Source organism: Novosphingobium sp. NBM11, from assembly GCF_015390225.1.
Classification (GTDB): Bacteria; Pseudomonadota; Alphaproteobacteria; order Sphingomonadales; family Sphingomonadaceae; genus Novosphingobium.
Genome location: NZ_VUOG01000001.1, coordinates 1,137,960 through 1,194,411 on the forward strand (window position 1 = coordinate 1,137,960; position 56,452 = coordinate 1,194,411).

A 56,452-nucleotide genomic window follows, 5' to 3' on the forward strand; every position below is an offset into this window, starting at 1 on the left:
CGATGGGCGCTAACCAACTCGCAAGCTCTGCCATTGCGCATCCCGTGTCGAATGAAGTTCGGACAGATGCAACGACGGCTGGTGACACCGGTTCCGCCCTAACGCCCAAGACAGTGAACCGGGCGCGGAAAGACTGTCATGCGTTATGACCGGGAACCCGCCGCCACGAATTGCTTTGAAGCATCAAACAGCATGGGAGATTAATCATGCTCGCCTTCAAGATGATGTTCTCGGTACTGAAAATCGCATCGACACTGGCCGTCGGCTACACGGTGTACCGCATGTTCACGGCGCGGCAGGAACAGACCGAACCGGCGGCGTTCGCGCCGGGCGAAACCAGCGATACTTCGTCATCGCGTTTTGCCGACGTGCGCAACGCCGGCCCAGACAGCATGCGCAGTGACGTGGATGACTGGGACAAGGTGGACCAGGCCGCGGACGAAAGCTTCCCGGCCAGCGACCCGCCCGCCTATTGAGGAACGTCGCAGTTTTGCGGAGGGCGATGGCCTGACCCGAAAGGTCAGGCCATCGTGGCCAGAATATCGTCGATAGCGATGGTCGCGAAGCCAACCACGCTGTCCGATATTCCGTAAGGTATGAGAAGATGATCTCCCACCGGCATCATGCCGCACGTATAGACCACATTGGGAACATAGCCCGCCCGGTCGGAATTTTCGGCGGTTAGTACCGGCTCCGGCGTTCGCGCCAGCACCTTCGATGGATCGGCGCTGTCCAGAAGCACCGCGCCCAGCGCATATTTGCGCATCGGGCCAACGCCGTGGGTCAGCACCAACCACCCCGCCTTGGTCAGCACCGGGCTCCCGCAATTGCCGATCTGGATGAACTCCCAGGCGAAGCGCGGCTCCATCAGCAGCACGCCGTCATCGTCCCACTGATCCAGTTGGGGTGAACGCAGCAGGTAGAGATTCTTGCCGTCCTGGCGGCCGATCATCATGTACTGCCCGTCGATCCGCCGCGGGAACAGGGCCATCCCCTTGTTGCGCCCCGCGCGCCCTTCCACCGGTTCCAAAGAGAAGGTCTTGAAATCACTGGTCCTCAGCAATTCGGACCGGATCGACTGGCCGGAATAGGCGGTGTAGGTGCCGATCCATTCGGCTTTCCCGTCATCATCCTCGAACCGCACCAGGCGTAGATCCTCAAGACCGTTGCGCTGCTGCTCGGTGACCGGGAAGATAACCGAATTTGTCAGCGTGCTGTCCATATCGCGACTGATCCACGCGCGCGCGCCGGGGGTGTCGGGAGGGGGCGGATTGCCCTCTCCGGTGATCTGCCGCATCGCCGTCGCGATATCGCCCTGGGGCCACAGCGCAAACGACCCTTCGGGCCTCGCGATCCCCTCGCGAAACGCAATCGTGCTGATGTGGCCCTCGCCCACGGCGCGCAAGCTGAGCACGAAGCGAACGGCGCCCTCCTCCAGCCCCGATTGATCGGGATGCGGGACGATCGACGGGTTCATCAGCGCGGCGGCGGCGTAAGTATATTCATGGCAGAAGTACGCTGCGATCAACCGCTGGCGATAGCCTTCGGCAATGGCGGGCAGCCCCAGAGACGTTTCGAGCTGGGCGTACCGTTCATCAAGGACGTTCTCGATGTGCCAGTGGCGCGCCGAGAAATCCGCCAGAACCCGCTCGTATTCGGCTTTCGCCCGGTCGCCGGGAAGCGCCAGGACGTTGGCTACCAGCCGGATGGCCCGGTCCTGCGGCGCGTTGCTGGCCTGCCATCCCAGATGGAATGGACGCAAGACGACGCGCGCAGGATCGGGATGAAGTCTAATGTCGCTGATACGAAGCCGGTTCGGTACTGGTCCTGCCTGCAAGATTTCGTCCTTCCACTGTGGCAATGAGATCAGAGAGCGCGCGGCTCGCCAGATGGTAGGCGAGAACCGACTCCGCCCCGCAGTTGCGGTTGACTCCGCGCGGAGTCACGCCGTCGCGGCACCGGCCCGAAGCCGCGTCGCCCAATGCCACGTTGCGGTCGTTAGCGCCCTCGAACCACGCGAAAGCGGTGCGCGCAGATCGGATCCACTTCACGTCCTCGCCGATGAAATAGGCCGTCCGGGCCGCGTCGACGGCCGCCCATGCTTCCAGAGGCTGCTGGTCGAACGGCAAGACCGTTGCCGGCTTGCCGAAGGTTTCCGAACCGACGGGGCGGAAATGGCCCCGGCTGCTCGTCTGGCATCGCATGAGCCAGTCGAGCGCTTCCAGCGCCGCCTGCACCCAATCCGCGCGTTGGTGGGCAAGGCCGGCTTCGATCAGCGCCTCGCAAATCCTCGGATTGTCGTAAGCCAGCGCCGGCTCGAACCACACCCATTCAGGACGCCGCGTGCGTTCCAGCATCGCCATCAGCACCGGACCGCCCTTATCGAGAAGATCACCGGCCTGCTGGTGTGGGACGCCCGCGCGCAGCAGCGCGGCTTCTCCCAACATCGCGAAGCAAAGGGTCCGCAAAGGGCTTTCGGAAGAGACGCAACGCCTTGATCGCAGGAACGTCTCGACAGCCCATTCGCGAATATCCGCGTCGGGCGCGCATTCCGCCGTATGCCCCAGCGCCCACAGCGTCCGGCCGTTGGAATCCGCCGATCCCCGATCTTCGAGCCACCGGCGATCGAAACTCATGAAATTGCGGAAGCAGCGTTCTTCCTCGTTCCAGGCATGGGCGATGAAGCTGGCGTAGGTCATCGACCAGCGCAGCCGTTCGCCCGCCGGCAGATCGCGCGCCACGTTCATCAGCATAAGCGCGCGCGCGTTGTCATCCAGGCAATATCCGTGGCGGCGGTCGGGCACGATGCCGAGCGAATGCTGGTAGATGCCGGTGCTGTCCGACATGGCGAACACGCCTGCAAGGGCCGGCTTCTTGCCCGGCGCGACCTGAAGCGGCTTGGCCGGCGGCGCGGCAACGCGCAACACAGCCTGCGCCATTTCCGCCACGCGCGGCCAGATCGCATCGCGCCCTTTGGCATAGGCGCGCCGCTTGATCGTTTCCAGGGTGGTAGCATCGGCCAGCAGATCGATCACGGCCTGGGCGATCGCGTTCGCCGAGCCCGGTTCGACCAGCGTGCCCACACCGTCGGCCAGCAATTCGCGCGCATGGGAAAAGGGTGTGCTCACCACGGCCTTGCCCAAGGCCACGGCGTAGCTCAGCGTTCCCGACGTGGATTGTTGAAGATTGGGATAGGGTGTCAGGAAAATATCGCAGGCTTCCAGCTGGTCGAGAAGCTCATCCGTTTCCAGAAACCGATCATCCCACTGGATATGGTCAGCCACGCCCAACCGCTGCGCCAGTGCCTGCAAGGCGTGGCGATAAGCCTCTCCCTCCCGCGCCACAAGCGCCGGGTGGGTCGCACCCACGATGCGGTACACAGTGTTCGGATGCCGCGACAGAATTGCCGGCATCGCCTCGATCACCTGCTCGATCCCCTTGCCGCTTCCCAGCAAGCCGAACGTCATCAGAACGCGCCGGTCAGCGAGGCCCAGACATGCCTTGGCAGCCGGCTCGCGGCCGAACGGACGATCGGGAACGCCATGCGGAATCACGGTCACGTTGCGGGCATCGTACAGGCTGGCGAGCAGGTCGCGCGCTTCGTGCGACATCACGATGACCGCGCTGGCACGATCGATAAGATGTTGCAGGACCGAGCGCTGGCCGGGAGTGGGATCGCGCAGAACGGTATGCAGCGTCAGGATCACGGGCGCGGCGACGCGATCGACGAGATTGCAGATGTAGTTCCCATCCTCGCCGCCGAATATGCCGTATTCGTGCTGTATCCATACCGCGTCGGTGCCGCTGGCGTTGATCCTGTTCGCAGCCGCCTCGAAGTCTTCGCTCGCGCCCTCCCCGATCGCCATGCAGACTTCGCTGCCATAACGCTGGGGCGCCCCAGGCGAATCCATGGCAAAAATATCGATCGACATACCGGGATCGGCCGCTTTGAGGCTATCCACGAGATCGCTGGTAAAGGTCGCGATACCGCACCGGCGGGGCGGATATGTTCCAATGGCGGCCACGCGATACCGGTGCTGGTCCGGATGGCCCTGACAGAAGCTTTCTACCGAAATATCGCCGGCAGCCCGAAGTTCTTCGATTTTGGCATATTTCAGCATCTATCCGCCTTTCATTGTAACTGTTTATGAAAGCGGCTTCCCCCTCGAGTGTTTCCAGGAAAAGAAACGGCTCACGGCGCCCAAACAACGCTTCAGCGCACTTGCAAGTACCGGCCCCGCCGATCGCGCGATCGCCCGTTCTTCTTTTTGCAAGTCAATGCGCAATTCAAACACACATGTAAGTAAATGGGAAATTCCCGCGTTGCGTTGTGATTGACGGTCGACCCGGATCTGCCTTCCGGTCCGGTGAAACCTTGGAGCAGGATCATGCAACGGCATACCACGAGCAACGAAGGCAAGGTCGGCGAAAGCACTGCCGAACAACAGGGCAAGGCCTCGGCGGCCCACATCGCCGAAAATCAGGGAGCGCGTGCGACGGGACGACTGGGCCAGGAGGAAGCGCTCGCGCGGGCGCCGCGGTGGCAGCCCGTCTTTGCGGGATCGGATCGCCTTGCGGGAAAGGTGGCCTTGGTGACCGGCGGGGATAGCGGCATCGGCCGCGCGGTTGCCGCCCTGTTCGCGCGCGAGGGAGCGGACGTGGCGATCGTCTACCGTCACGATAGCACCGACGCCAGCAACACGATCGAAATGGTTGTGGCGGAAGGCCGGCGGGGCGTCGCCTTGCAGGGCGATGTCGGCGACGCGCAATTCTGCGAACAATGCGTGGCCGAAATCGTCAATCGCTTTGGCAGGATCGACATTCTCGTCAACAACGCCGGCGAACAGCACCCCGCAACCGACATCCGCGATATCTCCTCCGCGCAAATGGAACAGACATTCCGCAGCAACATCTTCGGGATGTTTCACATGGTGCAGGCCGTGGTGGATCATCTGGAACCTGGATCGGCGATCATCAACTGCACCAGCGTGACGGCCTACAAAGGCTCGGGCCACCTGCTCGATTACAGCGCAACCAAGGGCGCGATCACGGCCTTCACCCGGTCACTGAGCGAAAACCTCGTGGAAAAGGGCATACGGGTCAACGCCGTGGCGCCAGGCCCGATCTGGACTCCGCTGAACCCTGGCGGCGGCGCTGAACCGGAACAGGTCAGGTCTTTCGGAGAAGACACGCCGATGCGAAGGCCGGGCGAACCCAACGAGGTGGCGCCCTCGTTCCTGTTCCTCGCCTGCGCGGATTCCAGCTACATGAGCGGTCAGGTGCTTCATCCCAACGGGGGAACGATCGTCAACGGGTGATCCGAAAGGCCTTGCATGATGGCAACCGGAAACCAGCCGACGCCGTCGGCGTTGCATCGGCGCGACGCTCAAGGAACAGCTGAAGGGACCAGCAAGCATGTCAGGCCCACTTGCCCTGAAACTCCTGCAATATGCCGACCTGTCCTTGACGGACATGGCGCTGGTGGATGATCTCGTAGACACCGAAATCCGCACGGTGAAAGCCGGCGGCGATCTCGTGCGCGAAGGCGATCACATCCATTTCCTCAAGATCGTGCTTGATGGGTGGGGATGCCGGTACAAACTGCTGGAAAACGGAAGCCGCCAGATAGTGGCCTTTCTCCTGCCCGGCGACCTGTGCAATCCGGTTTTCCCGGTGGCTGGAACGATCGATCATTCCATTGGCGCCATCGACAAGATGCACTGCGCCCTGGTTCTGTCCGATGCCGTCGAACTGGTCCGGACCCAGTCACCCAGAATCCGTCTGGCCCTTGGCATCGAAGGAACCGCCACGCTCGCCATTCAGCGCGAATGGACGCGCAACGTCGCAGCGCGCAGCGCACGCCAGCGCATCGGCCATCTGTTTTGCGAGCTCGCGCACCGTCTGCGGGCGATAGGGGTCGCTACATCCGACGGGTTCGACTCGCCACTCACGCAGATCCACCTCGCAGAAGCCACAGGCCTTTCCACAGTGCATGTGAATCGCGTGATCCAGGATCTGCGCGCGCGTGACCTCATCCATTGGCAGGGAGGGCGCATCACCATGCCGGACCCGGCCGCGCTGGAGGCTTACTGCCATTTCCGGCCAAGCTATCTGCAGTTCGGGCGCTGACAGGCAAGCGGGCCAGAGGGCGTCCGTCGATTTCCCGGAACGCTTGGTCGGACTTTATCGCGCCAATAAACTTATGTGAATCCCCCAGCATCCCGGTGGCGCACTGTACCAATCAGAAAAATCCGGGATAGTATTGATGATAGAAGAAGCGTTATCCACGCGCGATGGCAATCGTGTCTTTCACAGGCACGAACATCTCGCGCGCCATGCCCAGAAAACGGACCATATTTTCAAGATTGAGGAAGGCTGGGCCTGTCAGTACCGGTTGCTGATCGATGGACGCCGGCAAATCATTACGCTGTTTCTTCCCGGTGAATACTGCGAACCACAATGGCTTTTCCAGGGAACGGCGACGCTGCCCGTTGTTGCTCTGACGCGGCTACGCGCTCGATCGCTGTCCCTGACGGGTATTCACCGCAGAACCTCGCAAGAGGCCGATGGAATGACCAGCATACTGGAATCTCTGCTCACGGTCCTGAACCGCCGCGAACAGTGGATCTTCAATCTTGGCCGCCTATCGGCCACCGAGCGCCTGTGCAGCCTGCTGTGCGAACTGTTCGAGCGGCTGAAACGCACATGCCACGTCATCGAAAATCGCTACGTCATGCCCCTAACCCAATATGATCTGGCTGATATCGTTGGCCTGTCAGCCGTTCACGTCAATCGTGTGCTGCAGATGTTGCGGGCAGAAAGACTTATCGAATTGCATGGCAAAAGGCTGACCGTTCTCAACATCGACGGACTGCGCCGGCTGGCCGTCATGCCCAATTCGCAGCGCGCCACTGCGTGACGGATCGGCTTGCGGCGCACGGCCCCTGCATCGGTATCCTGGCCGTCGCCGACTGGATGAGTTATCCGATGGCGCAAGACCTCAGTTGCTGGCGCCACCGCTGGCGTCGGCATCCGCAGCCGGCATGTCGGATGTCGAGAAACCGTGCAGGCCCAGTCGCCATTGGGCCGCGATCACCGCGCCCTTGGCTGGCTGGATCAGCGCAATCACCATCGCCGCCACGATCGCGGGCCACAATGTCATCTGCACCCAGGCCGGCGGCGCGAAATCGAGTTCCACCGCGATGATCAGCGGCGCGACGAGATGGCCCGTCAACAGGATCGCGAGATAGGCGGGAAAATCATCCGCACGCTGGCACGACCAATCCTGCTGGCAATCGGGGCAGCGGTCCACGGGTTTGAGGAAAGCCCGAAACAGTTTCGCACGTGCACAGCGGGGGCAGCGACCGATAAATCCGCGCTTGATCGCCTGCGCCAGCGACGGGCGGACCAGCCCCGGCATGCCGCTGCCGTCTGCGGAGGCATGATCCAACGAAGAACCTGTCAAGTCAGCGCTCCCCTTCTCGTCTCCCCAAGCCGGGCAACCTTGCCCATAGGGGGGACTGCTCGCGCTGTACGTCCCGGGCCTGACAATGGCAACGCCGCGCGCCGGATTCGATCTCTGCGGCAGGATACGGTAGCATCGCTTGCCGGCTATGGACGGGAATGGAAACACTCCGCATCAAAGAAGGTGTTGCGGATCGCGAGCGGAGCGGCAAGAGGGACGGACATGACAAAGCCGAGCCAGACGCCCCCGCTTAATCCACAGGATCTCCCCGTCGCCGATGATCGGGAAGCCGAGGCGCTGCACATGATCCTGCAGGCGCTGCACCTTGGCCTGTGCCTGCGCTGGACCTACAATCGCACGGCGACACAGGTGGCGCCCCAGTTGCTTTATCGCCGCAATGGCAAGTTCTACTGCGACGCCGTCGCCATGGAGCAGGATGGCGCGGCCGTGCAGGAACCGAAACTCGGCAGCTTCCGCCTGTCCGGACTTGGCAAGCTGGTGCTGACCACCGAAACGGCGGCGCCATGGCCGGAACTCGACCTGGCGGATGCCCGCTACGAGGACGTTATCGCGACCCGTGCCGCGGTCTGATCCGCATATGCGGCGCTGACTTTCCGGGGCAAACCATTCAGAGCCACAGCCGGACGATGACGCCGCCCTTGAGCACAGGGTCTTGGCGAAATCACGCAACGGGCTGTCGCTGGACGCCTCGCCTTGGTGCTTGATCGGAGCACCCGCGTTCATGATCGCGCCAATGCCAAGTGCGCCCGGACACGCCATTCTCAACCGCGATCACCGGTGACTCCACTGCAACAGATACTCGGGCTTTGGCACCTCCTTGAGCATGGGCAGCTGTGTCAGCTTCCCATGCGGATCGGACATGGCGATGGTCAAACTGGCAGTTTGGGTGGCGGACCTGGCCATATCACTTCAAGGTAGATAACTTTGCAATGCAGAGTAATCTGCTATGCAATCGCGTATGAACGATCTCAATTCCGCTTTGGGTGACATCGCCCGCTTGCGCGAGCAGCTTGCCGCCATCTTGCATCATGCTTCCAAAGGAACTTCCCATGACCAAGGGTGACAAAGCACCTTTCTCTTTCGAGGGGCTGGACCGCGTTCTTCATGAGAAGGCTCGGCTCAGCATCATGACCTCGCTTGCCGACCACCCCAAGGGCCTGAGCTTTACCGAACTGCGCGAACTATGCGCGCTGACGGACGGCAATCTCAGCCGCCACGTTCAGATTCTGGAGGAGGCCGGCATGCTGTCCGTCACTAAGGGCTTCGAAGGCCGACGGCCGCTCACGACCTGCCAGTTGACCGACGAGGGACGCACACGCTTCTCGAATTATCTCGGTGTTCTCGAACAGGTGCTGCGAAGTGCGAGGCGCGGTGTCGGCGCCGGTGATCGGCGGGAGAAAACGGCATGACCGGCACGCGTGCTCGCCGTGCCGTCCCGGCGGACGATTCCAGCAAGTGTGACGAAGCCCCCCTTTTACGCCATTGCTCTACGTTGCAAAGTTATTTTCAATACAGGATGAGGGCGCGGTATCGCCAGCGACAGGCAAACGCACTTCTTGTCTACGCCTTTCTCCTGGCAGTCACCGATGCATTGGCCGCATCTTCATCCGCGCCGCCGCGATCGTCGAGACAGCTGCTTCGGGGTCGATCTCTGCCCATTCGGCATGACGTAGTTCGCCTGGGCGGACGAAAGCGTGCGCAGCAAGCCGCATTGTTCTTGAGGCGCTTTCCAGATTGCCCTTGCGCTCGATCGGACGAACGGCGGCAAGCACATTGGCGGGTCCGATCTCGGCAATCGGCAGCTTGCCGATCGTGTTGTCGAGCAGACTGAGCAGATACTCGCACCGCTTGGCTGTTGCCGGCGCCCAGGGCTTATACCCGTCCTGCCGGCGGCGCTCGCAATACTCGGCGGAGATGATGGAGAAGGTGCAGGCGCTGAGCGCCTGGCCGCGCAGCTTCTCCTTCTGCTTCTCGCGCGATGGGTCCTTGCCCATCGCCAACTGCTCTCGTGCCGATTCCCGGCGTCGTCGGGCCTCGGCCAGACCGACTCCTGAATAGGCGCCCAGACTAAGCTTCTTCTCTCGGCTATCGACGCGATACTTCTGTCGCCAGAGCTTGCCACCACCAGGATAGACCTGGAGGAAAAGGCCCCCAATTTCCCTGGCTGCGGCCGGATTGCCACGATCGCCAGTGGTCAGCAGGCGCTAAAAACACCCCGGTTTTACGCGAGTTTTCAAAGGCACAGGTGGATGTCGATGGACTGAAGTTTGGAGCGGGTGAAGGGAATCGAACCCTCGTCGTAAGCTTGGGAAGCTTCTGCTCTACCATTGAGCTACACCCGCAAAGGCGCTGATTTTACTGGAAAAATATCAGGGCGAGCTGAAACCTTTCCACCTTCGTTTCAAGTTGGAAGCCAACATGCAACGATGGAGGGGGGCCTTAGGCGGAAGTGGCGTGCCGCGCAAGTCCGACCTGTCCGTTCCCGCGCCCGCCCCGACCATCGCGCTCCCGGTGCCCCCAGGCGCTATCCCGCCTTTGTACCTTGCAGGGGCACGCTGGGAGCCACGGCCGGCTTGCCGAAGTAATACCCCTGGGCTTCCTCGCAACCGGCTGAGACGAGCAGTTCGAGCTGGCCGATCGTTTCCACGCCTTCCGCCAGCACCGGGATCTGCAGGCTCTTGCCCAGTGCCAGCACGGCCCGGATGATCGCGCGGGCCTGTTCGTTGTGTTCGGATTCAAGCAGGAACGACTTGTCGATCTTGATCTTGTCGAACGGGAACGAATGCAGCGTGTCCAGCGAGGAATAGCCCGTGCCGAAATCGTCCATGGCAACGCTGACGCCCAGCGCCTTGATGCGGCGCAGCGTGTGCAGCGACCGCACCTTGTCGGCAATCAGCGCCGTCTCGGTGATCTCCAGTTCGAGGCGCTGAGGCGAAAGGCCTGTTTCCACCAGTACGCGCGTGACGATTTCCGGCAGATCGGCCTGCAACAACTGCACGGGCGAGAGATTTACGGCGATCTTGTGCTTCTGCGGCCAGAAGACCGCTTCCGCACAAGCCATGCGCAAGACCCATTCGCCCAGCTTCATGATCTCGCCGTTTTCCTCGGCGATCGGGATGAACTCCACGGGCGACACAATGCCGAAGCGGGGATGGTGCCAGCGCAACAGCGCTTCATAGCCGCTGATTTCCCCGTTCTTGAGCGAGTGTTGCGGCTGATACAGGACAGCAAGCTCTCCCCGCGCCACGGCGTGCCGCAGGTCGTTTGCCAGTTGGCGACGATGACGGGCGCTTTCGTCCATACCCTGTTCGTAATAGCAGATGCGCTCGCCCAGATTGCCCTTGGCCCGATACATCGCGAGATCGGCATTGTTGAGCAGCGCCTCGCGGCCCGTCGCATCGGTGGGGTATATCGCGATGCCGAGACTGGCGCCCACGGCAATGCCGTCCTGCGCGCCGAAGGGAATGTCGAAGCAACGGCTCAGCCGGGCCACGAAATCCGACAGTTCGGCGGGCGAGGAAAAGTGCTTGGCGGCCGCGAATTCATCACCTCCGATCCGCGCCACCGTCTCCCCGTCACCCAGCGCGGCCGACATCGCATCCGCGATCCGCTGCAGCAGCATGTCACCGGCAACATGGCCTTGCGTATCGTTGATTTCCTTGAAGCGATCGAGGTCGATGATCGCCAGAGCGACCTGCTCATCGCGCAGTTCCGCCAGTTCCAGTTCCCGATCCAGCCAGTGGTTGAAGCTGGCGCGATTGGGAAGCCCGGTGAGATCATCGTGCATGGCCATGTGCGCGATTCGGGCCTCCGAACGGCTGCGCTCGGTAATGTCCTCAAAGGTCGTCACCCATCCGCCGTTCGGCATGGGTCGGCTGGAAATCGAGACCACGAAATCCTCGCCGAATTCGGAAATCACGGGCGGCAGTTCCGGCGATGCGAACGAGCGCTGGAGCAGAAGCTTCATGTTTTCCAGCCGTTCGTCGGAAACCCGGCCACCCGTTCGCGCCTCCAGCGCAGCCCGCGCCACGTCCTCCAGCGTCCAGCCCGGCTGGCAGCTGTCGTCGGGCAACTGCCACAGTTCGGCGAACCGGCGATTGCGCAGCACCAGCCGCTGGCTGGCATCGAACAGGCAAAGGCCCTGGTGCATGTGCTCCAGCGCGGCATCGAGACGATGGTGCGCCTCCTTGATCCGGTCCTGGTCTTCCTTGAAGCGCGTCATGTCGCGCGTGATCTTGGCGAAGCCGATGTGTTCGCCCGCGGCATCGACGATCCGCTCGATGGTGACATGCGCCCAGAAGCGCGAACCATCGCGGCGCATGCGCCAGCCCTCGCCGGTAAACTTGCCTTCGGCCAGCGCCTGCGCCAGTGCCCGTTGCGGCGCACCGGCCGCGCGGTCTTCGGGCGAATAGAAACGCCCAAGCGGAAGGCCAAGAACCTCGCTGGCCTGATACCCCTTCAGACGCTGCGCTCCGGCATTCCAGCTGGCCACCCGCCCTTCGAGATCGAGCATGTAGAGCGCGCAGTCGGAGATGCCCTTGACCAGGATACTGAACTGCCGTTCGCTAACCTCGATCGCGGCCGTAGCCCGGCGTGTGATTGCCCAGCTCCCGATGCACAGCGCCAGCAGCAGCACCGAAACGCTGCCGACCAGGACGGCCATCATGCTGGGGGAAAGCAGCATCGCTTCGGTATGCAGACGGGCGGGGATCAGCCGGATCGCGGCCATCCCGGAAAAGTGCAGGCCAACCACCGCGACGGTCATCATCAGCGCCGCGGCAAAACCCTGCCCCCGTCCACCATGCCGCACCGCCCTGTCCAGCCCGGCGAAAAACGGCACAATCGCGAGCACGAGCGAAAGTGCGACATAAGGCAACCGCCATTGGATGACGGCCGGCATCTCTACTGCCGCCATGCCGACATAGTGCATCGTCGCGAAACCTGCGCCCGCCAGCACGCTTGCGCCAAAGCGGCCGGTTCGCGTGCTTGCTCTCATCGCGAGCAGGAACGCGACCGCCATGCTGACGACGACAATGCCGAGCGAACCGACCGTCAGCCCCGCCTTGTACCCCATCACCACGCCGGGATCGTAGCCGAGCATCGCGATGAAGTGCGTGGACCAGATACCGAACCCGGTTACCGCTCCGCCGATCACCGCCCAGTTGCGGGCGCCGCGTCCCGTTGCCACGCGCGATTGGCGCAGCAGGAGGACGGCCGTTACGGTCGACAGGAGGCACACGCCAGCAGCGAGCAGCACGAGGCTGAAATCATGCTGATCGCGAATGCAAAACAGGATATCGAACATCAGGGATCCACTTTCCGGTCGGACAGTGGATGCTTGGCCCATCAATCGTTAAGAACGTGCCAATCTGGCAGTATCGCCCTTTGGGGCAACCAGGTCAGGGATGCAGGATAGAGCTCCCCCTTACTGGCAGTCGCCTTCCATTTCGGCCATCAGCACCGCGCCAAGGTTGCGGGCCATCGTCTTCAGCATGTTCGCCAGGAAAGCGTCCATCGCCGCGTTGCCCTTGGCGGAAAGCCGCACGAACGTCCTGCGCCGATCCTTGCCGTCGTCTTCACGATGCACGTAGTCATGCTCCATCAGATGGCGCAGCCAACGCAGGGCCGTGGTCGGCGGAACATAGGCACCGATGCAGGCGCTGGTGGTGGCGACTTCGCGCTTTTCGTGGCGGGCGATATAGAGATCCAGCAGGATGTCCCACGCCGCCTCGCCGAACAAGTCGGCGGGAAAGAAGCGCTCGCGCCGCCGACGCGCCGAATAGAGCTCGCGTGCCAAAGCCAGATGCGCGCGCGCCGTGCGTTCGGGCAGCGGGGGCGAAACGATGATGTCCCCTTCACAGGCCAGCAGCGGGATACCCATCCTGGCAGGTTCGAGGGCAATTCCTCCGATTTCGAAAGCCTTCATGTCGCAACCCATCCTGACCCCGTGGTTCCCGTCACGGCTCCCGCAGTTCACACCCTGGCCCGGCATCACGCGGCGGGCCGCGAGCGGCTTGCGGAAAGCGCATGAAGAACCACGCACATGCGATGATAAGTGCCAGAATTTCGGGCATTTCGGTGTAAAATGATGTAAATTTGCAAGGCGCCGCGTGGGCGCCAGGGCTGCGCGCGCCCACCGCCCTACCCTGTCGAGTCCGCAATCTTCCCGATTGCGCGGGCGATCGATATTGGCGATGGAGACCTAAGCTCCGCCCGACATCCCGAGACGAGACCGCCAACATGCCCGAAGCGCCGCGCGTCAAAGCCTTTCATCACCTGCCTGTGTCGCGCCGCCTGACCACGCTGGTCGTTTTGGCCTGCCTTGCCTCCGGCTGCGCCGGTCCGGTGCGAACCCGCTTCGGTGGAATGGCCGCGCCGGAGACGCCGGCCACGCCCTATACCGTGAAGCCAACCGCCATGCCCGAAGACAACGGCGACCGGACGGTCATCGTCAACGCGCTGCGCACCACCGGCATCGGCATCGCCGATGACAGCCGGAACGAGTTGACCGCTGCCTATACCCAGCGCCCGTCGAACGTGGCGGTGCTGGTCGACAACGCGGCCCCGCCGCTTTCTGGAGCCAAGAAGCAGCGCTTCCTGCAATCCTGCCACGACACCCGGTATCGCCTCGTCCTGACGGTCGTGGACCACGCCACGGGCACCCTGCTCGGGCGCGGCTGGGCCGAGGAAGATCACTGCCACGGCACGGGCAAGCCCGTGCTGGCCTCACTCGCTGCCCGCGCTGCGGACATGCTGGTCCATCCCGTGCCCGAAGGATCGGAGCTGTCGTGGACGCGCGACTGAAGCCCACTCAATCGTCAGTGACGAGAGGCAGGCGGATGGTGAACTCCTTCATGCCATCCGGCATCTCGCGATAGCCTACGCTCCCGTTCTGCCGTTCCACCGCCATTCTCACGAACGCCAGCCCCAGCCCCCGGCTGGCCTCGCCCGCCGCATCGGTGCCGGGCGCGAAGGGGATAAACGGATCGCGCGCGCGCTCCGGCGGCATCGGCGGCCCCTGTCCCGTGATCGAGCAGGCGGCCAGCGCGCCCTCGCGCACGATGCGACATTCGACGGTTCCACCTTCCGGCGCGAACTTCACTGCATTCCCCAGCAGGTTGAGCAGTGCGCGCTGGACCAGGGCCGAGTCCCCCATCACCCACAGATCGTCATCGTCGATACGCTCGCGGATCGCCACGTTGCGCTGGCGCGCGCGCTGCCAGACCAGGTCTGTCGCTTCCGCCAGAGCGCCCGTGAGATCGACCGGTTCCGCCACCACGCGCGCGTTCTCAAGGCGGGCGAGTTGCACGAAATCGTCCGCCAGCTGCAACCCGCGCCCGGCATGCTGGCGTATGCGCAAGGCGGTATCGGCGGTTACCGCTCCGCTATCGCCCGATGTCCGATCCTGCAGCAGCGCGATAACGGCGGAGAACGGCGCGCGCATGTCGTGGCTAAGGAACTGCAGCGCCTCTTCCCGTGCGCGGGATGCCGCTTTCAGCTCGGTAATATCGGCAAAGCGGATGATCGTGCCGACCCCCTCGATCGCCGCGCGCGATAACACCAGCGTCCGCCCATCGGGCAACGTCACCTCGCCTTCGCGCACGGCCCCGCCCAGCCCGATCCCGGCCAGCAGAGGCAGCAAGGGCTGGTCACGCACCGCGCGCCCGAACAGGCGGTCGGCCGCGATGTTCCCCATCACCACCGCGCCATCGTCGTCGACCACGCAGACCGCATCGGGCAACCGGGCCAGAATTTCCGCGATGAAGGCGCGCAAGGCACGCAGCTGCGCGATCACGTCATGCAGGCGGTTGGTCTCCACGTTGACGAGGTCGCCACGCCCGGACGCGGGCACCGCTGCGGGGACAAGGTCGGGCTCCTTCTGGAGCTGGACCACTTCGGCGGTCAGGAACTCGCTCACCGCCGCCAGCCGCCGCCAGCCCCACAGCGAATAGACCACCACCAGCCCCAGCAGGGCCGAGCCCGGCGGAATCCACCAGCCGGTCGTCAGCAGCAAGGCCACCGACGCGGCCGACACCACGACCAGCCCCGCCAGCGACAGGCGCAGGTTCGTCATCGGCCCGAAATGCAGGAAGGCAAGCAACAGCAGCAACACCGGAAGCAGGCTGAACGCAAGCACCCATGGCGTGCCCACATCGTGGTAGAAATCGCCATGCAGCAGGGCATTGAGCATGTTGGCCTGCAGTTCCACGCCCGACATCAGCGTACCGGCTGAAAACGGCACAAGGAAGCGATCGCCGAAGCCGGATGCGATCCCGCCGAACAGCAGCACCTTGCCGTGGATCAGCGCAGCGGGCACCCGCCCAGCCTGCAGATCATCGAACGACACGCGCCGGAACGCGCCGGGCCGCTGGAACGGGATGATCTGCGTGATCGCGGGCGGATGGGCCTGGTAGGCTTGCGGATCTATGCGCCGGACAAGCAATTCCGTCAGATGCGGGACCGCCCCGTTGAGCCGGGGTTCGAAGCGGCGCACAACGCCATCGTCATCGAAGTTGACGTCCACCGACCCCAGTCCAGCCGCCGCCGCGCTGATCGGCGGGGGCGGCTTCTGATCCGCCGTGGTCGCCGCGCGGCCGTCGGCATCCGGCAAGCCCGGCAGCATGGGCAGGTAGACCGGCGCCGCCGCGCGCAACCCTTCCGCGAAACGCCCGTCCTCGGCCGTCGGCTCGATGAACAGGACGTCGTAACCGATCGCGGCGGGCCGTGCCTTCGCCGCCATTTCGAGCGCGCTCGCGTGGACGGAGCGGGGCCACGGCCAGTTGCCGATCCGCGCCAGGCTGCCTTCGTCGATTTCGACGAGCATGATCCGATCATCCGCATTGGCGGGACGGATCAGCGTCATCGAATCCAGCAGGATATTATCGACCGGCGCGGTCCAGCGTCCGCGTACCGATGCCGTTACCAGCAGGCTGGCCGCGATCACCACGACCAGCCATTCGATCAGCAGCCGGCGATAGAGCATCGCGCGCGGCGCCTATCGGCCCGCACCCGTGACCGTGAACTTCTGGAAAGGAGTCCAGTTTTCAGTAACATCGCCATCAGCATATTGCTGCACGCCGACGCGCCAGAAATAGACTCCATCGGCCAGACCCGCCACGCCCACCTGCGCGTCCTGCAATCCAGGCTCGTCGATCATCGGCGCCGCCTTGGCGTCACCACGCACCAACTGGAAACGATAGAGCCGGCGCGCGTCGCTTGCCCCCTGCCCCAGCCACTTGATCGTGATCCGGTCGCCGTCCTGCGCAGCGCTGGCGCTAAGCCCGGTCAGCGAGCGGCGCAGGGAATAGACCTGCGGCAAGCCCTCGATCCCGGTGGCCGACAGAGCGGTAAGGCGCACGAACCAACGCCCGTCGGCCAAAGCCGGCAACGTCACCGTATCGCCGTCGGCGCTGGCCTCGGTCACCAGATCGGCGAAGCTGGAATCGGCCGCGACCTGGACGTGATACCCCTTTGCTCCCGCCTCCTGACGCGCCTGCAAGGCTACCACGGGATCGACCAGCACCTTTCCCGCGTCCACCAGTTCGGGCGCCGGCAACAGCGCTTCCACCTTCACCGCGCCACCGGGAGAGACCTGCGCGCCGAACCCTTGCGCCAGCATGGTTTCGGCAGCCGAGGGATCGCCCTGCACCGCAACCTTGCCCTCGACCACTTCCGTGGCCGAAGCGCCGGCATCGTCATAAGCGACGCGCAGGACGGTGCCGCGAATGGCGGAAACCGCGCGCGGCGTGCGCAGGCGAAAACGGCTGCCGTCCGCTTGCAGCGGGGTAGCTTGCGTCTCGATCTTGCCGCGTTCCACCGCGACATCGAAATCGACGCTGCCCGTCAGCAGGATGCGCCGCATCGCCACCAGCCGCACACGCGTGCGGGTAGGCAACGACACTTGCGAGCCGTTGGACAGGGCGAGCCCGATGAAACCATCGGCTCCCGTCTCCAGCACGGCACCCGGCATCACGGCGAGACCGGCGGTCGGCCGGATCGGCGCGCCGCCGCTTTCCAGCGTCACGGTGCCGCGCGCCGCCAGGATGCGGGCCTGCAACGGCTCTGTTCTCAGCAGGCGCAACGGCACGCGCAGCCGCGATCCCACGGGCAGGCGCAAGGGATCGGCCACGCGGTTGATACGCTGGACCTCGCGATAATCGGCCTGCCGGACAAGGTAGCGCGACGCGATCTGATAGAGATTGTCGCCCGCGCGCACGGTATATTCGATCTGATCCTGCGCCACCGCCACAACCGGCGCGGATGCGGCATGGCCTTGCTGACCCGTCATTGCGGGCAGGGCAAGGGCGAGGGCCGCAAACGGGCGAGCGATCCGGTTAGTCTTGCGCATGGTCGGTCTCCAGTCTGTAGCCGTAGCCGAACACCGTTCGCAGCGAAAAGCCGTTTTCCAGCCGTAACGAAAGCTTCGTGCGAATGCGCGAAACGTGCATGTCGAGCGTGCGCGTGGAAAGCTCGGCCACGCTCTTCCAGACCGCTTCCATGATATAGGCGCGCGAAAGCGGCCTGTTCTGGTTGGCGAAAAAGAGCATGGCCAGCGCAAATTCCTTCGCTGTCAACGCAATGTCCTCTCCACCGAACTTCACGACATTACGTTGCGCATCGAACAGATAGGCGCCGAACTGCAACGGCCCCTGCACCGCCGTTCCCCCGACGGCGCTGCGCCGCAACAGGGCGTTCACACGGGCCAGGATCACCACAGGGCTTTCCGGCTTGATGATGAAATCGTCCGCCCCGGTGTTGAGCGCCAGCGCGATATCATCCTTGTCCGAGCGGTTGGTCAGCATGATGACCGGCGGGCACGCCGCGATCCGCGACTTGGCCAGTTCCATAAGATGGATGCCGCTCATCCCCGGCATGTTCCAGTCTACTATCAGCAGATCAAAAGTTTCGCGCTGCGCGGCAGCGAGCAGATCCAGACCACTGCGATAGCACGAACACGAGTGCCCTTCCCCACGCAAGGTTTCCGCAACGAAAGCCTGCACTGTTTCATCATCATCAACGATGGCGATATGCATCATGCAAGTCCTTTACCGTCATCGCGCATACCCCACCCCATCGGGCAACACGTCGTTCCCGGGAAGCAGGTGTTACAACCTTTTACACCGATCACGTTTACAGGACGCTTATAACGCGGATGTCTGGATAACCGACTAAGCGCATACGCAACGATCACGGTGTCATTACGTATCTGCTTCTGGACCAACCCTCAACGGGGGCCTTGTCGGGTCGCCTGAAGCCTGGGGTCATAAGCAATTGCCGCCATGGCCCCAGGCGGATGGCAAAAGTACGCAGGAAAACAGAACCTTGCCAGGCCAACACGCGCGCCAAGCCCGTTCCGTCATCAGAATCGGTGGCGCGTTCGCACAAGTTACTCCGTTTCGGACTATTTAAGGGGTCACGCCGAGCACGATCTCCTCCGCGTGGCGCTAACCCACGATGCATTCGGGGAACGACGAGAACGCAATGCCGTTGGCTGTCTAAAGCTGAAGGCCGGGTCGTCCCCTCGGCCAAACGAGGAAAACGGCATGAGAGGCGCTTGGCCAGCCCTTGTACTGGGCGTTGTAATTGCCTTGGCGGGCGTCATTATGACTGGCGGGGGCGCCTACCTCGTCGAGCTCGGCGGATCGATCTACTATTTGCTGGCCGGCCTCGGGCTGCTCGGCACGGCCTGGTTGCTATTTCGCCGGCGCCCGCTTGCGGTTTGGCTGTATGCCGCTCTGTTCCTGCTGAGCATGGTTTGGGGCCTCTCGGAAGCGCAAGGAAACGCCTGGGCGATGATCCCCTGGCTGATCGCGCCCTTCGTGCTGCTGGTCGCCATGCTGCTGGTCATGCCCACGCTGGTGGACAGCCCGCACCGCTGGAAGTGGTCGGGCGGCGGCATCGCGGCGGGGCTGCTCGCCGTTATCGCCTGCTTTGCCTTGCCCGGTTCGGGCTTGTCGTCGCCTGTGCTCGCGTTGCCTCCGCAGAGCTCGCAGGCGCTGGGGGATCCCTCTGGCCTGGCGACTGGGCGCGACTGGCCTACCTATGGCGGAACTTACGCGAACTGGCGCTATTCTCCCCTCACGCAGATCGATCGCGGCAATGTCGGAAGCCTGCACAAAGTCTGGGAGACGCATACCGGCGGCACGCCGCAATCCGCGAAGTTCCAGAAGCTCTACGGCACCGAAAACACGCCGATAAAAGTGGGCAACCTGCTCTATACCTGCACCGCCAAGAATGTGGTGGTCGCGCTCGATGCGGCCACCGGGCGCGTAGCTTGGCGTCACGATCCCAAAGTGCCCGACGCATGGATTCCCTATACCACCGCTTGCCGCGGAGTTGTGGTCTATGCGGTTCCCGGCGCAGAAAGAGCCGCGCCTTGCGCCACCCGCGTGATCGAGGGCACTCTGGATTCGCGCCTGATCGCCCTGGACGCCCTATCGGGCGAGCCGTGCCGCGAATTCAACGGCACGGGGGAACAGGATACCAAGATCGGCATGGGGCCGGTCTATCCGGGCCTCGCCTCCATCAACTCGGCGCCAACCATCGTGCGCGGGGTGATCATTGTGGGGCACCAGATCCTCGACGGGCAATACAGCCGGGCGCCTTCCGGCGTGGTTCAGGGGTTCGATGCGCGGACGGGCAAGCTCGTGTGGGCCTGGGACATGGCTCACCCCGATTGGAGCGGCTATCCGCCGGCCGGCCAGACCTGGGCGCGGGGAACACCGAACATGTGGACCAGCGCCGCGGGCGACGAACGGCTTGGCCTCGTCTATGTCCCGCTCGGCAATGCGGCGAACGACTACTGGTCAAGTGGCCGCACCCCGCTCGAGAATGCCTATTCGAGCTCGCTCGTGGCGCTCGACGTCGCCACGGGCAAGCCGCGCTGGAGCTTCCAGGCCGTCAAGAAGGACGTGTGGGACTATGACTTCGGTAGTCAGCCATCCCTGATCGATTACAAGGGCATAGCGGCGGTGCTTGTCCCGTCGAAACAGGGGGACCTGTACATCCTGGATCGCGCCACCGGCCGGCCTTTGACGCCGATCGGCACGATCGCCGCCCCGCAAGGCGGCGCGGAACCTGCCCAGCGCGCAGCACAGCAGATCGTTTCGCTGTGGAACACGCTGCGCAAGGCGCCGCTTCACGAATCCGACATGTGGGGCATGTCGCCGATCGACCAGATGATCTGCCGCATCCAGTTCCGCGAAGCGGACTACCGCGGTTACTTCACGCCGCCCAGCGTCGATCGGAGCAGTGTGGAATATCCCGGTTACAACGGTGGCAGCGATTGGGGTGGCGTGTCGATCGATCCGCTGCGCGGCGTGATCGTCGCCAACTACAACGACATGCCAAACTATGTGCGGCTGATAACCCGGGCGGAGGCGGATCGGCGCGACATCAAGCCGCGTTTCGCGGCAAAGGACATTTCCACCAAGTCTCATTCGGTCGATCCGCAATGGGGTGCGCCCTACGCGATCGAGGTGAACGCGGGGTGGCGCATGCCGTTCACCGGGCTGATGTGCAAACGCCCCCCATATGGCGGCATTCGCGCCATCGACATCGCCACCGGCAGGACGCTGTGGGACCGCCCCCTTGGCACGGCGCGCCGCAACGGTCCGTTCGGCGTGCCGACGATGCTGCCGCTCACGATCGGCACGCCCAACAACGGCGGCGCGGTGACGACCGCCAGTGGCCTGGTATTCATCGCCGCCGCCACCGACGACCTGATAAGGGCGATCGATCTGCGGACGGGGAAGACTGTGTGGTCGGCCAGTCTGCCAGCAGGCGGCCAGGCGACGCCGATCATCTACCAGCAGGGGGGCCGGGAATACCTCGTCATCTTTGCCGGCGGGCACCATTTCATGGAGACGCCCGCAGGCGACAGCGTGATTGCCTATGCGCTGCCGGGTTGACGTTGCCAGGGGCGTGCGGACGAAGTAGCCGTAAACCCTTCGCAACGCCGCCATGCGGCATGTCGTCTCACCGGATGGTAAAAATCCCGAAACATGCGACCATGGGTTTAGGAGTAGCGCGAGAGCGTGCGCCCCATACCTGAGACCGATGTTCAAAGACCCGTCTTGATGCCACTTTATCGATAATGGCGTCAGCCGCCGATGCCCCGTGAACGATCAAGGAGAACCGCGTGACAGACCTGATCCAGTGCATGGCCAGAACGGCGGAAGACGAGTTGCCCGGTCCCGATTTGCTCTGCCGCGATGCGTTGACCGGGCTGTCGCGCACTCCCAAGACATTGCCCAGCAAGCACTTTTACGACGCGCACGGATCCGATCTGTTCGAGGAAATCTGCCTGCTGGACGAATATTACGTCACGCGCACCGAGGAAGCCCAGTTGCGCAAGATCGCGACCACCCTGTCCCGCGCCATTCCGCGGGGCGCGGCGCTGGTTGAATTCGGCAGTGGCGCCAGCGTGAAGACGCGCCGCATCCTGGACGCAAGCCCGCAACTGTCCGCCTATCTCCCCATCGACATCAGCGAGGCCGCGCTTGCACATGCCGCCGCCCGCCTTCGCGCCAGCTATCCCGCGCTGGAGGTGGCGCCCATCCGGGCGGACTTCACCGCCGATATCACGCTGCCCGAAAGGTTCGGGGCCAGGCCGCTGGTCGGCTTCTTTCCCGGATCGACCATCGGCAATTTCACGCCGGACGAAGCGGAAACCTTCCTTGCCAACGTCCGCCGCTTGCTGGGCGCCGGCGCCTGCCTGATGCTGGGCGCGGATTCCACCAACGACCCAGCCGTGCTGGGACCGGCCTATGATGACAGGAGCGGTGTTACAGCCGCTTTCAACCTGAATCTGCTGACCCGCCTCAACCGCGAATGCGGCGCCGATTTCGACCTAGGCCGGTTCGAGCATCGCGCCGTGTGGAACGCGGGCGAGAGCCGCATCGAAATGCATCTCGTCAGCCTTGCCGGGCAAGAGGTGAGAATCGCGGACGCGCGCGTGCAGTTTGCCCCGCACGAGACGATCCACACCGAGAACAGCTACAAGTATCAGCCCGATTTCCTCAGCGCCCTGGCCCGCCGCGCTGGCTGGGCCGTCCGGCAGGTGTGGCAGGAAAGCGATCCCGCGCCCTTTTTGCCGGGTCACGCGGGCACGTTCTGCACCTATCTGCTGGATGGGCGTTAGGCCGCCGTGCCCACGCAATGCCGCAAAATCGTGCTATCGAGCCTGAGCGCAGGCAGACAAAGGTCCCTGCCGTCACGCACCGCAAGGCTCCATGCGATGCTGACCAGGCAATCGGACGGTGGGCAAGACGTGGTGTTGGCATGAATGTTTCGCAGGATCCGGTCGCGCTGGCGCGACACTACCGCGCGGTGCGTGCCCTGACCGAACAACTGGCTGCGCCGCTGTCGGATGCCGATGCCACCATTCAGTCCATGCCCGATGCATCGCCCGCCAAATGGCATCTGGCGCATACCACCTGGTTCTTTGAAACCTTCGTCCTGCGCGATCATGTGGCGGGCTATCGCCCCTATCGCGCCGAGTGGCCCTTTCTGTTCAACAGCTACTACGAAGCCGAAGGCCAGCGCATGATGCGCGCGGCACGCGGCATGCTCTCGCGCCCTTCGTTGCCGGAGATACTGGCCTATCGCCATGCGGTTGACGAGGCGTTGCTGGCTGCAATCGGCGATCTGCCGCCCGATGTGCTGGCGCTGGTCGAACTGGGCTGCCACCACGAGCAACAGCACCAGGAACTGCTGCTGACCGACATTCTCCACGCGTTCGCCCAGAACCCGCTGGAATGGGCGATCTGGCCACACGCAGAAACACCCGGCACAGCACCCGCGCCCATCGGCTGGATCCAAAACGCCGGCGGCGTCGTGGAGATCGGCCATAGTGGCCGGGGCTTCGCGTTTGATTGCGAGGGTCCCCGCCACCAGACCATGCTGGCGCCACACTCGCTGGCGGACCGGCGCGTCACCAATGGCGAATGGATCGAATTCATCCGCGATGGCGGCTATCGCGATCCGCGCCTGTGGCTGGCCGATGGCTGGGCATGGGTGCAGGCCCAGGCGATCACCGCGCCGCTCTATTGGCGCGAGAACGATGGCGCCTTTTCCAGCTTTGGCCTGAGCGGACGGCACGCCGTCGACCCGTATGCGCCCGTCTGCCACATCAGCCTGTACGAGGCCGATGCCTTCGCCACCTGGGCCGGCGCCCGGTTGCCCACCGAAGCGGAATGGGAAAGCGCTGCGGCGGCCCACGATCCGTCCGGAGGCAACCAGTTGGACGCAGGCGGCGACATCCGCCCCCGCGCGGATGGTGCGTCCTTCTTTGGCGACGTGTGGGAATGGACCGGCAGCGCCTATCGGCCCTATCCCGGTTTTCGGATCGCCGACGGCGCGATCGGCGAATACAACGGCAAGTTCATGAGTAGCCAGTTCGTGCTGCGCGGCAGCAGTTGTGCCACGCCGCGCGGCCACGCCCGCGCCACCTATCGCAACTTCTTCTACCCCCATCAGCGCTGGCAATTCATGGGGCTGCGCCTTGCTAAAGACGGGACCATGGACGGGGGCACGGCTCTGGCATGACGCCCCGTCGCAAGCTGGCCATGCTGGCGGTGGGCGGCTCCACCGTGGTGGAATGGTATGATTTCACGCTGTGCCTCTATTTCGCGCCCACCCTGTCGCGGGTGTTCTTCGGGCCGGGCAAGGATGCTCTGGGCAATACGCTGGCGGGCTTTGCCATCGCCTATCTGATGCGCCCCTTCGGCGCGGTGCTGCTGGGGGTGCTGGGTGATCGCAAGGGCCGCAAGCCCGCGCTGCTGCTCTCAATGGCGGCCATGACACTGGCCATGCTGTGCATCGCCCTGCTGCCCACCTATCGGCAGGCGGGCGCATGGGCGGGCTGGGGCCTGATCGTGATGCGCTGCCTGATGGGGTTCAGCGTGGGGGGCGAATATACCTCGGTCGTGACCTACCTTTACGAAACCGCGCCCGCCCATCGGCGCGGACTGATAACCTCGCTGGCCGCGGCGGCCAGCGAGATCGGCGGCTTGCTGGCGGTGGGCCTGTGCGCCGTGCTGACAAGCACGCTGGACGCGGCCGGCCTCGATGGCTGGGGCTGGCGGGTGCCGTTCCTGTTCGGCGCGGTGCTGGCCGGCGCGATCTGGCTGGCGCGGGGGATGATTGCGGAAACGCCGGCCTTTCACCAGCCCACGGCAGGCCAGGGTTCGCCGCTGGCCTATGCCCTGCGCCACGAACGCAAGGGGATCGCCACCGGCTTCGCGATTTCCGCGCTGGGCTCGATCTCCTATTATGTCGGCATCACCTATGTCCCGTCCTACATGGCCTCGGTCGGCTGGCACAACGAAGGGGTGGCGCTGGAATATTCCACCCTGGCCGCGCTGGTGGTGATTGCGGTGACCCCGCTGGTGGGCTGGCTGTCGGACGTCGCCGGTCGCCGCTGGGTGCTGCTGTGCCTGTGCGCGGGCTGTGCCCTGCTGCCCATGGCACTGTTCCGGCTTATCGCCAGCGGGTCGGCCACGGCCGCGCTGGGAGCGATCGCGACGCTGGCGGCGTTGGCGGGCGGGGTCAGCGCAGTGGGCACCGTCGCTACCGCGGAGCAATTTTCGGCGCGTGCGCGGCTGAGCGGCCTCGCCCTCGGCGCTACCAGTGCCACCGCCCTGTTCGGCGGGCTAACGCCCTATCTGGCGCACCACCTGCAACAGGCGACCGGCCTGACGGAAGTGCCCGGGATCATGATCGCGGTTGTGGCGCTGGGTTCGGGGCTCGCGCTGATGGTATTGTTGCCCACGCGCAAGGTCACAGGCTGAAGGCATCAACCTCGCGCCGCTGCGGTTCGTCCATGGTGGCATAGTCGCGCAAGGACTGCTCCAGTTCCGCCAGCCCCCGCACGAGGTTGTCCTGCGCCATGCCGAAACCCAGGCGAATGTGGGCGGGCGCTCCCCAATAGTGCCCAGGCGCCACGATCACGCCGCGCGTCGCCAGCAGCCAGGCGGCAAACCCATCGGTGCGCGCCATGCCCTCAAGGCCGGGAAAGGCAAGGCATCCCCAGGGCGAAAGACCGCCTGATACCAGGCCTTCCCCCGCCATCCGGGTCAGCCAGTCCTCCATGATCGGACGGTTGGCATCAAGGATGTCCTGCGTGCGTGCCCGAAACCGGCGCCAGTCCCGCAACACCGCAAGGCCGATCGCGTGGGACACCGCCGAAAGCCCGGTATCGTGATGCACGCTGGCATGGCGCAGGATTTGCGCCACGGGAGCGGAAGCCACGATCCAACCGCAACGCAGCGCGCCCAGGCCGAAAATCTTCGACAGACCCGACAGGCTGATGACCGCGGGCGATCGCAGCGCGGCGCTGCCTCCATCATCGGCAAACGCGCCATAGATCTCGTCCAGAACCAGCCAGATTCCGGCCGCCTCGCACAACTCGGCCAGCGCAGCCAGATCGCTATCCAGCAATGGCAGCCCGGTGGGATTATGCAGGTGAGACAGCACGATCATCCGCGTTTCCGGGCGCAGGCGCTTGCGCAGATCGGCCAGATCGGGTCGCATTTGCGGGCCGCTGCGCACGAAGCATTCGGCGTGCAATCCGGCGGCCCGGGCCATATCCTCGAACGGCTGATAGCCCGGCCGCTCGATCAGCACATGGTCATCCCGGCGCGCCAGCGCGGCGAATACAAGCGCGAGCCCCGACGAAACGCCAGAGGTGGCCACTACGCGATCATTGCTGATGCCATAGGCATCTGCCAGATGACTCCGCATCGCCATGCTGCCGCCGCCGAACACCGGCGGGAGGGATGCCTGCCCGGAGCTGCCGAACGTCTTGCGCGCGGCCTCGGCCAGCAACGCATCGGGCGCGCTGACGGAACTGTCATACAACGACAGTCCGCCCCTGCCCGAAACGTGATAGACCCAATCCAGATAGCGCAACGCTTGATCATCCCTCCTGCGAAAGCCTGTCACGCACGCCTGAGGGCGGCTGCAAAAGCGCCGGTCATATGCGCTGACGGCGGACCGCGAGAGATTGGTATGCAAGCGGCGACCCAACGGCAAGCCGCTTGCGAACATGGCTCTGCCGGTTGCTCCAGCGCCCCAAGCGCGTTTGCTCGTCAGCACTCCGGTCACCCGGCTGCACTTCTACTGCGCGCGGATCGGGAGTGCCTCAGTCAAACGATGATCTGGTTCCGGCGGACCAACATAGATCAGTACTTCGCCAATTGACGGAATAGCGCGCAAAGCCGATACCCGTTGCCGGGAGCTTTCGCGTGGTGTCGCCCTCCCCCAATCCCCGTTGCATGTCATCGCCTTGTGCATCCGCCGGATTCCCATTCCACGGCGATGTGGAATAAATGCATGTCCACGACCTTGTTGAATCGACCGAAAATCCTTGTCGTTGAAGATGAATGCTTGATCGCGGAGGAGCTACGGATCTGTCTGCTTGAAGCGGGGGCGGACGTGATCGGCCCAGTCGGTGTGCTCGAGGATGCCCTGAACCTTGCAGGATCGGAACAGGACATTGCCTGCGCCTTGGTCGACATTGGGCTGGAGGGCGGCATGACGTATGCAGTCGCCGAATATCTCGACGAACACTCCATCCCCTATCTGTTCACAACCGGATATTCCCCCGCGGCAATTCCCGACCGGTTCGGCGGGATAGGGAACTTCCAGAAGCCGATACGAATGGCGGCATTGCTGCGGGGGATTGGCGATCTGATCGATGCGTAAAGGACGAAAGCTCTTCTCGGGCTGGCTAGGCAAAAAGGCGGTGATCCGTCCTTCGATCCCGATGCCGATCGCCGCAGAGAAATGACCCGCGCGCGATAGACAGAACGGCAGATAACCCAGCAAGATTGAAGGCATCAATCGTCGCGGAGGCCGAACCGGTCTGCCTCGTCATCATGCGCGGGCTCGCCCTCGTAAGCCGTGTAGTCAAGGCGCCCGGAGCGAAGCATTTCGTTCATGCGATCGACCGTGTCAGGCGTATCCTCCGCTACCAGCGGAGCATTTCTGGGCCGCACGCGGGCACGCCCTGCCCCTGTTGCCTCGGCTTCCCCGGCGTGGTTGTGAACGACGATCGGGTGGCTTTGCTCATCTTGGTCAGTATGCTGGTCCTGATGCTTTCTGGCGTCTTTCGGTTCGTCCGTCATCGGTGATCTCCAAACTAAAGACGGGTATCGTTCCCAGGATCTGCACCCGGGGAATGTGCCGCTTGTGCAAGCCATCAACAGGGCGGAACGCCCTGCGATCCATTCGGCCAGCCATTGCTAACGCATGTTTGTGTGTTCCTTTTCCGTGGCATCGGCGGAACCGGATGGTGCGTTCTTCGCTTTTCCCGCATGGATAACAGGGAGCCGGTGGTGGCCGGGAGCATCGACGAAGCGGGCCTGGTCTACAGTGCCGATACCGCAGCCGGGATCACGCGCCGTCGCCGGGGCAAGGGTTGGAGCTATCGCGACCCGAAAGGCCAAGCCATTCCGGAAGGTTCAACGCTCCGGCGGGTCCGGGCGCTCGCCATACCGCCGGCGTGGACCGAAGTTTGGATATGTCCTCGGAGCAATGGTCATATCCAGGCAACCGGACGGGATGCCCGCGGTCGCAAGCAGTACATCTATCACCAGGATTTCCGGGCGTGGCGCGATGAGGCGAAGTACGCGCACATGCTGGACTTCGCGCGGCGGCTTCCCAGAATTCGTGGTGCTGTCGACGCGCATATGCGCCTGGCCGGCCTCCCGCGCGAGAAGGTTCTGGCCACAGTGGTCTACCTGCTCGAAAAAACCCTGATCAGGGTCGGCAATGCCGAATATGCGCGCACCAACCGCAGCTTCGGACTGACTACGCTGGGCAGGCGCCATGTGCGGGTCGAAGGCGGGGAACTGCGGTTCCGCTTCCGGGGCAAGAGCGGCAGGCAATGGAACCTGCGCCTTCACGACCGACGCGTCGCGCGCATCGTGCGGCAGTGCCAGGAACTGCCGGGACAGCACCTGTTCGAATACGAGGATGGAGAAGGACACATCCGCGCGGTGTCGTCGGAGGACGTCAATGTTTACCTGCGCGAAATTGCCGGCATCGATGCTACCGCGAAGGATTTCCGCACATGGGCGGGAACGATGATGGCCGCCCGCATCCTGGCGCTGGCCGAACCGTGCGAAAGCACGGCGGCGGCCACTCGTGCCGTCCGCGATGCCGTGACGGCGGTGGCATCGGCGCTTGGGAACACGCCGGCTGTTTGCCGGAAATGCTATATTCACCCGGCGGTAATCGACGCCTGGATGGACCAGAGCCTCACGCCGTTGCGCGGCGCAAGGCACCCAGACGTTTCAACGCGACGGGAGCCGCAGATCAAACCGGCGCTCAGCACGCTGGAGCGATCCGTCCTGCGCCTGCTTCGCCGTTGACGGTTCAGACTTTGGGCAGATCCTGTTCGGCCTTGCCCCAATCGCGCAGCTTCTTCCCCGTGGCGCGTTTCGCCAGTTCCTGTTCGTCGGCGATGGTGAACATCTGCGCCGATGGCGCCTCTTCCAGTTCCCGCCAGCTGACCGGCGTGGCCACCGGTGCGCCGGGGCGGGCACGGACCACATAAGGCAGGACCGAGGTCGATCCGCGCTGGTTGCGCAGCCAGTCGATGAAGATGCGGCCTTTCCGCTTCGCCTTGCTCATGGTCGCGGTATAGCGGTCGGGGGCATTCTCGCTCAGGGCATGGGCGAAGCGGCTGGCGAAGTCCTTTACCGCCGGCCATTCCGCCACCGGTCGCAGGGGCACGACCACATGCACGCCCTTGCCGCCGGACAGCATGGCGAAGCTGGTCAGCCCGATGTCGGCAAGATTGTCCCGTAGGTCGATTGCGGCGCGGCGCACGTCCGCGAAATCGAGGCCTTCATCCGGATCGAGATCGAACACCATGCGGTCGGGGCGTTCGAGATCGTCGATGGTGGAGCCCCAGCCGTGGAATTCGATCGTTCCCATCTGCACGCAGGCTTCGACGCCTTCCAGGTCTTCGACATAGAGATAGTCGGACTCGCCGCCGTCTTTCTCGCGGATGGGGCCATGATGCACGGCGGAAGTGAAGCCGCCCTTGTCGTGCTTCTGGAAGAAGCAGTGGCCCGATGTGCCCTGTGGGCAGCGTACCAGGCTAACCGGCCGCCGCGCGAGCCAGGGTAGCATAGCCGCGCCCATCGTGGCGTAGTAATCCGCCAGCGCGCCCTTGGTCACGTTGGCTTCGGTAAAGATCACCCTGTCGCGGTGGCTGATCTCGAATTGCGGCTCCTCGGTCTGGGTGCTTGGCATGTTCGTCTCCGGCCTCACCTGGCGGGCGGGCTTGTCCTGTCGCAGACCCAGAAAGCGCGCGTGCCGCACCCGTCCGCCAGCGGTGCGTTCAGCGAAGGCCACTTCGGCGACGAGCGAAGGCGTGACCCATTCCGCGTCCCGCGCTTCAGCACGCGGCACCTCGGCCGCCGGCCGCTTCGCTTGTAACCGCGCCAGCGCGTCCATCAGGCTATCGGTATTCCCCGCATTGAAGCCGGTTCCAACCTTGCCGGCATAGACCAGGCGGTCCTCCGCATCGTGCTGCGCCAGCAGCAGGTTGCGGACTCCCCGCCCGGCCGCCGTGCTGCGCGTCCAGCCGATCACGACGAATTCCTGCCGGTTGGCGCATTTCACCTTGAGCCAGTTGTGCGTCCGCCCGGCCCGATAGGGCGCGTCGGCGCGCTTGGAGAGGATACCTTCCTGCTCCATGTTGCAGATGGTGCCGAACAGCGTGGCCCCCGCCCCGGTCAAGTGATCGGCGACATGGACGTGCCCGGCATCGATGGCATCGTGCAACAACGCCGCAAGCCGGTCCTTGCGCGCGATGTTGGGGATGTCGGTCAGATCCTCGCCATCCGCTTCGAGCAAGTCGAAGGCGAACAGGTCGAGCGGGCCGCGATCATCCGCGTCCAGCCGTTGTTGGAGCAGCGAGAAGTCGGGATTTCCATCGCTGTCGAGCGCGACGATCTCGCCATCGATCAGCGCGGGCGGCAGATTCAATCCGGCCAGCTCGCTGGCGATGCCGCCGAACCGGTGCGTCCAGTCCAATCCGCTGCGCGAATGGATTTTGACGTCCGGTCCCGCCACCGCGATCAGGCAGCGATACCCATCGTACTTGATCTCGTGCATCCAGCCCGCGCCCTTGGGCACCGCATCGACGGCGGTGGCGAGCTGCAGGGCTCGGAAATCGGGCAGCTTGCCGGCCCTGCCATTCTTTCGGACGCTTTTTGCCCGTTCGCGCAGAGCCGGTCTGGCGATGCGCTCGGCTCGCCGCATCGCCACGTCGAAGGCCGCGCCTTTTTTCCCCTTCAGCGAGACCGGAGTCGCGCCATCGGCGATCGCCGCCATGGTGCGGCCGCTGTGGATGCTGGTCAGTTCCTGCCCGGTCAGATCTTCTGCGCCGCCGGCATAGGCATCGTCGACCTTGCGCAACAGCCAGTTCTCGCGCTTGTCCTTGCCGCGCGGCTTCAGCCGGATGAGTATCCATTCGCCTTTCATCCGCGCGCCTTGAAGGATGAAATGGAGATGGCCTTCCTTCAGCCCCTTGGCGGCCGACTTGCCCGCAATCGGCTCCCATGTTCCTTCGTCCCACAGCATCACCGTGCCGCCGCCGTATTCGCCCTGCGGAATGACGCCTTCGAAGCCGGCGTACGAGACGGGGTGATCCTCCGTACGCACCGCCAGCCGCTTGTCCGCGGGATCGGCGCTGGGGCCGCGCGTGACGGCCCAGCTTTTCAGCACGCCGTCCATCTCCAGCCGGAAATCGAAATGCAGCCGCGATGCCGCATGCTTCTGCACAACGAAGCGATGGCTGGACGTCTTGCCGCTTGCCCTTCGGGCAGCTTTCCCCTCGGGTTCCCGCGTCCGCGAAAAGTCGCGCCGGCTGTTGTAAGCTTCGAGCGGATCAGGCTGCGGCATCGGGTCAGGCCCGTTTGCGCGGGTGAGGAGCGGAGCGAGCCTTCGGCGTCCGTTTCCGCGCCGGTTTCGGCGGCGCATCGTCCTTGCCTGCTTTCCCTACCGATTTCTTGAGCGCGGCCATCAAGTCGAGCACGTTGCCGCCACGGCGCGCGGGCTTGTCTTCGCTGGCCTCCTCGATGATCCGTCCGCCCTGGGCCTTCTTCTTTTCGATCAGGCGCAGCAGCGCGTCTTCGTAGCGGTCGTGAAAGCGGTCCGCATCGAAGGGAGCGGTCTTCCGGTCGATCAGGGTTTCGGCAAGGTCGAGCAGTTCGGGATCGGGCTTGCCGTCAGGGACATCGCGGAAATAGCCCTGCGCCCGGCGCACTTCGTCGGCATAGCGCAGCGTTTCAAGCATCATGCCGCGCCCGCAGGGCTTCAATGCCACCAGGTATTCCCGCCCGCGCATGACGAGCTGCCCGATGCCCACGCGCCGCGTGCGCCGCAGCGCCTCGCGCATCACCACGAATGCCTCCCCGGCCAATTCATCCGCCGGCACGACGTAATAGGGCCGCTCGAAATACAGAGCGTCGACCTCATCCGCGCTCACGAACTGAATCAGGTCCAGCGTCTTCTTGCTTTCGAGTTTCACGCCCTCGATTTCCTCGGGCTCCAGCAGGACGTAATCGCCCTTGTCGATCTCGTACCCCTTCACGATGTCGTCGGCATCGACCGGCCCGAGGCCGGGCACGACCTTTTCATAGCGGATGCGCTTGCCGGTCGGCTCGTGAATTTGATGGAACGCGATCTGCGCGCCGCTTTCGGTCGCGGGATAGATTTCGACCGGGATCGAAACGAGCGCCAGCCTGATCTGGCCCTGCCAGTATGGTCTTGCAGGCATGTTCTGGCCTTCCGTTGCCGTCGCCAAACAATGCCTCAGCAATGCTCAGGTTCCGGCCGACCGCGGCCTCTTGCCAAATGCGCGCCGATCCTAACCTGTGACAGGAAAGCGGAAATCCCCCTTGGCAGACGCATTGTTTCCAGTTCCGTCATCCAGCAACCGCGAAAGAGGGAACCATGCCCGCCCGGTCCGTACTCGTCAGCCCCTACAGACTGGTTGAAAACACGCTTGCCGGCATCTGGAACTCGTTTTTCAGCATCCTGCCCAACATCGTCGGCGGGCTGGTCTTCCTGCTGGTGTGCTGGGGCATTACCCGGTTGATCCGCCGCTGGATCTGTTCATTGACCGCGCGCCGCAACCGCTCCGATCTCGGCGGCCTGCTATCGTCGATCGCGACCATTTCGATGATGACGCTTGCTGTGCTCGTCGCGATGGCGATCGTGTTTCCCAGCGTCTCGCCCTCGGGCATCTTGTCCACGCTGGGCATCGGATCGGTCGCCATCGGTTTCGCGTTCCGCGACATTCTCCAGAACCTGTTCGCCGGCATCCTGACCGTTATCAACCAGCCCTTTGCGCGGGGCGACATCATCGCCGTGGCCGGGGCGGAAGGCGAGGTCGAACGGGTGGAGGCGCGGGCCACGATCATTCGCACGGCCGACGGCCGCCTCGTCGCCATGCCCAATGCCACGATCTATACCTCGCCGTTGACGATCGACCCGGTCGACGGGCCCCGCCGCGATCAGATTTCCGTCACCGCGCCAGGCGGCGAGGATCTGGGCACGCTTATCGCCACGCTCCGGCAACGGCTGAAAGGCCTGACGGGGGTGCTTGACCAGCCCGCCCCCCAGGTGATTTGCGAGGGCGTGGCGGGACCGGACGTGCAACTCGTGATCCGGTGGTGGACCGCTACCAAGGGAGAGCGGCGCCAGGATACGCATTCCGCGGTGGTCAATGCCGTTATCGGGATCGTAAAGTGACGCGATACCGCCCGTTACCAGGAAGCCGGCAGAACGCAGCCGTCATGCAACGCCGCTCCGCTGAGACGGAGCCGGTTGCGGGCTATGCAGCGGTCTTGCTTCGGCTCAACAGCACCACATGAACCGGTGCGTGAAGCCGGCATCCCGGCTCACCGCTTTATAATCAGCGAAGCGGGACGCTTGCGTGGCGTCCACTGCCCACGGCCCGGGAAATTCTTGAGGATTTCGCCGTCCCACAACCGGGCCACGCGGCGGTGCAAACGCCAGCGGCCGTCTTCGCCCTTCATCGCGTGATCCTCGTAATAGCCCGCAAAGCGCAGGTCGAACGGCGTATCGCCGGCGCACTCGGTCACGAACGCGAACGATCGCATTTTCACCGTGCCGTCTTCCTGCGGCATGTACTGCACCTGCGACACATGGTGCTGGCGGCCGGGAAAGCCTTCGGCGTTGCGGTAGTGCTCGGCGATTCCGCGAATGCCGTCATGGCCTTCCCAGATGTCGGGCTCCTCGAAAACCTCTTCGACCATGCGGGCGTCGGGCGTGAAGCAGGCCACCAGGCCTTCGACATCCCCTGTATCCAGAGCCCACGCATAGGCAGCCAGCAGGTCCTCCAGTGCGAAGCGATCCTCAACCGAAAGAGCCATCGTATTCCTCTCCATTCTGTTGACACAACCGTAACGATCGTTATTTTCAAATGCAAGAGGTAGCCTGAAATCGCAAAGGAGTTCCAAGGTGCGAAGCCGCACGGGATGCACGGCATCGTCGGCGAAAGCAGCCGTATGTGGCGTGAAAAAGTTGCTCCGCGCTACGCCTCTATTCGAGAAATTCCAGCAAACCGATACAGAAAGACGCAGCGCGTGAGCGAAACCGATATAATCGTGATTGGCGGCGGATCGGCCGGCGCGGCAATGACCGGCCGCCTTGCCTCGGCCGGATTGAATGTAACGCTCGTTGAAGCGGGTGTGTCCGATCAACATTTCCGCTCCCGTATCCCGGCCCTGACCAGCTCGATTGTCCAGAACCCCGCGTTCGACTGGTGCTACCAGGTCGAACCCGACGAATCCCTGGGCGGCCGCGCGGACATCTGGCCGGCAGGCAAGCTGCTGGGCGGCGGCAGCGCATTGAACGGGATGATGTTCATCCGCGGACATCGGTGGGACTACGATAACTGGCGCGCGCTTGGCGCCGCCGGCTGGGACTACGAGTCCGTCCTGCCCTACTTCCGGCGCATGGAGGACAACGAGCGCGGCGCGGATGCCTGGCGCGGGACGGGCGGCCCCATCGCCGTCTCCGAAGGGCGCGCGCGCTATCCCATTACCGATGCATGGATCGCCGCCGCCGAGCAGACCGGCATCGAAAGACGCGACCTGAACGGCGAAAAGGCCGAAGGCGTCGACTACGTGCAAGTGTCGCAGCGGGACGGAACGCGCTGTTCGTCGGCGCGCGGTTATCTTCATGAGTTCAAGGGATCGACCCCGCCGCGGACATTACTGGGCGCGCAGGTTCTTCGCGTCCTGATCGAACATGGGCGCGCAGTGGGCATTGCCTATCTTCAGGACGGCGAGGAAAAGAAGCTGCTCGCCCGGCACGGCGTTATCCTGAGTGCCGGCGCCATGAACACGCCGCGGCTGCTGATGTTGTCCGGCGTCGGCCCGGCCGGCCATCTTGCCGAAGTCGGCGTGCCGCTGGTGTGCAACCGCGAGGGCGTGGGCCGCAACCTGCAGGATCACGTCGGCACGCACATCGTCAACGCCGTGAGCGCGCATACCCTGAACGACGATGCGCGAGGACTGCGTGGCGCGCTGTCCGTATTCCGCTACGCCCTGTCGCGGCAGGGTGCGCTCAGCACGTCCATCGGCCACGCCCAGGCGTTCGTGAAGAGCCGCCCTGGCTTGCCGGCCCCCAACCTCCAGTTGTCCTTCGCCGCCTTCGCGTTCGACTTCGACGACCAAGGCAGGCTGATGCTGCGGAAAAACGCATCGGTCTCGACCCTGGTCGGGCTGATGCGCCCCAGCTATCGCGGACGGATCACGCTGAAGTCCGCCGATCCCATGGCGCCGCCGGTGATCCATCACCAGCAGCTTTCGACCGAGGACGACGTCGACCAGATCGTCGAAGGCATTGCCATGGCCAGGAACATCCTGGCGCAAACGCCGATCGCGCCGTTCATCACCGAAGAGCTGCGCCCAGGCCCCGCCCTTACCGGCAAGGAAGAGTTGCGGAGCTACGTCAGGGCGGCGGCCATCCCGATGTTCCATCCCGTCGGCACCGCCAAGATCGGCGCCGCCACGGATCCGATGGCGGTGGTGGACCCGGACCTGCAAGTCATCGGCGTCAATGGGCTGTGGGTCGCGGACGCGTCGATCTTTCCGTCCCTGCCTGCCGGCAACACCAACGCCACCGCGATCATGGTGGGCGACAAGGGCGCCGACCACGTCCTCAAGACCCTGCGGCGCAACACCTGAAACAGCATTCCCCTGCATGAGAGGATCAAGCCCATGGCGAGTTTCCCCGAGACAATTCACTTCACTGGCCTGAACACCCCGGTCCGCCTGGAATGGTCGGCGCACGATCTGGACGTGGTCGGCGAGATCCCGCGGGAAATCGACGGCGCCTTTTTCCGGGCCGTGCCCGACCCGGCCTACCCGCCCAAGTTCGAGGACGAGATCGTCCTTTCGGGCGATGGCATGGTCTCCAAATTCGCCATCCGCGACGGCAAGGTGAATTTCGCGATCCGCTACGTCGAAACCGCGCGCTACAAGGCCGAGAAGGCCGCGGGGCGCGCCTTGTTTGGCAAATACCGCAACCCGTTTACCGACGACGCAGTAGTCCAGGGGATCGAGGGCACAGTGTCGAACACCACGCCCGTCTGGCATGCCGGCCGCCTGTTCATGACCAAGGAGGACGGCCTTGCCTACGAGATCGATCCCGAAACGCTCGCAACGATCGGGCGCTGGGACTATCACGGCGCGCTGAAATCCAAGACCTTCACCGCGCATCCCCGCGTCGATGCCGAAACGGGGGAGATGTTCTTCTTCGGCTACGAGGCCGGCGGCCTGTGCACGGCGGACGTGGCCTATTGCATCGCCGACAAGGACGGCAACCTGGTGTCCGAGCAGTGGTTCCAGCAACCCTATTGTTCGACGATCCATGATTTCACGATCACCGAGAAATACGCCGTCTTCCCGATCTTTCCGACCACGACGGACCTCGACCGCGTGAAAGCCGGCGGCCCGCACTGGGCACACCAGCAGGACCTGGAAAGCTGGGTCGGCATCATGCCGCGCTATGGCAAAGTCGAGGAAATGCGCTGGTTCAAGGGGCCGAAGGGCGTTTCCGCGTTCCATTTCGTAAATGCCTACGATGACGGCGACAAGGTCCACCTCGACATCTGCCTGTCCGACACCAACGCGTTCGCCTTCATGCGCGAGGCGGGCGGCGTCCACCGCGCGCAGAACGAACTGGGCGGCGGGTTGACCCGCTGGACCTTCGATCTCGCCAGCGAGGACGAAGGCTTCGAATCGCGCCTTATCGGCCCGCCGGGCGACATGCCGCGGCTGCGCGATGCCGATCAGGGCCGCGCCTATCGCGCGGCATGGTATCTGACCATCAATCCACAAGGCGGCCCACCGCTCCCCGGCGGTCCGGTTGGCGCCGCGTTCAACGCGATGCTGCGCGTGGAACCCGGCAACGGCCGGCTGGACATGATGCCGCTGGAGTTCGGCATGGCCATCAGCGAGCCGGTGCACGTTCCCTCGTCACAGGGCGATCACGAAGGCTGGCTGCTGGCGGTGGTTGATCGCCAGGTCGAACCCAATCGCTTCACATCCGAGCTTTGGATTGTGGACGCGGGCAACATCGCAGCCGGACCGGTCGCCCGGGTAACGGTTCCTGTTCCCTTGCGCGCGCAGGTCCACGGCGCCTGGGTTTCGAGCGAGCGGCTCGCTGAGGCACAGGCCCACGCGCAGGCAGCCTGAAGCGAAAGGGGAAGCGCGGTTGCGTTTCCCCTTTCCCCGGACGAAACAAGAAGCGCCCGGCGGAACGTTCCCGCCGGGCGCTTCTTGTTTCCGGGCGCGCGCGATTCCGCTAAGCGAAGGCGTCCGCTTCGGTCATCGCTTTCGCGATGCGCAGGGCGCGGGAGATCAGCAGTGCCCCGACGATGCACAGACAGGCCGGCGCCACGGCCAGCACGAAAAACAGCGACGTGCTTGCACCAGCTCCGATAACAAGGCCTCCCAGCATCGGCCCGCCGATCGCGCCAAGCCGCGCGACGGCAACCGCGATGCCGATAGCGGAGGAGCGCAAGTGCGGCGGAAAGAAGCCGACCGCCACCGCCATGACGACAAGGTGCGCGGCCGAGATGCCACCCCCCGCGACCAGCAGCAGGACGCCCCAGCTCCACAGCCCGGGCGCGACCACGCCCAGCAGCAGCAGCGCCACGACCGCGCTCGAGTAGGTCCCGACGATCGCCGGAACCGCCCAGCCGCGATCGAGCAGCAGGGAAAGCCCCAACCCGATCGTCAGGCCGCCGAACTGGATCAGGGAAAGGAAGCGCGACGCGGTATCCATGCTGAATCCCGCAAGCGGCAGGATCGTGGGCACCCAGCTCGTCACGTAATACAGCACCAGCGCATTCACCGCATAAAGACCGGCGAACAGGACCGTCGAAAAGAGCAGCGGCGGGCTCAGCAGCTGAACGAACGCGATGGAGTTCTTCTTCTCACGCGGTTGCTGCGCGCGGTTTCTGAACGTGGGCGATTCCGGCAATTGCCAGGCCAGCACGCCCAGCAGGGCAAGCGTCGCCGCGCCGCCCGCCATGAACAAGGCCTGCACCCCCCCGCAGCGATGAGCGGCGGGGCAAGCAGTCCCGCCACGATGCCGCCGGCCGAAATGCCCATGGAGACGACGGTCAACGTCCGCGCGCTTTTGCCGGGCGGCGCCAATTCGGCCACGAGCGCCGTGACGTTGGGAAGGCATGCCCCCAGCGACAATCCCGTCGCCAGACGCCAGAGCGCGAATCCCGTAACCGTCCCCCCGGCCGCCGTCCCCAGCGATGTGAACGCCATCAGGGCGGACGCGGTAAGAATGACAGGCCTGCGCCCCACGCGATCGCCGATTGGCGCGATCAGCACGGCGCCCAGCCCCAGCCCGAGCAACACCGCCGACAGCGCCACGCCGAACGACTGCGGCGGCACGCCCAGTTGAGCCGACAAATGCGGCACGACCAGTGGCAAGGCATAAAGGTCATAGCCATCGATGCACATGACGAGCGCGCACAGCAGCAGCGGCAGGAATGCCCGCGCCCCGGCGGAAGGTGTTTCCGATTTCACGATCATCAATTCCCCGTAACGTTGCCGGGGATATCCTTTTCGATATCCACGTAGCGCCCTGCCAGCGCATCGTGTTCGCCAGCGGCCAATGCCACGGCGAACAGGCGCAGCCGCGCCATGCCTTCCGCGCTTTCCTCTTCGGTCGTCGCTTCCAGCAACGAGACCAGCGGCTTCGCGAAGGCGCGCGCCTGCTCAGAGCGCAGCGTTTCTTCCGCCATCGCCGTCATGATCGTGCCCGGCTGGATGGCAAAGGCGCGGACGCCGGCATCCTGCTGCTCGACATCGATATGCTCGGTCAGGCGAATGAGGCTGGCCTTCGCCACGGCATAGGCCGAGGCGAACGGCGCCACGAACGTACCGGCCTGCGAAGCGATGTTCAGTATCCGTCCGCCCCCGTTCGCGATCATGTCGGGCAAGGCGGCCGAGATGCACAACAGCGCGCCCAGCACGTGAACGCTCTGCGTATCCCACCAGGCCTGCGTATCGACCAACCCGGCGGGGCCAAGCGGCCCCTGCACGCCGGCATTGTTGACCAGCAGGTTGGGCACGCCAAAAGCGGCCTTCGCCTCCGCATAGGCGGCGGCCACACTCTCGCGATCTGTGACGTCGCAGCGGACCGCCAAGGCCCGCCCCCCGGCAGCGCCGATGGACGCGACCGTTTCCTCGACCTGCGCCATCGTACGCGCCGCCACGGCCACCGCCGCGCCAGCCTCCGCCAGCGCGGTGGCGATGCCGGCACCCAGCCCACGCCCGCCGCCAGTCACGAAGGCGACCGTGTTCGCCAGCCGTGCGCTCACGGCCGATCCCAGGGCGAAGGCATGTGGTAGGGAACCGTGATGAAGTTCGCCTCGATCTGGCGCAGCGCGCCGTCCTCGATCTTGAACAGTTCGGCGAGATAGAACGTGTGCGGACGCCGGATCAGCGACGAGACATGCTCGCCATTGGTCAGCGTGTATTCCGCCAGCCGGCCGCAATGGTCGATAAAGCCATAGGCCATCACCAGCCCTCGCTCCTCGTCGATCAGCGGATAGCGCCGCCCACGCAGGCGATCGTCATAGCGATACCAGCCGAGCTTGAATTGCTCCTCGCAGGGGAGGCCCGCTATCGGCAGGATGAAATCGGGGTTGTTGGTGGTCTGCACACCGTTTTCCACGCGATTGCAATCGGGATGAAAGCGCGTGAAAATCTGCCCGTCGTTCTGTTCCAGCGTGTTGAAATAGCCATCGGCGATGGTCAGCAACCGCTCCCGGCTCATCCGTTCCGCCTCCGGTACGAAGGCTTCCATGATGGGCTTGCGCTCGAACCTTGGGTTGGGAAACTTCAGCGCTTCGTCGCTGTCGCGCACGACCAGCACTTCCACCTCGTTGATCGCGCCGGACGGGTCCACCCCCAGCCGGAACGTGACGGCCGATTCCTCGACCGTTTCGATCACGGTCGTGAACAGGCCGACGTGCCCGGTACGGACGTCGGCGAACCGCAGGTCGTAGTCGCCCCGCCCCGTGGCGGTTCCCCAAAGGCCGTCGCCGATCATCAGGGCAACGTTGTTTTCCGTGGAGCGCACATCGTCTGCCCAGCGCAACCGGCCCGGGTCACGCGCAACGATCGCCTCCATGAACTGGTCCATGACGGCATAGAGCGCCGCCCGTTCGTGGATGAAAGGCACCGCGCTTACCATGCCTTGCCACTCACCGGATTGGCATAGTGGAAGGGCGGGACGAAAACCTCCGGGAACGCTTCGTAATCGTGGGTCGCCGGGCGATCCGGTTGAAGGCCATCGATGTTGCGCACCATGGGCACGCCGCCGTGGTTGGGGCCGCGATCGAATTCGCAGTAGAACGTGATGAAGGCGTGCAACGACTGGATGCGCCAGACGCCATCGATCAGGCGATAGCCGTTTTCGTAGACCGCTTCGCCCCAGCGGGCCTCTCCGCCCAGCCAGGCGATGAGGATGAACGCGCGCCACCGGCCCTGCGCCCGCTGGCCGTCGGAGTCGATGTGAATCACCGGCTGCAACTGCATGTGGTTGAACAGGACGCCGCGTTCGTAACGCGGCAGCGCGTGAAGATACTGCCGCACCCGGTCCTGCCCTGTATAGACGCCGCGGCCCGCGATTTCGAGCGTGCCGTCCGGCGCGAACATGTCGGCCGCCTCGTCCCACAGCCCCTTGTCGACATAATAGCCGTAGGCCGCCTGCAGATTGCAGATCGACAGATGGGATTCCGCGATCGAGGCCTTCCGCTTCAACGCGCCAACCTCGTCCCTCAAGGCATCGATCGACTCGCGCAGCGCTGCGATTTCATCAGACATCCGAACTCTCCTGCTGGTCGCTTGGGCGACAATCTCGTTGCGCCTCATCGTAACGTTCGTTATGATTATTGCAAGAACCTCGATGACTTTATCGAGAGGCAGGAGAGAATGAGAAATGACCCCTGATGGCATCCGGATAACGCACCCCGACAAGCTTTTCATCGACGGACAATGGGTTCGTCCGGCACGGGGCGGCGCGATCGAAATCACCTCGCCCAACAGCGAGGAGGTTATCGCGCGCGTGGCGGAAGCCTCCAACGAAGACATGGACGCCGCCGTGGCCGCCGCCCGGCGTGCGTTCGACAACGGCGGTTGGACCGGCCTGACTCCTGCCGAACGCGGCGCGTTTGTCCGCCGCTGGGCCGCGATTCTGGGCGAGCGCGTGGGCGAACTCTCGGCCGCGTGGACGGCGCAGGTTGGTGGCTTGGCCAGCTTCGCCCCGATCATGCACGGCGGGGGCGTGGCGACGCTCGATTTCATAGCCTCGCTCGGCGAAAGCTACCCGTTCGTCGAACGGCGGCCGAGTTCGCAAGTCGACACCGCGATCGTCGTGCGCGAGCCCGTGGGTGTCACCGCGTGCATCGCGCCGTGGAACGCACCGTTCAGCACGATGTCGAGCAAGGTGGCCTACGCCCTCGTCGCGGGTTGCACGGTCGTTATGAAACCGTCGCCGGAAACGCCGCTCGAAGCCTTCATCATGGCGGAAGCAGCGGAAGCCGCCGGGCTGCCGGCGGGCGTCCTCAACCTCGTGTGTGGCGATCGCGAAGCGTCCGACCATCTCGTCAACAATCCGGACGTGGACAAGGTCAGCTTCACCGGCTCCACCGCCGCCGGCAAGCGCATCGGCCAGGTTTGCGCCAGCCGTGTCGCGCGCTGCACCCTCGAGCTAGGCGGCAAGTCGGCGGCCATCGTGCGCGATGACTTCCCGATCGAGGTTGCCGCCGCGATCCTGGGCAACACGATCACCGTGATGTCTGGCCAGGTCTGCGCCATGCTGAGCCGCGCGATCGTACCCCGGAAGCGCCATGACGAACTGGCCGATGCCATCGCGCGCGTGATGCAGGGCATCAAGATCGGGCACAGCGACGCGCCCGATACGCAGCTTGGCCCGCTCGCCATGAAGCGCCAGCTCGACCGGGTGGAGGAATATATCGCGCTGGGCCGCGAGAGCGCCGATCTCGTGACTGGCGGCGGCCGTCCCTCCAGCTTCAACAAGGGCTACTTCATCGAACCGACGCTGTTTGCGAACGTCGACAACCGCAGCCGCATCGCGCAGGAAGAGATCTTCGGCCCGGTCCTCGCCTTGATCCCGGCGGAAGACGAGGAAGATGCGATCCGCATCGCCAACGAAAGCAGCTACGGCCTGAACGGCTCGGTCCTGACCCATGATGCCGACGCGGCCTATCGCATCGCGCGTCAGATGCGGACCGGCGGCATCGGCCAGAACGGCATGCGCCTGGAATTCGGGATGCCGTTTGGCGGCTTCAAGCAATCGGGGATCGGGCGCGAAGGCGGCGTGGAAGGGCTGCAGCCCTATCTGGAAACCAAGTCCATCCTGCTGGATGCCGCGCCTGCGGGCCTCTGATCAAACGCAGTGAGGGCGGACGACCCAAGTCACCCGCCCTCATCTGCATTCACGGAAGAATGGCCCGTCCTCGCGTTACCGGACAGGACGGGCCGGGTCTTCAATCTTCCAGCGGCACGGCGTTGATGATGTGCGCCTGCGTATATTCGAGCAGCCCGGCTTCGCCGAGTTCGCCGCCGATGCCCGATTGCTTCGATCCACGGAACGGGATGTTGGCATCGATCGCAAGGTGCTGGTTCACCCACACCGTGCCCGTGTCGATGCGCTTGGCCACTTCCGTCGCGCGGGCGACGTCCCTGCCCCATACGGTGCCGCCAAGGCCATAGTCGCTGTCGTTGGCGCGGGCGATCACGTCTTCGATATCATCGTATTGCAGCACCGGCAGCACCGGGCCGAACTGTTCCTCGCGCACCAGCGCGGCATCGTCGCCCAGATCGCGGACGATCGTGGGTGGGATGAAATAGCCCGGCCGGTCCAGCGGCGCGCCGCCGGCAAGCACGGTGCCCTCGGCACGGGCGCTGTCCAGCAACGACACCACTTTTTCGAACTGCATCCTGTTCTGGACCGGTCCGATCGTGGCGCCCTGCTTCGATCCGTCATCGACCACGGCTTCGTTGGCCAGCTTCGCCAGTTCGTCGCAGAACTCGTCGTACATGGAAGACGGCACATAGGCCCGCTTGATCGCCACGCAGATCTGCCCGGCGTTCGCCATCGCTCCCTGATAGACCTTGCGCGCCACGGCCTGCGGATTGACGTCATCCAGCACGATCGCGGCATCGTTGCCACCGAGTTCCAGCGTGACGCGCTTGACGCTGTCAGCAGCGGCCGCCATCACCTTCTTGCCGGTCGCGGTGGAACCGGTGAAAGCAATCTTGGCAATATCGGGATGCCCGGTAAGCAGCGGGCCCAGCTCGTTCTGGTCGCACAGCACGTTGAACACGCCGGCCGGCAGGATGTCCTTGGCCAGTTCACCGAACAGAAGCGTGGTCAGCGGCGTCGTGGGCGCGGGCTTCGCCACTACGCAGTTGCCCGTCACCAGCGCCGGCCCGAGCTTGTTCATCAGCAGGATCACCGGGAAATTCCAAGGCGTGATCGCGCCCACCACGCCGAGCGGCGTGCGGTGTTCGACAACGCTGTTCCCGCCTTCTTCCCGCAGAACTTTCGGTTCGACCCGCATGGCCGCGAAGGCGCGCAACGTGAACACGCTGCCCATGATCTCGTACATCGCCTGGTCGAGCGGCTTGCCCTGCTCGCTCGTCAGCAGGCTGGCGAACTCGGTTGCCCGCGCCTCGAGCGCATCGGCCAGCGCCACGACCAGCGCGGCGCGCGCTTCAACGGGCGTCGCGGCCCAGGCCGGGAAAGCGCACCTGGCAGCCGCGACCGCTTCCTCAAGCTGGGCTGCATCGGCCTTCGGGCATTGCGCGAAAGTCTCGCCGGTCGCGGGGTTGACGACGTCGAAGGTCGTTACCCCGTCCCTGGATTGGCCGTCGATCAGCAGTTTGAATTCGTGCTTCATATTCGCTCTCCAGTTGGTGCCGCAACGGAACCAAAGCGTGGGCAGGTCGATGCCCATTCAGGCTTAGCGGTCCCGACGGGGTTAGGGCCGTGCCGGTTCCCTCGCTCCGGCCTTCTCGGATTCGATCCTTGATAGCGCGTCAGACACGCTGTTGGGATCAAATTTCAGCATGGCGGACGATTTTAGCGCCGGGTCCCAATGTTCGGCGATTTTCCCGCCGGCAATCCGGAAGAGATCGAACCAGCTCGTCACGTACCCTTCGTCCTTGTCATCGCGCATCGGGCGCTGGGTGACAACCAGAACAAAATCCCGCTCGGCGATCATCGTGATCAGCGGCAGAGTGATCGTCGGCTTCACGGGGCGCTCGGGCCGTGACCCCCGGATGAAACGCGCCAGCGCATCACGCCCCGATGCGACGTTCGGGTTATGCTGCAGGTATTCCACGGTGAAATAGCGGTCGACCAGATCCGCGCGCCCGCCAAGCAGGACTTCGCGATACATGTCGTAAACAAGCTTCTTGTTGGACGCGAGCACAGGATCGGGGCTGGCCAGCAACGCGGCTTGCGCATCCTCTGCCTGGATGGACTGCGCCTGGCTTGACGGCGCTGCGGCACAGGCAAGCAGCGCCAGGATCGAGTAGAACTTCATGGGCAGCACCTCATGCGCGACGCAGCGCGGCGGGGCCAAAGCCCCGCCGCCACTTTTCAGCAATGCCCCCTCAGTACCGCGCGGTGAGCTGAACCGCGACCGTGCGAGGACGTTCAGCCAGGGCCGAAACCGATCCGTTGGCACCGCTGACCGTCTGCCGGAAGCCGGCCGTGGCCTTGTTGGTCAGGTTCTGGCCGATAACCGCCAGGCCCCAGCGATCGTCCTTCGGACCGACGCTGACGCGAAGGTCGACTTTCGCATAACCCTTCTGCCGGATCAGATCGTCGGCCGTCGACGACTGGAAGTACCACGAGCTGAAATAGAGCAGCGGCGATACCCGCACGTTCATGTCGCCCGCAGGGATCGTCGCGTCGAGGCGGAAATTGCCGGTCCATTCCGGGGCAAAGCCGCGCCGCTTGCCCGAAAGGTCCTGCCGCCGGCCAATACAGCCCGAAGAGGCACCCAGCAGCGTCTGGATCGACGAACACGGCGCACCGTTATAGTTGCGGTAGATCGCATCCAGATAGGCAAGATCGGTGCTCGCGGTCAGCCAGCTCGTCATGCGCCAGCTGGCCGAAAGCTCGACACCCTGCGAGCGGGCGGACGCCGCGTTGGCAACGCTGACGCGCACGGTGCCGCTGGGCAGCGTTTCCGAAACCGATTCCTGCAAGCCGGAATAATCGCCCCGGAACGCGCTCAGCGAGAAGGTAACGCGGCGATCGAACAGATTGCCCTTGATGCCGACTTCATAGGCATTGACCGTTTCCGGGCCGAAATCGCCACCGGCCGAACCGCCGCTATAGCCACCAGCCTTGAAGCCCTTGGTATAGCTTGCATAAGCGGTGACATCCGGCGTCGCTTCGAACTGCAAGCTCACCGACGGCATGAGCTTGTCATCCTTGCGGTGCGGGTTGGCGAAGTTCTGGTTGTTCGAACCCAGGATCGTGTTCAGCGTATCGCTGACCTGCTGGCTCGCCGGCACGAAGTTTTCCGGGGTCGGATAATTCGGGTCCGCCGTTCCGTTGCGCAGGAAGCGGAAACCGTCCTTCTCCACCACGGAATAGCGCAGGCCGAGGTTCAGCTTGACCCGATCGATCGGCCGGATCGTGGCGGCCCCGAAAACCGACTTGGTGGTCGCGTCTTCATGCACGGTCAGGCGCCCGGCAACCGGGGTCTGCGCGGTGTATGGCGGAGCCGAAGCACCAAACGGCGCAAAGAAGAAGCCGGTCACGCCATTGTTGCGCATCTTGCTGCTCGAATAGTAGCCGCCCAGCTGCCACTCGAAGAAGCCACCCGTCGGCGATGCAAGGCGGATTTCCTGCGACCACTGGCGGAACGTTTCGCGCTGGAACACCGGAAGCAGGCTGCCGCCACCGATGCCGGGCACGGGCGACGGAATAAGCTGCTGCAGATATTCGGTATTGTGGTTGAAGAAACCCGTGATCGATGTGAGCGTATAGTCACCCATGCTCAACGCGTTGGTCCAGCCCACTTCATTAAACGCGTAGTCGAGCTTGCCGGGACGGCTGGAGTTCCGCCAGTTGAGCTTATCGTCGACGGCCGTTCCGTTCGCCGCAATGTAGTTCGCGCAGCTTCCACCCACCGGGAACGGCGCGGGCGGCGGGCAGCTTTCCAGCTCGAACGGCAGGAAATCGTCCGAAGTCGTCTTGCCCGTGTCGTAGCGCAAGTCCGACCGGAAGTTGGACGAAGGCGTGAAGGCCAGCGAAATGCGGCCGACACGGTTGCGTTCGTGCGGAGCGTCTTTGCGCGTGAAGGCATTCTTCACATAACCGTCCATGCCGGACAGGCGGCCGGCAGCACGCACGCTGAACATGTCGCCCACCGGCACCGTCACACCGGCTTCGACGTTGTATTCGCCATAGCTGCCATACAGCGCCGATCCGTTGGCGGCCAGTTCCCTCCCCGGCTTGCGGGTCGTGATGTTGAGCGCGCCGGCGATCGCGTTGTTGCCGAAGAAGGTCGTCTGCGGCCCCTTGAGCACTTCCACCCGCTCGACATCGAACAGCGCGGCACGGATGGCGCGGGGACGCGAGCGATAAACGCCGTCGACGAAGGTCGCCACCGATTGTTCGAAACCGGTATTGTTGGACGAACCGATACCGCGAATGTTGAGCTGGTCGAACGGCCCAGGCGTGATCCGGACGTTGGCCAGACGATCAGCGACCGCGGACAGGTTGGTCAGGTTATCCCGCGCCAGCTGCTCGCCACCCACCACAGACACGGAAATCGGCACGTCCCGCAGGCGCTCCGTGCGCCGCTGGGCGGTGACGACGATGTCGCCGGACGTTGCTTCTGCTTCGTCAGCCTGCGGCGAAGAAGCTTCGTCCGCTGCGGCAAATGCCTGACTTGAAACAGAAATAGCAGCGGCGATGACCATGGCACTGGCGCACGCCCGCAAAAGTTCAGTTTTCATGTTACCTCCCCATATATCACATGATGATTGTTCGCCGGATGGCTGGCGGCGGTGTGGCCGCAAGCCCCGGTCAATCCGAAACGCGCTGGCCGTCAGGCGCCCCCGGCGCCTGCGAAATCACGCGACACGCGGCCATCGGCCGCCCTGCATTTTGCGCGAAACGAACGGCACCGTTCAGAAAAGCGCCCGATAGGAACCTGTGTCGCTCTCATCACACCCTCTCCTTGCCCTCCACTTTGAAAGTGGTTTGAAGCCAGTTCGAGATTGATATAACGATCGTTACGATTGGTCAATCGAGCACGTGCCAGATTTCTGATCGCATCGTTGGCACTTGTGAATCACGCCAAGTGCCGGAACCCTAGGGAGAGAACACGCCATGCCGCCGAGAACCGCCGGAATTACTGAATCCCAAAGCCCGGAATACGCTGCCCGCACCGCGCGGAATCGCGCGCTCCTTCTGGATTTCGTACGGCTTTACTACGATGAAATGAAGGTGCGCGAAGCCTTCGAACGTTACGTTCATCCTGACTATATGCAGCACAACCCCGCCGTCACCGACGGGCGGGAAGCCGCGATCGCGCACCTGGAAGGCCTGCTCGCACGGCCAACGGTCAGCATGGACGTCCGCCGCATCCTGGTGGATGGCGATTATGGATTCGTCCATCTGATTGGCCGCCAGGGGCCGGAAGATCCCGGGCATGCGCTGATGAACATCTTCCGATTCGCGGACGGTCTCATCGTTGAGCACTGGGATGTGGCGCAGCCCGTTCCCGCCACCACGGCCAGCGGCCGCGGCATGGGTTAAGCGGCGAACGCCCTACCGGGACTCACGCGCTGGAGTGCCCACCCGGCCTCACCGCCCCCTTCCCTCAATGGCGATGCGGCAAGCCATCGCCATTGGCCGGGTTCACTCCTCGGGCTGATGGTCCAGCCGGGTATTCTCCAGAAACAGGGACCGGCCCTGCTCATCCTTCGCTTCCAGCGTTGCGATCAGCGTGCGCAGAATATGATCCAGCGTCGCCCGTTCGTGGGGCTTCAACCGGGAAAGCAGGAACTCCGCGACAAGGTTTGTCGCCGGGCGCATCGCACGGAACAGCCGCTCGCCCTCCGCCGTCAGCGTCAGCCGCTTTCGCCGCCGATTCGCCGGATCGGTCACCGTGACGACGCGACCGTTCTTTTCGAGCGTGGCGACAGCCCGCGAAATGCTCATGGGATTGACGCCGGTCAGTTCGACAAGCTCGTGGCTCGCGGCGGATCGATAGAAGCCGATCTGCATCAGCACCCGGAATTCGTTCAGGCTGATCCGATGCTCGTGAGCAAGGAAAGTCGAAAACGGAGCCATCAGACGGTTCGCGAGCTTGAGAATGTTGTGAAGCATTTCCGCTTCCGGGCTCAAGTCGGATTGTAACGCCTGTGGCGGTTCAGACGGATCGGATGGATTTGACATAGCGACTCACTGTGGCGCTGCGCTCGCCTTCGTCAAGACCCATGATCGAAGGGAAACCGGCATCGGCACAACGCCAGGAATACTGCAGGCAGCGCGCGCAAAGCCATCGATCGCGCGCATTCCAGACTGTGGTCGGCGAATGCAATCGGCCGGCGCCCGCCATATCCACACTTGCAAGAATATCTAACGATCGTTACGATTACCGTCGAACGATTAAAGGAAGAGAGGAGCGCCCCACCTATGGTTTCCCCGTCACCGTGCCCGGGTAAATCCCTGTTCGCAAATACAAAACCGGCGCTCCACGCAGGCAACGCCGCTACCGACCTTGCCGTTCCGACCGGAGGAAAGGTTCATGACTGACGCCTTCTCCCCGCCCTTCTCCACGCTGGAAAACCCCCGGCTGGAATTCGTGATGGAAGTGCGCCTTTCCTTTCCGCGCGTGCAGATGATCAACAACACGCCCTGGGGTGGCAACCGGGGGGCCGTTTACGTGGAAAGCGGAACGTTCGAGGGACCGCGGCTTCGCGGCAAGGCCGTGCCGGGTTCGGGCGGCGACTACGCCTATTTCCGGCCGGACGATGTCGCCGTGTTCGATGCGCGGTACATGCTCGAAGAAGAGGACGGAACGCTCATCCTCCTCAACAACAAGGGCTTTTTGTGGGGCCGCAAGCCCGACACGATGGAACGCATCCGCGACTGGGCCTTCCGTGGCGGCCAACCCGTGGAACACGAGGAATACTACCTGCGCGGGCAGCCGAGTTTCGAGACTCCGGTCGGCAAGCACGACTGGCTGACCAAGCACGTGTTCGTGGGCGTGGGCGAACGCCTCGTCTCGGGCAACGTCCTGCGTTACTACGCGCTGACGTGAGGCTGGCATGACCGACCAACGCACGCTGGAAGAGCGCAACGCCGAAATCGTGATCGCGATGTGGAAGGGCGTGATCTATGAAGGCCAGGACGAGGCCGTCTTCAAATATATCCACCCGGACTACATCCAGCACAATGTGAACATGCCGTCCGGCCGCGAGCACATTCTGCACCTGGTCAAGATCATCCGGAATCTGCCCGAAGGGTTCACGCCGCCCGCGCGCAAGGAACTGCTGCGGACGGTGGCGCAGGGCGACTATGTGGTCGCCATCTGGGAGCAGGAGCAGCCCGACCCCACGCGCCCCGGCGAAACCTATCTGGGCCACGCCTTCGACATGTTCCGTCTGGAGGACGGTCTGATCGTCGAACATTGGGACGATACCCGCAAATGGCCGCGCCCCTGGAACGAGGAGCAGCCATCTTGAGCGGCAGGACGGAACTGATCGCGGCGGCAGAGCCGGTTGCGGGGCAGACCACGCCGGTCATCGCGGCGGACCACGAAGCGATGCTGCGCAGCACCGATCCCGATATCGAGCGCAACAAGCGGCTGTGCTATGACATGTACCGCATCGTGCTGCAGGCCGGCCGCGCGGACCGCGTCAGCGATTTTATCGGGCCGGACTACATCCAGCACAACCCCAACGTCGTCAGCGGCCGCGACGCGCTCGCGGCCTTCATCCGTTCGTCCCGGCCGGAGCGCGAGATCGAGCCGGCGATCCGTCTGCCCCTGATCGCGATCGTGGCCGAACGCGACATGGTCCAGTTCACGTTCGTCCGTCCGGAACGGGATGCCGACGACGCTCCTTACCACACCAGCTGGTTCGATCTTTTCCGCATCGAGGACGGCAAGATTGTGGAGCACTGGGATCCTGCATTGAAAAGCGCCGAGATGCTCAAGCTCGATCCCAATCAGCGCCGGCTCGCGACGTAGCGATAAAGCTAGCGATGCTGCGCAAATCCTGGCGCAGCATTATCCCGAGGCAAAGCATAAAGAGACAACCGCCAGAACCTTTCCCTCTTCTTCCCGACCACGCCGCCATGAAGGATGGGCGCCCGGCCCATGCGTCGGAAAGCGGAGCAAAGACCGGATCAAACCATGCCACTTTCGTCCTACAGCATTCCGCCGGAACGACTGGCCGCCGCGCGCCGCAGCTTCGCCGCCATCGTCGGCGCGCAAAACCTGTTCTTCGATGCCGAAGACCAGGATTCCTATTCCGACGCGTTCGCGGTCGATGACAGCCGGCACCGCCCCGCAGGCGCGATCGCCCCGGACACTGTGGAGCAGATCCAAGCGATCGTCCGCGTCGCGGCCGAGCACAGGATTCCGCTCTGGCCGATCAGCCGGGGCAAGAACCTCGGCTACGGCGGCTCCGCACCGGTGCTGGAAGGTTCGGTCATCCTCGATCTGTCCCGCATGAAGAAGATCGAATACGACGAGGAAAACGGCACCGTGCTGCTGGAGCCGGGTGTCGGCTTCTACGATCTGTATGATTTCCTGAAGGCGCGCGGGCTCAAGCACTGGCTTTCGACGCCCGGAAACAGCTGGGGCTCGGTCATCGGCAACGCGCTGGATCGCGGGGTCGGCTACACGCCCTATGGCGAACACACGACCAAGCTGTGCGGGATGGAAGTGGTGCTTGCAGACGGCACGCTGGTGCGCACCGGGATGGGCGCGCTCACCGGCTCGCCCACCTGGCAGCTCTATCGCTTCGGTTTCGGTCCGGCGTGGGACCAGATGTTCGTCCAGTCCAACCTGGGCATCGTCACCAAGGCCGGCCTGTGGCTCATGCCGGAACCCGAATCGCTCATGGGCATGGACCTCGAGTTCGACCGGCCGGAAGATCTGGGGCCGCTGATCGATGCCATCGCGCCGCTCCGGCGGGAGGGCGTGCTGCAGCAATCGCCCACGATCGGCAACTGGTTGAGGGCCGCCGCCATCCTGACCACGCGCGCGGAATGGACGGACCAGAAAGGCGCACTCTCCGACACGGTGATCGCCGCGATCCGCAAGAAATTCCAGATGGGCTGGTGGGGCGTCAGCCTGCGCCTCTACGGACGCGAGACGATCAACCGCGAAGCCTATTCCATCCTCGAAAGCGAGATGAACAAGCTCAAGCCGCTCAGCATGAAGCGCACGAGCTGGAAACGTGGCGATCCGCTGGAAATGACCGGCTGGACCGGTACGCCGCTCACCTTCCCGATGCAGAACGCGAACTGGCACGGTGGCCTGGGCGGGCATATCGGCTTCTCGCCAGTGCTACCGCAATCGGGCAGCGCGGCGATGGAGCAATTCCGCAGGACCTACCAGCGCTACCGGGAATTCGGCATGGATTATCAGGCAAGCTTTGCGTTCGGCGAACGCCACCTGATCAACGTCAACGCCATCCTGCTGGACAAGGACGATCCGGACATGATGCGCCGCGTCGATCCTTTCATCCGCACGCTGGTGGCGGATGCGAAGGCGCATGGTTACGGGGAATACCGCACGCACCTTGACTATATGGACCTTGTCGCATCGACCTATGATTTCAACGGCGGCGCCCTTGGCAAGCTGAACGCCAAGGTCAAGGCCGCTCTGGACCCCTTCGGCATCATCGCGCCGGGCAAGAGCGGGATAGGAACTGCCGCAGGCCAATCGGGGGATCGCTGATGAACGGCCTCGCCACTGTTACGCGCGGCGGCTTCCTCGCCCTGCTCGCCGTGCTGTCCGCCGCGCCTGCGCAGCCGGCAGAGCAAAAGGATCCGGCAGCGGCTGCGGCTCCCGCAGCGCGCCCGGGCCCGCCCTCGCCGCCACCACCGCTGACGCTTTCCGCCCGGCCAAACGCGAAAGGCGGTGAGCGGCTCTATGTGCAATACTGCGGGATGTGCCATGGCAAGGGCGGGATGGGCACCGGCCTGCTTGCGCGCCGCACCGATCGCCCGCTGCTTGAAGAGCGGAACGACCTGACGGTCGACTACGTGATCCAGGCGGCGCGGACCGGCATCGGCAACATGCCCCCCATCCCCAGAGGCGAAGTCAGCGACGCGGATATCAAGCAGATCGCGGCTTACCTCACCACTCCGAAGGCGCGGGGTGGGCGATGACCGACCTTAGCAGACGCACGTTCATGGCCGCCGCGGCCGCAGTACCGCTTCTGGGCGCCTGCCGCGTCCATGCGGCGACCGCCGCCAGGATCGCGCTTTACGACCCGACGCTTGCCGCAGGCAGCCAGTTTGCCAGCCGCGCGCGCGAACTGGGCTTGGAGGCGATCCCGCTGGAGCAGGACCGGGTCAGGCTGCTGCGGAGGATTTTGGCCGGCAAGCCGGTCTCGCTATGGGGCGTCTCGCGTCATGCGGATCAGTTGCTCGCGAACGGGATCATGCGCGAACATGGCTATCGCACGCAGTTGGCCCTGCGCCATAAGGGCTATCAGCCGATCACGCCTGGATGCGGTCAGGCGAGCCGGATGGCGGCGGCAATGAGCCGCGTCGCTTCGGATCAATGGCCGACCGCTTTTGCGGAGATGGCGGCGGGACGCTCTTCCTTGTGCGAGGCAAGCCAGCGCGAGGAAATGGATCGCGCGACGATCTGTTGGTCGTTCACGCTTGCTAGGGGCGCTTGACCCTCACGTGAGGGCGGCTGCGAGAACCGAAATCTTGGCTGCTAGTTTCGTGTCCCGCTCAGACAACCCATTCGCATCGTGCGTTGTGAGCAATATCGAAACGCGTCCATAAACATTGGACCATTCTGGATGGTGGTCTGCCTTTTCAGCTTCGAGCGCGACGGCCGTCATGAACGCAAAGGCAGTCACGAAATCCGGGAAGTTGAATGTCTGGACCAGCGCATCACGCCCCGGCTCATGGGTCCAGCCACGGAGCGCGGCCAAGGCTTCCACGCGCTCCTGATCCGCAAGCCGCTTGATCATGCTATCCCGACTTTCTGATTGATGGCACCGAAAATGTGACGTCCGGCTTCGTCTTCCATCCCGCTGCGGATGGTGTCGCACAGCTTCGGCTCATTGCAACGATAGGCCGCAGGATGGATGCGCTTGAGTGCGGGGGTTGACGTTGTCACGCCAGCTCCGCCACGTTCAAGGCCCCACGCCGCAACTGATCGCGTTCGATGCTTTCAAACAGGGCCGAGAAATTGCCCTCGCCGAAACCTTTGTCCATCTTGCGCTGGATGAACTCGAAGCCGTCAAGGCCGATGAGGTTCTCGAACAGGCTCACGTCTTCTTCCTCTCAAATTGCGTTAGCCCGGCCTATTCATGAGACTGAGGTTCCGGGCTTGTTGGGTGGCGATGCGTTTTCGGTGATGTGATCCGGACGAGCGCCTCTGGCGGTGTTTTTCACCGCGGTGGGATCGATGGGCTTTTCGGGGTTAATGGAGGGGGGCTTGCGGTTCGGCGGCACGGCCGCGCGGGCTATGTAGGAGCAGGCCGAAGGTTGGTGGCGACGGCCTTGAACGTGGCGGCATCGGGGCATGCTGACGCGAAGGCGATGCGGATGCGCGTTGCGGATTCAATGACGCGGGCGGCGACCTTGAGCAACCGGAGGCGGATCGTTGCGAACTCGGCGACGGCAAGCGCGGCAGATTTTGGGATTTCTTGCTGGATCCGCCACAGGAGCCAGTAGGCGGCGGTGTGCAGAATGAGGCGCATCTGGTTGGCATTGGCCGAGCGGCACGAGGTGCGATCGCTGGCGAGCTGGGTCTTGTGCCGCTTGATCAGGTTTTCGGCCTGGCCGCGGGCACAGTAGAGCGTGTCGTAGATGTGCTCGGCCGAGCCTTGGGTCAGCGAAGTGACGACATAGCGGATGTCCATGCCCAGCGTGCTGGCCTCGATCCGGGCGACGACGCGGCGCTGGCCCTTCCAGCTTTTGGCGCCGTAGCGGGTCTCGGCATAGTTTCGCAGGATCACACGCTGCTCCTCGGCCCGCTTGACCGCGCAGGTATCGGCGACGGCGACGATGGCGGGATCGGCCCGCAGCGCAGCGTTGGTTGGCAGGCCGAACACGTAATCGATGCCGTACGCCTCGCAGAACGCCATGACCTCGGGGCGGCCATAGTGCCCGTCACCGCGGATGGTGAGGTGGGTATCGGGCCAGTGCCGGCGGATGTGACGCACCAGACGCCGGATGTGGCCAGCAGCTTCGGCGCCAGATGGCGTCTTGCCGGTGCGAAGCAGCATCGCCACCGGCCGGCCACTGGCGGTGTCGTAGACGTGGATCGGCAGGAAGCAGCGCTCGCCATGGTGCCCGTTCCAGAACGAGAGCTGCTGATAGCCGTGGACGACATCGCAGGTGTCATCGATATCCAACGTCACCGCCGCCGGCGAAGTGGGATAGCTGGCGCAGTAGATATCGATCATGGCGGCCATCAACTTCGCCAGTTCGCGCGTGGTCGGCGCGTTCTCCCAGCGGCTCATCGTGGGTTGGCTCGCAAGCCCGGCACCGGAGCCCGGCAGCTTGCCCAGCGCCAGGCGGAAGCCGGGATCGTCGCGAAGGGCGTCGAGATCGTCGGCATCCTCGTATCCGCAAGCGATCGCGAACACCCGGGCGCGCAGGATGTCGGGCAGCGCATGGATCACCCGGCCAGGGTCACGCGGGTCGGCTATGCAAGCGGCAAGCCGACGGCAGATGCCCATCGCGCGCTCAGCCTGTGCCAGTAGCAGGACGCCGCCGTCCGAGGTCAGCCGACCACCATCAAAGGCGGCTGTGACTTTCCGGCTGCGCACTGCTGGGAATCGGAATGGGTTTGCAGTATCGTCGGTCATGGCGGGGTGGCCTGTGGCATCTTCTGCCCTGCGGCAGGTTCGGCTTAGACACCCAGTTCCTAATTCAGATCAGAGGCTTATGCCACTCCCGCCAACCCTCTCGGCCCAACGCGGTGAATAAGCCGGGCTAGGAACAACTGACCCTAAATAGGTCATTGCCATTACCGCGGCGAGGCCGAGAGCGTCAGTGGACGCATTGAACAGCGAACACTATTGTGGGCTGCCATGTTCCATCTCCATTGCACCAAGAAGCTGCTGGATAGGATCAAACCGGAAATCGTTGCCCCTAGGCAGAGCGATACCTCGCTGGGCAACTGGTATGCCACCGTCCTGTTCTGGAAGCCGCAGGTAGCTGTGCTGGTTTCTGAGCGCACGCTGATTCCCGTGCTTATGCCGTTGGCCCCAGCGGCCACGCTTGCTCGAAGATTCCCCGCACAATTGGCGCTTGTTCTGAAGGAGCACGGCGTCTCATCTGAATTCATCGCTCAGGAAGTCTGGCGGATGGACAAGGTGGAGTACGCAAAAACTTCGAACCGGAGCGTCCTGGGTGTGCTCAATGAGTTCGTTAAGCAGGCCGAATTCTGGCTGGCCGCCTATGCCTATGAAAAGGGAGATGATGATGACCTCTTGGCGATTTCGGCGAAGCTAGCAGAGACACCATGTAGCCCGCTGTACAAGGGCCCGGTTTCGCCGGACCGAGCCCTTCATGAACTCGTGAAAGCTGGTGCACAGGCATAGTTCGCTGACCGTTCAGTAAGCGCAGCATTCGGATAACACTTGATCGTGTGAACGGTGTTTCTGCGATCAGGCGGGATCAATCGGCAAATCGACAATACGGAAAACAGCCCCTGATCCGGCATCACGCACGAGATCAACACGCGCCCCATCCCAGTGATAGTCGAGGTGCCGCCCCTGCAAGGGGTTCGACGCGCAGTCCGGGTAGAAGAGCGCGACGCATTCCCCAGCGGGATGCCGGATGCTCGGATAGGCAATCCCGTTTGATCCCGAGCCCCTGAGGTGCTGCGCGAGTGCCTGGGACGCGACGTAGCTGTTAGGATCCAGCGCCGGAAACGGCTCCTCCGGCAAAGTTCGGAGATCATGCAAGTCTGCCTCGACTGTCATGACGATTTCCCGGAACTGCGAGGTCCAGCCAGGCGCTTCCTTTGTCCGTGCCATGAAGCGGGCATGGTGGTGGATCGTCTCGAACAGTGCGGTTTCAAACCGGTCCCCGACATAGAGCACACCGTAGCTGCCATCGGCAAAACGACTTGGCCGGTCGGTACTGACATGGGTGAACGGCGCC

At 64.0% G+C, this 56,452-nt stretch carries 51 protein-coding genes, 1 tRNA gene and 1 pseudogene (2 of these 53 only partly in view); 25 read left to right on the forward strand and 28 right to left on the reverse strand.

The window, feature by feature from the left end:
- A protein-coding gene (locus tag F1640_RS05445) for a PRC-barrel domain-containing protein (protein ID WP_194918137.1) crosses the window boundary here: on the reverse strand, positions 1 to 34 show its beginning. 599 nt of this gene lie to the left of the window's left edge; only the first 34 of its 633 coding nucleotides appear in the window; the start codon lies at positions 32 to 34; its stop codon lies off the left edge, out of view.
- A 172-nt stretch (positions 35 to 206) separates the two neighbouring features.
- Here F1640_RS05445 and F1640_RS05450 point away from each other — a divergent pair, with 172 nt between their 5' ends.
- A complete protein-coding gene (locus F1640_RS05450) occupies positions 207 to 476 on the forward strand; it encodes a hypothetical protein (protein WP_255504612.1) in 270 nt (89 codons plus the stop codon).
- A 44-nt stretch (positions 477 to 520) separates the two neighbouring features.
- Here F1640_RS05450 and F1640_RS05455 read toward each other — a convergent pair whose 3' ends face one another.
- Both F1640_RS05455 and F1640_RS05460 read right to left on the reverse strand, forming a co-directional pair.
- Positions 521 to 1,762 carry a glycoside hydrolase family 130 protein gene (locus F1640_RS05455; protein WP_255530271.1) on the reverse strand — a complete coding sequence of 414 codons (1,242 nt, stop codon included), beginning with the start codon at positions 1,760 to 1,762 and terminating at the stop codon, positions 521 to 523.
- Positions 1,763 to 1,790: 28 nt separating this feature from the next.
- Positions 1,791 to 3,911, reverse strand: a complete 2,121-nt coding sequence (locus F1640_RS05460; protein ID WP_255530272.1) for a glycosyltransferase family 4 protein — start codon at positions 3,909 to 3,911, stop codon at positions 1,791 to 1,793.
- Positions 3,912 to 4,469: 558 nt separating this feature from the next.
- Here F1640_RS05460 and F1640_RS05465 point away from each other — a divergent pair.
- From F1640_RS05465 to F1640_RS05475, 3 genes are all read left to right on the forward strand, one after another.
- Positions 4,470 to 5,318, forward strand: a complete 849-nt coding sequence (locus F1640_RS05465; protein ID WP_375336200.1) for an SDR family oxidoreductase — start codon at positions 4,470 to 4,472, stop codon at positions 5,316 to 5,318.
- A 97-nt stretch (positions 5,319 to 5,415) separates the two neighbouring features.
- Entirely contained in the window at positions 5,416 to 6,129 is a 714-nt protein-coding gene (locus F1640_RS05470; RefSeq protein ID WP_194918146.1) for a Crp/Fnr family transcriptional regulator, read from the forward strand.
- Positions 6,130 to 6,265: 136 nt separating this feature from the next.
- Positions 6,266 to 6,919, forward strand: a complete 654-nt coding sequence (locus F1640_RS05475; protein WP_194918147.1) for a Crp/Fnr family transcriptional regulator — start codon at positions 6,266 to 6,268, stop codon at positions 6,917 to 6,919.
- Positions 6,920 to 7,000: 81 nt separating this feature from the next.
- Here the strand turns inward: F1640_RS05475 and F1640_RS05480 are convergent, their stop codons facing one another.
- Positions 7,001 to 7,465 (reverse strand): DUF983 domain-containing protein, encoded by a 465-nt coding sequence (locus F1640_RS05480; protein WP_233497848.1) that lies wholly within the window; start codon positions 7,463 to 7,465, stop codon positions 7,001 to 7,003.
- Positions 7,466 to 7,687: 222 nt separating this feature from the next.
- On the opposite strand from F1640_RS05480, the gene F1640_RS05485 reads away from it, so the two are divergent.
- Positions 7,688 to 8,056 carry a hypothetical protein gene (locus tag F1640_RS05485; RefSeq protein WP_125956787.1) on the forward strand — a complete coding sequence of 123 codons (369 nt, stop codon included), beginning with the start codon at positions 7,688 to 7,690 and terminating at the stop codon, positions 8,054 to 8,056.
- 479 nt (positions 8,057 to 8,535) lie between these two features.
- Positions 8,536 to 8,895 (forward strand): transcriptional regulator, encoded by a 360-nt coding sequence (locus F1640_RS05490; protein WP_194918149.1) that lies wholly within the window; start codon positions 8,536 to 8,538, stop codon positions 8,893 to 8,895.
- A gap of 171 nt (positions 8,896 to 9,066) precedes the next feature.
- Here the strand turns inward: F1640_RS05490 and F1640_RS05495 are convergent, their stop codons facing one another.
- From F1640_RS05495 to F1640_RS05510, 4 genes are all read right to left on the reverse strand, one after another.
- A complete protein-coding gene (locus F1640_RS05495) occupies positions 9,067 to 9,687 on the reverse strand; it encodes a site-specific integrase (RefSeq protein ID WP_194921171.1) in 621 nt (206 codons plus the stop codon).
- A gap of 67 nt (positions 9,688 to 9,754) precedes the next feature.
- Positions 9,755 to 9,828: transfer RNA gene (locus F1640_RS05500), tRNA-Gly, on the reverse strand.
- A 182-nt stretch (positions 9,829 to 10,010) separates the two neighbouring features.
- Positions 10,011 to 12,791: an EAL domain-containing protein gene (locus tag F1640_RS05505; protein ID WP_194918151.1), complete on the reverse strand. Its 2,781-nt coding sequence runs from the start codon at positions 12,789 to 12,791 to the stop codon at positions 10,011 to 10,013.
- Positions 12,792 to 12,911: 120 nt separating this feature from the next.
- A complete protein-coding gene (locus tag F1640_RS05510; RefSeq protein ID WP_233497871.1) occupies positions 12,912 to 13,412 on the reverse strand; it encodes a MarR family transcriptional regulator in 501 nt (166 codons plus the stop codon).
- A gap of 314 nt (positions 13,413 to 13,726) precedes the next feature.
- Here F1640_RS05510 and F1640_RS05515 point away from each other — a divergent pair, with 314 nt between their 5' ends.
- Positions 13,727 to 14,290: a hypothetical protein gene (locus F1640_RS05515; protein ID WP_194918153.1), complete on the forward strand. Its 564-nt coding sequence runs from the start codon at positions 13,727 to 13,729 to the stop codon at positions 14,288 to 14,290.
- Positions 14,291 to 14,297: 7 nt separating this feature from the next.
- Here F1640_RS05515 and F1640_RS05520 read toward each other — a convergent pair whose 3' ends face one another.
- Genes F1640_RS05520 through F1640_RS05530 form a run of 3 tightly spaced genes read right to left on the reverse strand, consistent with a single transcriptional unit; the run spans position 14,298 to position 18,522 of the window.
- Positions 14,298 to 16,469 carry a CHASE2 domain-containing protein gene (locus F1640_RS05520; protein ID WP_194918155.1) on the reverse strand — a complete coding sequence of 724 codons (2,172 nt, stop codon included), beginning with the start codon at positions 16,467 to 16,469 and terminating at the stop codon, positions 14,298 to 14,300.
- A 12-nt stretch (positions 16,470 to 16,481) separates the two neighbouring features.
- Positions 16,482 to 17,834: a FecR domain-containing protein gene (locus tag F1640_RS05525; RefSeq protein ID WP_194918157.1), complete on the reverse strand. Its 1,353-nt coding sequence runs from the start codon at positions 17,832 to 17,834 to the stop codon at positions 16,482 to 16,484.
- Positions 17,821 to 18,522, reverse strand: coding sequence for a response regulator transcription factor (locus tag F1640_RS05530; RefSeq protein ID WP_223806718.1), 702 nt, complete (start codon positions 18,520 to 18,522; stop codon positions 17,821 to 17,823). Before F1640_RS05530 ends, F1640_RS05525 begins: the two co-directional genes overlap by 14 nt.
- A 507-nt stretch (positions 18,523 to 19,029) precedes the next feature.
- On the opposite strand from F1640_RS05530, the gene F1640_RS05535 reads away from it, so the two are divergent.
- From F1640_RS05535 to F1640_RS05550, 4 genes are all read left to right on the forward strand, one after another.
- Positions 19,030 to 21,396, forward strand: coding sequence for a membrane-bound PQQ-dependent dehydrogenase, glucose/quinate/shikimate family (locus tag F1640_RS05535; protein ID WP_194918159.1), 2,367 nt, complete (start codon positions 19,030 to 19,032; stop codon positions 21,394 to 21,396).
- A 230-nt stretch (positions 21,397 to 21,626) separates the two neighbouring features.
- A complete protein-coding gene (egtD, locus tag F1640_RS05540) occupies positions 21,627 to 22,628 on the forward strand; it encodes an L-histidine N(alpha)-methyltransferase (RefSeq protein WP_206694636.1) in 1,002 nt (333 codons plus the stop codon).
- Positions 22,629 to 22,768: 140 nt separating this feature from the next.
- Complete coding sequence (gene egtB, locus F1640_RS05545) at positions 22,769 to 24,034, forward strand: ergothioneine biosynthesis protein EgtB (RefSeq protein WP_194918161.1); 1,266 nt, start codon at positions 22,769 to 22,771, stop codon at positions 24,032 to 24,034.
- Positions 24,031 to 25,278 carry an MFS transporter gene (locus tag F1640_RS05550; protein WP_255530275.1) on the forward strand — a complete coding sequence of 416 codons (1,248 nt, stop codon included), beginning with the start codon at positions 24,031 to 24,033 and terminating at the stop codon, positions 25,276 to 25,278. The genes egtB and F1640_RS05550 overlap by 4 nt, the downstream gene beginning before the upstream one ends.
- Here F1640_RS05550 and F1640_RS05555 read toward each other — a convergent pair.
- Positions 25,268 to 26,398, reverse strand: a complete 1,131-nt coding sequence (locus tag F1640_RS05555) for a pyridoxal phosphate-dependent aminotransferase (protein ID WP_194918163.1) — start codon at positions 26,396 to 26,398, stop codon at positions 25,268 to 25,270. The genes F1640_RS05550 and F1640_RS05555 overlap by 11 nt on opposite strands.
- A 423-nt stretch (positions 26,399 to 26,821) precedes the next feature.
- Here F1640_RS05555 and F1640_RS05560 point away from each other — a divergent pair, with 423 nt between their 5' ends.
- Positions 26,822 to 27,193: a response regulator gene (locus F1640_RS05560; protein ID WP_125956935.1), complete on the forward strand. Its 372-nt coding sequence runs from the start codon at positions 26,822 to 26,824 to the stop codon at positions 27,191 to 27,193.
- A gap of 134 nt (positions 27,194 to 27,327) precedes the next feature.
- Here the strand turns inward: F1640_RS05560 and F1640_RS05565 are convergent, their stop codons facing one another.
- On the reverse strand, positions 27,328 to 27,615 hold the full coding sequence (locus F1640_RS05565; RefSeq protein WP_194918165.1) for a hypothetical protein: 288 nt from the start codon (positions 27,613 to 27,615) through the stop codon (positions 27,328 to 27,330).
- A 189-nt stretch (positions 27,616 to 27,804) separates the two neighbouring features.
- On the opposite strand from F1640_RS05565, the gene F1640_RS05570 reads away from it, so the two are divergent.
- Positions 27,805 to 28,863 carry a DNA topoisomerase IB gene (locus F1640_RS05570; RefSeq protein WP_194918167.1) on the forward strand — a complete coding sequence of 353 codons (1,059 nt, stop codon included), beginning with the start codon at positions 27,805 to 27,807 and terminating at the stop codon, positions 28,861 to 28,863.
- A 4-nt stretch (positions 28,864 to 28,867) separates the two neighbouring features.
- Here the strand turns inward: F1640_RS05570 and ligD are convergent, their stop codons facing one another.
- Together ligD and F1640_RS05580 are read right to left on the reverse strand one after the other, a co-directional pair.
- A complete protein-coding gene (gene ligD / locus F1640_RS05575; protein WP_194918169.1) occupies positions 28,868 to 31,408 on the reverse strand; it encodes a DNA ligase D in 2,541 nt (846 codons plus the stop codon).
- 4 nt (positions 31,409 to 31,412) lie between these two features.
- Positions 31,413 to 32,285 carry a Ku protein gene (locus F1640_RS05580; RefSeq protein ID WP_194918172.1) on the reverse strand — a complete coding sequence of 291 codons (873 nt, stop codon included), beginning with the start codon at positions 32,283 to 32,285 and terminating at the stop codon, positions 31,413 to 31,415.
- Positions 32,286 to 32,461: 176 nt separating this feature from the next.
- Between F1640_RS05580 and F1640_RS05585 the strand changes: the two genes are divergently transcribed.
- On the forward strand, positions 32,462 to 33,262 hold the full coding sequence (locus tag F1640_RS05585; RefSeq protein ID WP_124810262.1) for a mechanosensitive ion channel family protein: 801 nt from the start codon (positions 32,462 to 32,464) through the stop codon (positions 33,260 to 33,262).
- Between the two features lie 149 nt (positions 33,263 to 33,411).
- Here F1640_RS05585 and F1640_RS05590 read toward each other — a convergent pair whose 3' ends face one another.
- Positions 33,412 to 33,906, reverse strand: a complete 495-nt coding sequence (locus F1640_RS05590; RefSeq protein WP_136956864.1) for a nuclear transport factor 2 family protein — start codon at positions 33,904 to 33,906, stop codon at positions 33,412 to 33,414.
- A 105-nt stretch (positions 33,907 to 34,011) separates the two neighbouring features.
- On the opposite strand from F1640_RS05590, the gene F1640_RS05595 reads away from it, so the two are divergent.
- Both F1640_RS05595 and F1640_RS05600 read left to right on the forward strand, forming a co-directional pair.
- Positions 34,012 to 35,727, forward strand: coding sequence for a GMC family oxidoreductase (locus tag F1640_RS05595; protein ID WP_255530283.1), 1,716 nt, complete (start codon positions 34,012 to 34,014; stop codon positions 35,725 to 35,727).
- A 33-nt stretch (positions 35,728 to 35,760) separates the two neighbouring features.
- Positions 35,761 to 37,239, forward strand: a complete 1,479-nt coding sequence (locus F1640_RS05600; protein WP_194918174.1) for a carotenoid oxygenase family protein — start codon at positions 35,761 to 35,763, stop codon at positions 37,237 to 37,239.
- Positions 37,240 to 37,947: 708 nt separating this feature from the next.
- Here the strand turns inward: F1640_RS05600 and F1640_RS25780 are convergent.
- From F1640_RS25780 to F1640_RS05620, 4 genes are read right to left on the reverse strand one after another with little or no spacing between them, the layout of a single operon-like run.
- Positions 37,948 to 38,592: an MFS transporter gene (locus F1640_RS25780; protein ID WP_309229201.1), complete on the reverse strand. Its 645-nt coding sequence runs from the start codon at positions 38,590 to 38,592 to the stop codon at positions 37,948 to 37,950.
- Between the two features lie 5 nt (positions 38,593 to 38,597).
- A complete protein-coding gene (locus F1640_RS05610; RefSeq protein WP_194918175.1) occupies positions 38,598 to 39,389 on the reverse strand; it encodes an SDR family NAD(P)-dependent oxidoreductase in 792 nt (263 codons plus the stop codon).
- A complete protein-coding gene (locus F1640_RS05615; RefSeq protein ID WP_233497883.1) occupies positions 39,386 to 40,255 on the reverse strand; it encodes a hypothetical protein in 870 nt (289 codons plus the stop codon). Before F1640_RS05615 ends, F1640_RS05610 begins: the two co-directional genes overlap by 4 nt.
- Before the next feature lie 5 nt (positions 40,256 to 40,260).
- Positions 40,261 to 40,899 carry a nuclear transport factor 2 family protein gene (locus tag F1640_RS05620; RefSeq protein ID WP_194918177.1) on the reverse strand — a complete coding sequence of 213 codons (639 nt, stop codon included), beginning with the start codon at positions 40,897 to 40,899 and terminating at the stop codon, positions 40,261 to 40,263.
- A 115-nt stretch (positions 40,900 to 41,014) separates the two neighbouring features.
- On the opposite strand from F1640_RS05620, the gene F1640_RS05625 reads away from it, so the two are divergent.
- The gene (locus F1640_RS05625) at positions 41,015 to 42,484 is read left to right on the forward strand and encodes an aldehyde dehydrogenase (RefSeq protein WP_194918180.1); all 1,470 of its coding nucleotides are present in this window, start codon (positions 41,015 to 41,017) and stop codon (positions 42,482 to 42,484) included.
- 100 nt (positions 42,485 to 42,584) lie between these two features.
- On the opposite strand, the gene F1640_RS05630 is transcribed toward F1640_RS05625, so the two are convergent.
- From F1640_RS05630 to F1640_RS05640, 3 genes are all read right to left on the reverse strand, one after another.
- Entirely contained in the window at positions 42,585 to 44,000 is a 1,416-nt protein-coding gene (locus F1640_RS05630) for an aldehyde dehydrogenase family protein (protein ID WP_194918181.1), read from the reverse strand.
- Positions 44,001 to 44,081: 81 nt separating this feature from the next.
- A complete protein-coding gene (locus tag F1640_RS05635; RefSeq protein ID WP_255530285.1) occupies positions 44,082 to 44,555 on the reverse strand; it encodes a nuclear transport factor 2 family protein in 474 nt (157 codons plus the stop codon).
- A gap of 163 nt (positions 44,556 to 44,718) precedes the next feature.
- A complete protein-coding gene (locus F1640_RS05640) occupies positions 44,719 to 47,082 on the reverse strand; it encodes a TonB-dependent receptor (RefSeq protein ID WP_194918185.1) in 2,364 nt (787 codons plus the stop codon).
- Between the two features lie 376 nt (positions 47,083 to 47,458).
- On the opposite strand from F1640_RS05640, the gene F1640_RS05645 reads away from it, so the two are divergent.
- Entirely contained in the window at positions 47,459 to 47,887 is a 429-nt protein-coding gene (locus F1640_RS05645) for a nuclear transport factor 2 family protein (RefSeq protein ID WP_124810252.1), read from the forward strand.
- A 102-nt stretch (positions 47,888 to 47,989) separates the two neighbouring features.
- On the opposite strand, the gene F1640_RS05650 is transcribed toward F1640_RS05645, so the two are convergent.
- Entirely contained in the window at positions 47,990 to 48,460 is a 471-nt protein-coding gene (locus F1640_RS05650; RefSeq protein ID WP_124810251.1) for a MarR family winged helix-turn-helix transcriptional regulator, read from the reverse strand.
- 421 nt (positions 48,461 to 48,881) lie between these two features.
- On the opposite strand from F1640_RS05650, the gene F1640_RS05655 reads away from it, so the two are divergent.
- From F1640_RS05655 to F1640_RS05680, 6 genes are all read left to right on the forward strand, one after another.
- Positions 48,882 to 49,397, forward strand: a complete 516-nt coding sequence (locus F1640_RS05655; protein WP_124810250.1) for a DUF3237 domain-containing protein — start codon at positions 48,882 to 48,884, stop codon at positions 49,395 to 49,397.
- Between the two features lie 7 nt (positions 49,398 to 49,404).
- Positions 49,405 to 49,821: a nuclear transport factor 2 family protein gene (locus F1640_RS05660; protein WP_124810249.1), complete on the forward strand. Its 417-nt coding sequence runs from the start codon at positions 49,405 to 49,407 to the stop codon at positions 49,819 to 49,821.
- A complete protein-coding gene (locus F1640_RS05665) occupies positions 49,818 to 50,327 on the forward strand; it encodes a nuclear transport factor 2 family protein (protein WP_223806711.1) in 510 nt (169 codons plus the stop codon). Before F1640_RS05660 ends, F1640_RS05665 begins: the two co-directional genes overlap by 4 nt.
- 165 nt (positions 50,328 to 50,492) lie before the next feature.
- Entirely contained in the window at positions 50,493 to 52,046 is a 1,554-nt protein-coding gene (locus tag F1640_RS05670) for an FAD-binding oxidoreductase (protein ID WP_194918187.1), read from the forward strand.
- Positions 52,046 to 52,480 carry a cytochrome c gene (locus tag F1640_RS05675; RefSeq protein WP_194918190.1) on the forward strand — a complete coding sequence of 145 codons (435 nt, stop codon included), beginning with the start codon at positions 52,046 to 52,048 and terminating at the stop codon, positions 52,478 to 52,480. The genes F1640_RS05670 and F1640_RS05675 overlap by 1 nt, the downstream gene beginning before the upstream one ends.
- Positions 52,477 to 52,998, forward strand: a complete 522-nt coding sequence (locus tag F1640_RS05680) for a hypothetical protein (protein ID WP_194918192.1) — start codon at positions 52,477 to 52,479, stop codon at positions 52,996 to 52,998. The genes F1640_RS05675 and F1640_RS05680 overlap by 4 nt, the downstream gene beginning before the upstream one ends.
- Before the next feature lie 3 nt (positions 52,999 to 53,001).
- Here F1640_RS05680 and F1640_RS05685 read toward each other — a convergent pair whose 3' ends face one another.
- From F1640_RS05685 to F1640_RS05695, 3 genes and pseudogenes are all read right to left on the reverse strand, one after another.
- Positions 53,002 to 53,301, reverse strand: coding sequence for a 4a-hydroxytetrahydrobiopterin dehydratase (locus tag F1640_RS05685; RefSeq protein WP_124810244.1), 300 nt, complete (start codon positions 53,299 to 53,301; stop codon positions 53,002 to 53,004).
- Between the two features lie 145 nt (positions 53,302 to 53,446).
- A pseudogene (locus F1640_RS05690) lies at positions 53,447 to 53,584 on the reverse strand (4-hydroxyphenylpyruvate dioxygenase); the annotation flags it as partial.
- Between the two features lie 215 nt (positions 53,585 to 53,799).
- Positions 53,800 to 55,149: an IS1380 family transposase gene (locus F1640_RS05695; RefSeq protein WP_194917264.1), complete on the reverse strand. Its 1,350-nt coding sequence runs from the start codon at positions 55,147 to 55,149 to the stop codon at positions 53,800 to 53,802.
- A gap of 225 nt (positions 55,150 to 55,374) precedes the next feature.
- Here F1640_RS05695 and F1640_RS05700 point away from each other — a divergent pair, with 225 nt between their 5' ends.
- Positions 55,375 to 55,887, forward strand: a complete 513-nt coding sequence (locus tag F1640_RS05700; protein ID WP_194918194.1) for a DUF6933 domain-containing protein — start codon at positions 55,375 to 55,377, stop codon at positions 55,885 to 55,887.
- Between the two features lie 66 nt (positions 55,888 to 55,953).
- On the opposite strand, the gene F1640_RS05705 is transcribed toward F1640_RS05700, so the two are convergent.
- Positions 55,954 to 56,452: the 3' portion of an RES family NAD+ phosphorylase gene (locus F1640_RS05705; protein ID WP_194918196.1), read on the reverse strand. It continues 236 nt past the right edge of the window; only the last 499 of its 735 coding nucleotides appear in the window; the start codon falls outside the window, past its right edge; it ends in the stop codon at positions 55,954 to 55,956.

What these genes read in the sequence shown, in the direction of transcription:
- F1640_RS05675 (WP_194918190.1), top strand. Translation starts at nt 52,046, where the DNA reads ATGAACGGCCTCGCCACTGTTACGCGCGGCGGCTTCCTCGCCCTGCTC.
- F1640_RS05490 (WP_194918149.1), top strand. Translation starts at nt 8,536, where the DNA reads ATGACCAAGGGTGACAAAGCACCTTTCTCTTTCGAGGGGCTGGACCGC.
- F1640_RS05670 (WP_194918187.1), top strand. Translation starts at nt 50,493, where the DNA reads ATGCCACTTTCGTCCTACAGCATTCCGCCGGAACGACTGGCCGCCGCG.
- F1640_RS05550 (WP_255530275.1), top strand. Translation starts at nt 24,031, where the DNA reads ATGACGCCCCGTCGCAAGCTGGCCATGCTGGCGGTGGGCGGCTCCACC.
- F1640_RS05695 (WP_194917264.1), bottom strand. Translation starts at nt 55,149, where the DNA reads ATGACCGACGATACTGCAAACCCATTCCGATTCCCAGCAGTGCGCAGC.
- F1640_RS05460 (WP_255530272.1), bottom strand. Translation starts at nt 3,911, where the DNA reads ATGGATTCGCCTGGGGCGCCCCAGCGTTATGGCAGCGAAGTCTGCATG.
- egtB (WP_194918161.1), top strand. Translation starts at nt 22,769, where the DNA reads ATGAATGTTTCGCAGGATCCGGTCGCGCTGGCGCGACACTACCGCGCG.
- F1640_RS05485 (WP_125956787.1), top strand. Translation starts at nt 7,688, where the DNA reads ATGACAAAGCCGAGCCAGACGCCCCCGCTTAATCCACAGGATCTCCCC.
- F1640_RS05560 (WP_125956935.1), top strand. Translation starts at nt 26,822, where the DNA reads ATGTCCACGACCTTGTTGAATCGACCGAAAATCCTTGTCGTTGAAGAT.
- F1640_RS05680 (WP_194918192.1), top strand. Translation starts at nt 52,477, where the DNA reads ATGACCGACCTTAGCAGACGCACGTTCATGGCCGCCGCGGCCGCAGTA.
- F1640_RS05645 (WP_124810252.1), top strand. Translation starts at nt 47,459, where the DNA reads ATGCCGCCGAGAACCGCCGGAATTACTGAATCCCAAAGCCCGGAATAC.
- F1640_RS05565 (WP_194918165.1), bottom strand. Translation starts at nt 27,615, where the DNA reads ATGACGGACGAACCGAAAGACGCCAGAAAGCATCAGGACCAGCATACT.
- F1640_RS05535 (WP_194918159.1), top strand. Translation starts at nt 19,030, where the DNA reads ATGAGAGGCGCTTGGCCAGCCCTTGTACTGGGCGTTGTAATTGCCTTG.
- F1640_RS05625 (WP_194918180.1), top strand. Translation starts at nt 41,015, where the DNA reads ATGACCCCTGATGGCATCCGGATAACGCACCCCGACAAGCTTTTCATC.
- F1640_RS05520 (WP_194918155.1), bottom strand. Translation starts at nt 16,469, where the DNA reads ATGCTCTATCGCCGGCTGCTGATCGAATGGCTGGTCGTGGTGATCGCG.
- F1640_RS05685 (WP_124810244.1), bottom strand. Translation starts at nt 53,301, where the DNA reads ATGATCAAGCGGCTTGCGGATCAGGAGCGCGTGGAAGCCTTGGCCGCG.
- F1640_RS05655 (WP_124810250.1), top strand. Translation starts at nt 48,882, where the DNA reads ATGACTGACGCCTTCTCCCCGCCCTTCTCCACGCTGGAAAACCCCCGG.
- F1640_RS05475 (WP_194918147.1), top strand. Translation starts at nt 6,266, where the DNA reads ATGATAGAAGAAGCGTTATCCACGCGCGATGGCAATCGTGTCTTTCAC.
- F1640_RS05600 (WP_194918174.1), top strand. Translation starts at nt 35,761, where the DNA reads ATGGCGAGTTTCCCCGAGACAATTCACTTCACTGGCCTGAACACCCCG.
- F1640_RS05630 (WP_194918181.1), bottom strand. Translation starts at nt 44,000, where the DNA reads ATGAAGCACGAATTCAAACTGCTGATCGACGGCCAATCCAGGGACGGG.
- F1640_RS05505 (WP_194918151.1), bottom strand. Translation starts at nt 12,791, where the DNA reads ATGTTCGATATCCTGTTTTGCATTCGCGATCAGCATGATTTCAGCCTC.
- F1640_RS05585 (WP_124810262.1), top strand. Translation starts at nt 32,462, where the DNA reads ATGCCCGCCCGGTCCGTACTCGTCAGCCCCTACAGACTGGTTGAAAAC.
- F1640_RS05515 (WP_194918153.1), top strand. Translation starts at nt 13,727, where the DNA reads ATGCCCGAAGCGCCGCGCGTCAAAGCCTTTCATCACCTGCCTGTGTCG.
- F1640_RS05640 (WP_194918185.1), bottom strand. Translation starts at nt 47,082, where the DNA reads ATGAAAACTGAACTTTTGCGGGCGTGCGCCAGTGCCATGGTCATCGCC.
- F1640_RS05525 (WP_194918157.1), bottom strand. Translation starts at nt 17,834, where the DNA reads ATGCGCAAGACTAACCGGATCGCTCGCCCGTTTGCGGCCCTCGCCCTT.
- F1640_RS05470 (WP_194918146.1), top strand. Translation starts at nt 5,416, where the DNA reads ATGTCAGGCCCACTTGCCCTGAAACTCCTGCAATATGCCGACCTGTCC.
- F1640_RS05700 (WP_194918194.1), top strand. Translation starts at nt 55,375, where the DNA reads ATGTTCCATCTCCATTGCACCAAGAAGCTGCTGGATAGGATCAAACCG.
- F1640_RS05530 (WP_223806718.1), bottom strand. Translation starts at nt 18,522, where the DNA reads ATGATGCATATCGCCATCGTTGATGATGATGAAACAGTGCAGGCTTTC.
- F1640_RS05660 (WP_124810249.1), top strand. Translation starts at nt 49,405, where the DNA reads ATGACCGACCAACGCACGCTGGAAGAGCGCAACGCCGAAATCGTGATC.
- F1640_RS05595 (WP_255530283.1), top strand. Translation starts at nt 34,012, where the DNA reads ATGCACGGCATCGTCGGCGAAAGCAGCCGTATGTGGCGTGAAAAAGTT.
- F1640_RS05570 (WP_194918167.1), top strand. Translation starts at nt 27,805, where the DNA reads ATGGATAACAGGGAGCCGGTGGTGGCCGGGAGCATCGACGAAGCGGGC.
- F1640_RS05450 (WP_255504612.1), top strand. Translation starts at nt 207, where the DNA reads ATGCTCGCCTTCAAGATGATGTTCTCGGTACTGAAAATCGCATCGACA.
- F1640_RS05510 (WP_233497871.1), bottom strand. Translation starts at nt 13,412, where the DNA reads ATGAAGGCTTTCGAAATCGGAGGAATTGCCCTCGAACCTGCCAGGATG.
- F1640_RS05590 (WP_136956864.1), bottom strand. Translation starts at nt 33,906, where the DNA reads ATGGCTCTTTCGGTTGAGGATCGCTTCGCACTGGAGGACCTGCTGGCT.
- F1640_RS05580 (WP_194918172.1), bottom strand. Translation starts at nt 32,285, where the DNA reads ATGCCTGCAAGACCATACTGGCAGGGCCAGATCAGGCTGGCGCTCGTT.
- ligD (WP_194918169.1), bottom strand. Translation starts at nt 31,408, where the DNA reads ATGCCGCAGCCTGATCCGCTCGAAGCTTACAACAGCCGGCGCGACTTT.
- F1640_RS05620 (WP_194918177.1), bottom strand. Translation starts at nt 40,899, where the DNA reads ATGTCTGATGAAATCGCAGCGCTGCGCGAGTCGATCGATGCCTTGAGG.
- F1640_RS05650 (WP_124810251.1), bottom strand. Translation starts at nt 48,460, where the DNA reads ATGCTTCACAACATTCTCAAGCTCGCGAACCGTCTGATGGCTCCGTTT.